We start from the raw sequence: 55,861 nt of genomic DNA, 5'->3' as shown, positions 1-55,861 counted from the left end.
CGGCGATGAGGAGAATCAGCGGCGGGAAATGACCTAACGCGAAATCGGCAAGGTCCGAGTCGGTTGAGAACCATGCCGTGAGGAGATTCGCGGCACCGCCCGCGACCAACACGTACACGAGGACCGCGCCGAGCCCAACGATGAACACCCGCGGCACCCGAGTCGAACGCCCAGAATCCGGCCCCGTCACAGGTCTTCGATACCGCTCACTTTGTTCTGTTTCATCCGGTCCTCCCGCGGCTCAGCCTATTTGCCGAGCATCACGAGTACTGCTTCCAAGCGACGTAACGAAGCGCCCGCAAATGGATCGATCACCGGGCGGCATCTAGGCCTAGCGTATTACTCATGACGCTCGCCCTCATGTGTGGTCTCTCGTTCGCAGGTAAGAGCACGCTCGCCAGCGCGCTCGCTCGCGAGCTTGACGCCGAACTGATCAGCCTCGACCTCATCAACGCCGAGCGAGGACTCCACGGCGGCCAGGGCATCCCTCTCGAAGAATGGGCGACGACCAATCGACTTGCTCACGAGCGCGCTCGTAATCGCCTAGGAGAGGGCAGATACGTGGTCGTGGACGACACTGGGTCGCCACGGTTCATCCGCGACGGCTGGCGTGAGGTCGCGGACGCGGGAGACGCTTCATTCGTGATCGTCTGGGTTCGCATCGACGCTGCTCTGCAACGCGAGCGAGTGCTCGCCAACCGTGCACAGCAGGAACGCCCGGACGTCATCGACGCCATCTTGACCGGGCATGCCGGGAGTTTCGAGTCGCCGGTCGACGAGGAGCCGATTGTGGTCGATGCGGCAGCTACCCGCGACCCGCTCCAGGCCGCGGCCGTCGCCGACACTATCCGCACGATGAGAGCTCGCCGGGCGGACGAGTGAATGGGTACCAAGCGTTGTGACGGCTCCACCTCGCTCATCCCGTTTGGGGATCCCGCGGGCGGATCCGCTCGCTGGGCAGGTGCACTTCAAAGCACTGATGCTCGGGGAAGGCCGGCCGCTCGCACGCCCGCAAACAAAGGGTGAACATCTCGTCACCCCGTTCGCCGCGCTGCCAGAATCGCCGAAAGCACTTCACCATCTCTGGCTCGCGCATCGCGACCGTAACCGTTCTCAGCGCGCTCACGATCGCCGGTCTCACAGCCTGCACTCCCGATCCACGCGAGCAACTCGCAACACCGGTGGCATGTCTCGTAGACAAGGGATGGGCGGCAGAACTCGATCCCAACGAACTCGCCTACGGGGTTGAGGCAACAGAGGATCAGGACTTCGCTATCCACCAAGGCGACGATTCCACCTGCCGCGAGCAGGCTGGCCTTCCACCCCGCCCCACCGCCCCACCCGTGGCCACCACAGACAGCTAACGGAATCCGAGCACGGTCTCGCCGCGCTCGCAGACAGATCCTCCATCGCACACGTATGGCTCACGCTCGCCGCCGCTGACCGGACCCGTCGTCGATGCGCTCCAACGCGATGACCGGGAAGGCACGTGGCGTGCGCTCGCGATAGGCCGCGAAGGCGGGGTCATCGGCTGCCTGGAGGGCGTACAGACGTGCAGATTCCTCCACTGACTGCTCGACGGCCCGAGCGGCGAACCGCTCGACACGGTCGACGCCGGGTGCTTCGACCTCGAGCATGGGGTACGCGCGAAGGTTGAGGAGCCAGGCGGGGTCGCGGGCGGCGCCCGCATTCGTCGCGAAGACGAGGAAGCGATCAGGTTCATGCCTTGCCGCCACCGGGGTCGTACGCGCAAGGCCGGTCCGGGCTCCACGCGTCGTCAGGAGTACCAGGTCGGCGCCGGCGAACATGCCGCCGACTCGACCGTTCTGCGCCCGGAACGCCGCGATCACGTCGTCGTTGGTGCGCGGGTCGGCCAGGCTGTCGAGCTCGGGATCCATGCGGTCCTCCGTGAGAGAATGACTCTGAAAGCCAATTAGCTTTGCTTTCAAAACTAATTCGCGGAGCCACATTCGTCAAGGTCGTCCGACGCGCCGGCGGAGCGCGGCATCCGTCACCGGCCGAGGAGGACCTTCGTGAGCCACGATCGCACCGCGTCCATCGAAGACGACATCCGCTCGCTGCTCGTGGTCATGCCGCGCATCATCGGACGCGCCAAGCGCCGCACGCTCCCGCCCGAGCTCGTCGGGTACGAGCTCACCCCCAGGCACCTCACCCTGTTCGCGATGCTCCTCGACGGACCGCTCACGGTCAACGAACTCGCGTCCGCCCTGACTCTCGCACCGAGCACGGTGAGCCTGATGGTCGGCGACCTCGTCGACCAGGGGCTCCTCGACCGCACGGAGGATGCCGGCGACCGGCGCCGCAAGCTCATCGGCCTCGCTGAGGCGCGGCGCGGCGCGATCGACGCCTGGCTCGGGGACAGCGCGACCGCCTGGCGGCACGCACTCGCACCGCTCGACGCCGATGCGCGGGCGGTCGTCATCCGCGCGCTCCGGGCGTACGAGGACGCCCTGTCCACCTGACGACGCCGTTCGACGCGTCCCGCGTTCGACGATCCGCTGCCGGTCAGGTTCCAGACCGGCCACTTGCGCTCGTCCTGCTGCAGTATCGATTGGCCTCCTGCGGAGGCATCCTTCACCTGGGGTCGTCGAGCGCCACGTGCGCGATACGGGTGACCTCGGTCTGGATCGACGTCGGCCACGGGAGTGCGGGCTTGTGGATGCGCAGGGAGGTCACGCCGTGCAGAGCCGTCCATGCCCGTGTCGCGAGCTCGGTCGAAGGTTCTCGCCCGCCCTGATGCAGCCAATGCGCGACGCTCTCGAGGATCGCGTAGCCCGCCGTGCCCGGGCCTACGGCAACCTGGTAGCGTTCGGCGCTCTCGAACAGGAGCTGATACGCGCCGGGGTTCGTGAGGCCCCATTCCACGTATCTGAGTCCGAACTGCGCGAGTGCATCGACGCTCAGTTCACCATCGAGCGTTCCTACTGCTGCGCCGAGAAGAAGGCTCTGATCGTCGATCACCGTGGCGACGAGATCTTCGACCGAATTGAAGTGCCGGTACACGGCGGTCGGGGAGACGCCGACGGTTCGGGCGAGCGCGCGGAGCGAGAACGATGCGCCCGCTCGCGGCGTGAGGAGGAGTCCTCTGGCCGCCGTCATCAGCTCGGAGCGAAGGCGGTCGCCCTCCCCCCGCGGACTCGGGGTACGCGGTTGCATTGTCACCTGCATCAGTGTACACCTGTAAACCAACATGAGTTCACAGCTGTAAACCTTCATCTGATTCGGAGCGAACATGCCCTTCATTCCTGCCCGCAGTCTCGTCACCGGCGCGAGTTCCGGCATCGGCGCAGCCTTCGCTCGCGCTCTTGCCGCGCGGGGATCCGATCTCGTCCTCGTCGCGCGGCGCCAGGATCGCCTGCGCACCCTGGCGGAGGAGCTGCGCGCGCGGAACGGCATCCGTGTCGAGGTCGTGCCGGCAGATCTTTCGCGACCGGGCATCGGGGCGGAACTCCGCGCCTTGACGGGGCCGGTGGACCTGCTCGTCAATAGCGCCGGGTTCGCTACGCACGGCCCGCTCACCGAGAGCGATGACGCGCGAATGGAGCGCGAGATCGACGTCGATGTGCGGGCGCTCGTGTCGATGACGCGCGCCTACCTGCCCGACCAGATCGCCGCGAGACATGGGGGGATCGTCAACGTCGCCAGCACGGCCGGTTTTCAGCCAGTCCCGGGAATGGCCGTCTATGGTGCGGCAAAGGCCTTCGTCCGTAGTTTCACGGAGGCCGTGTGGCACGAAGCCCGCCCGAACGGCGTGAAGGTGCTCTCACTGTCACCCGGATCGACCCGCACTGAGTTCTTCGAAATCGTCGGCACCGAGTCGGCGGCTGTCGGGAGGTTCCAGAGCGCGGACACCGTGGTCAACATCGCCCTGCGCGCTCTCGATGCCCGGCGCACGCCGCCCGGAGTAGTGTGCGGGGCAGGGAACGCCCTGACAGCCACGATGACACGCTTCCTTCCTCGGCGGCTGCTGCTCGATCTGAGTGCGCGGATGGTGCGGACATGATGATCCGGCCCGTCCCTGCCGGCACGGATCGCCGGATTCATGGGAGACAGAGCTCATGAGCCTCGCCTTCCTCCTCACCACGCTGGTCGTCGTCGCCACGCCGGGTACGGGCGCTGTGTACTCGATCGCGGCCGGCCTCTCCCGCGGAGCTCGGGCCGGCATCATCGCCGCGCTCGGCTGCACGATCGGCGTGATCCCCCACATGCTCGCCGCGATCACCGGGCTGGCCGCCATCCTGAACGCTTCCGCGGTCGCCTTCCAGACGATCAAGTGGCTCGGAGTCGCCTACCTGCTCTACCTCGCCTGGCAGACGCTGCGCGACAAGTCCGCGATCCAAATCGACGGGGATGCGCATCCCATCTCGACCTGGAGAGTCATTCGCACCGCCGTGACGCTCAACCTCCTCAACCCCAAGCTGACGATCTTCTTCTTCGCCTTCCTTCCCCAGTTCGTCCCGGCCGGAAGCCCGAACAGCACACTGCACATGGCAACGCTCAGCCTCGTCTTCATGGCGCTCACCTTCGTCGTGTTCGCGCTCTACGGGATCTTCGCCGCCACCATGCGCAACCAGGTCATCAGCCGTCCGCGAGTCATGGCCTGGCTGCGCCGAACGTTCGCCGGCACCTATGTCATCCTCGCCGGACGCCTCGCGCTCGAGAGACAGTAGAACGCGCCCTCCCGAGGCGGCCGGCTATCGCCTGAGTCGTGATGATCACGCCGCGTCGTCGCCTACTTCGCGATCGCCACGAAGCAGGCGACCAGAACCTGATCGCGCGCGTGCTCAGCGCTCTTCGTCGGGCTCGGGGATGAGGGCCGTTGCGAGCGTCACGGTTCGGCTCCCGGGGCGCTTGGCGGTCATGTAGGGCGTCAGCAGCTCAGTCAGGCGCGCCTGGATCTCGGTCAGGTCGGCGGTCGTGACCTGCAACTGCACCTGCCCGAAGCCGAGGAAGTCCCGGAACGCGCCGTCGGTGCTCGCCCGATCGAAGGTCTCGCCGAGGTGCGCGAGGAAGGTCAGAAACGACTGGCGCAACTCCTGCTCGCCCATTTCGCGGAGCTCGGCGTGATCGACGTGCGCCATTCGCCCGCCGAGGGCGAGGGTTCGTTCGACGGCCCCGCGCACCCGCCGCTCGTCGACCACGGCGAGGATGTCCGCTTCCACGAGGGCGGCGACGTGGCGATACAGCGTCGCCTGAGTGACATCCGGAAGGGCGGCCCGAAGCTCCGAGGTGGTGACGCCGCGGGTGCCGACCTGCTGGATGATTCGCAGTCGAACCGGATGCATGACCACATCCGCGATCGGCGATTTCTTCGGCACGACACCACGATCATTCTCAATATCTCATCAAGAGTACGCCAACGAGAGGAACCATCCCATGACCGCCATTCGTGTCGATGCCTCGACTTTGCGCGTCGAGTTCCCGGCTTGGGAGGCAATGATGGCCGGGCGCTCCCAGTATTCGGTCGCCTACGCTGCGATCAGCCGTGTCGAATTGCTGCCTGGCTGGAGTGCCGAAGTTCTCGGCGTGCGCTCAGGACTCGTCGTGTCGGGGCGCATCAAGCTCGGTACGTTCCGGCATCCATCGGGTGTCCGGAGGCTCGTCGCGATGCGACGGGGTCTTCCGCTGCTCCGCATCGGACTGGCGGGCCAGGAGTTCGATGAACTCCTGCTCAGCGATGTTGATGCCCCTCGCATCCACCACGCGATCGCGAAAGAGGTCCGGCGATGAGCGGCACAGGCGTCGAGGTCGCCGGTCTCGCCAAGCGCTTCGCCGGCGTCGACGCCGTGCGCGACGCCACCTTCAACGCGCATCCGGGACGAGTCACGGGTTTCCTCGGCCCCAACGGAGCGGGCAAGTCCACGACGCTTCGGATGCTGCTCGGCCTGACGCGCCCCGATGCGGGAACCGCCCTCATCGGCGGCGTCCCGTATCGCGACCTCGACGACCCCTCGGGCACGGTGGGGGCCGTGCTCGACATCGCCGGCGCCCATCCCGCGATGACCGCGCGCGGACACCTTCGCGCGTACTGCGCGCTCGGCGGGCACGCGGCAGCGAACGCGGAGCGGGTGGCGGAACCCACCGGCATCTCCGCGTACCTCGACCGTCGGGTGGGCTCCTTCTCTACCGGCATGCGGCAGCGGCTGTCCCTGGCGACGGCGCTGCTCGGCGATCCGGCGGTGCTCGTACTCGACGAGCCGTCGAACGGGCTCGACCCAGCGGGCATCGTCTGGCTCCGCACGTTCCTGCGCGAGTACGCCGCCAGCGGGCGCACGGTCCTGCTCTCGAGCCACGTCCTCACGGAACTCCAGTACGGCGTCGACGACCTCGTGCTGATCGATCGTGGGCGGGTGACGTGGGAGGGGTCGCTCGCCGAGTTCACCGCGCACGGCACGAGCCTCGAAGAGGCCTTCCTCCGGTTCACCTCCGACGCGGCGCCACGCACTGCACCCGGAGCATCCGGAGCACCCATCGAAGGAGTCCGCGCATGAACCGACTGATCCGAGGCGAGTTCGCCAAGCTCCTTGGCACCCGGCTCCCGATGTGGACGCTCGTCATCGCCGCGTGCAGCGGAGGCGGGCTGACCGGCCTGCTGGCCCTCATCGGCCCCGAGAATGCCACCCCTCCACTGCCCGGACTCGACACCGCCGAGGGCGTCGGCATCGTCGTGGGCATGAGCGGGCTGCTGCTCTTCGCGCCCGCGCTGATCGGCACGATCGCCGTCACGAGCGAGTACCGGCACCGCACCATCGGGACGACCTTCCTCACCGCCCCTCGCCGCGGCCGGGTACTCGCCGCGAAGCTCGTCGTGTTCGGCGTGCTCGGCGTCGCCTACGGGGTCGTCGCCTCGCTCTTCGCCGGAGGAGCCGTGGCGCTCGGCGCGGCCGTGCAGGGCGTCGAGATTGGTGTACCGCCCCTCGTGCTCGTCATGCTGCTCGTACGGCTCTCGCTCGCGGCCGCCGTGTACATGATCCTCGGCGTCGCCATCGGCGCACTCGCACGCCACCAACTGCTCGCCGTCGGCATCGTGGTCGGGTACTTCTACTTCCTCGAGCACGTGCTCATGATCATCCCGGGAGTGAACGCGATACATCCGTACCTGCCCGAAGGCGCGACCGCGGCGCTGACCGATTTCACCTTCCTCAGCGACGCCATCGCCGAGCAGCTCCCGCTGGCGTCGGCCGCACCGACGTCGCCGATGATCGGCGCACTCGTCCTGCTCGCCTACGCCGCGGCGGCCGCCTGCATCGCGGTCGCCGTTCCGCTGCGACGCGACCTGCGCTGAGCCGCACCGCAGACGCGGGCCGATGAGTCTCCGTTCGCGGGGCCGGCCACATGCGGGTCGAGTCAGGCCGTTGCCGTGTCTTCGGTGCGTCGCGCTACCCGCGCGTACGAAGGTGGCCGCGCGCGATGACGACAGTAACGATGTCGATCATCGTTCGCAGCCGCATGACTCCCTGAGCTTGAGTTCGTGCGGGAAGATCGCGTGCAGGTCTCCGGTCGAGGTGTCGCTGAGCACTCGTCGAAGCGCGAGCTGGGCCATCGCCTGGATCGGAACGGCAACGACGCTGAGAGATGGGGAGCTGTACTGCGCCTCGAGGGTGCCATCGAATGACATCATGGCGATGCGACCGGGTACGGCGATGCGCAGGTCTCGGAGCGCTCGGAGTGCCCCGATGGCTTGAATGTCCGATGCCGCGAAAAGCGCCGTTGCCTGCGTGGTGGCGACCAGGTGCCGGGCTGCCTGGTACCCCCCATCGCGTGTAAATGGAGCGGTCGCCTGGAGCACCCGGTGCTCCTCTGCGTCGAGTTGCGGGCCAGAGACATCGTTCCAAGCCTGCTTTCGCGCGTTCGCACCGATCGAGGTCTCGGGTCCGCCGATGAATCCGATGCGGACATGTCCATGCGCGTCACGGAGATGCTCGATTGCGGCTCGGGTCGCGCCGTAGTCGTCGGCGACGATGGTGGCGACGGTACCGTCCTGGAGCTGCCAGTCCATCGACACGAGTGTGGTGTCCATCGACAGGAGTGTCTCGAGCAGCGTCGGATCCTCGATCCCGAAGACGACGAGGCCGTCCAGGTCCTGCCGGAGCAGGCTCTGCACCTGATCGGCCTCCTGTTCCCGGTCGCCGGTCGTGCCCAGCATCACGGCGTAGCCGGCATCGTGCGCGGCATCCTGGAGATGCTTCGCGAACTCGGCGAAGAACGAGTTGCTGATGTCGGGGACCACGAGCCCGATGACGCCCGACCGGGCCAGCTTCAGCGCGCGGGCGGCGGCGCTGGGGCGGTAGCCCAGCTCGTCGATCGCCTGAAGCACGCGTTGCCGGGTACTCTCGGCGACCGGGCGCGGCCCGTCGTTCAGGACGTAGCTGATCACCGCGGTGCTGACGCCCGCGCGACGAGCGACGTCGTCGCGGGTCGTCCGTCGTTGCCGTTCCATGCCGCCTCCTTCGCTCGAACCTAGCGCTTGCCAATCGCCGTGAAGGTCGCTACAGTCCTCTACTAGTCAAGTCTACGCGAGTAGATTCACCATTTCAGAGAACGGGGCGCAGATGCCGAGGGTGTTGGTGCTGGGCGCGATCAACCAGGACGAGATCGTGCGCGTTCACCGCCAGCCGGCGCCGGGCGAGACCGTGGTCGCGCGCTCGGTCGAGACCCATGCCGGAGGCAAGGGTGCCAACCAGGCCGCCGCAGCAGCGGGGGAGGGCGTCGCCGTGCAGATGATCGGCGCGGTCGGCGACGATGCCGCCGGGACGCGACAGCTCGAGGCGCTCAGTGCGCTCGGCGTGGATGCATCGATGGTGCGCCGGGTGATCGGAACCCCGACCGGCCGCGCGTTCATCTCCGTCTCCGACGATGGCGAGAACTCGATCGTGGTGATGCTCGGTGCGAACGCGTTCGTCTCCCCGGCCACCTTGAACGGGGCCGAATCCCCTGAGGTCGTCGTCGGGCAGACCGAGGTGGGCACGCCGCCGGTGGAGGCCCTCGGCCGCTTCGCCGTCGAGCGAGGTGCCCGGCTGGTTCTCAACAACGCGCCGGTCGTCCCGCTCAGCGCCGCGCTGCTCGCGGTCGCCGATCCGCTGGTGGTGAACATCCACGAGGCGCACGACATGCTCGGCTCGACCGCGTCGTCGGCCACGGACCCGCTCGCGCTGGTAGCAGATCTCAGGCGCAGTTCGCGGGCCAGATCCGTGGTCGTCACCCTCGGAGGCGACGGATGCGTCGTCTCCGATGCCGATGGGGAGCGCCACGTTGCCGCGGTGAAAGCGGAGCGGGTGCTCGACACGACCGGGGCCGGCGACGCGTTCGTCGGCGCCCTGGCCGCCGGCCTGGCACGAGGGGCGACCCTCGATGACGCAGTACACACAGCTTCTGCCGCCGCATCAGCGGTAGTCGCCCTGCACGGCGCCCGAGCCGTGCCGGGAACCATGGCTTCGACCGCGTAGTCGAGCCCCGTCCGATACATCTCAAGGAAGAGAACATGCGCAATCACAGAACACTCGCGGCGATGGGCATCGCCCTGTCCGCGACCGTCATGCTCGCCGCATGCACGAGTGGCTCAGAGGCCGGCGGCGGCGACGGTCCGGTCGAGATCACGATGATCGGTGCCGACCTGCCCGAGGTCTTCGCCCCGCTGATCGACGCGTTCGAGGAGGAGAACCCCGAGATCACCGTCACGTACCAGAACGTGCCGTTCGATCAGTACAACAACGTGCTCCAGCAACGCATCGGTGGAAAGGACGCCGGCGTCGACGTCTACCTCGCCGACGCCGGGGCGATCGGGTCGCTCGCGACCAAGGGGTTCCTGACCGACTTGTCCGAGTATCGCGACCAGGTCGAGGAAAGCTCGCTGCCCGCGACCGTCGAAGGCAACATGTTCGACGGCAAGCTGTGGGCCCTGCCGATGTGGACCAGCCTCCAGTACCTGTACTACAACAAGAGCCTGCTGGATGCCGCGGGCATCGCCCACCCGTCGATCGAATCCGACGATCGTGCCACGTGGGAAGACCTCACAACCGATGCGAAATCCGCTCAGGCAGCCGGTGCCGAGTGGGGACTGCTCTTCGACCAGACCGATCGCTATTACCAGCTCCAGGCCCTGCCGGAGTCGAAGGGCGGCGGCAGCGGCGCGACCGGTGACGACCTGCTCACCGCCGACGTCACCAACGACGGCTGGATCGAGTCGATGAAGTGGTACGGATCGCTGTTCGAAGACGGCGTCGCACCTCGGGGCGTGGAGACCGATCAGATGGTCCAGCTGTTCGCCGGAGGCAAGGCGGCGTACTTCGTCGGCGGGCCCTGGTCGCTGACACCGATCCTCGAAGCCGACTCGAAGGTGGACTACGGCATCGCACCGAACCCGATGTTCGACGGTGGCACTCCCGCGATGCCGACCGGTTCCTGGAACATCGCGATCAGTCCTGCCACCGATGCACTCGAGGCGTCGAAGAAGTTCATCGAGTTCGCCTCGCTGGACGCGGAAGGCAACGCGATCTCCGCTCAGGAGGTCATCATCCCGCCGACGAACGTCGACTCGTTCAGCGACTACATCACGAAGATGGACGGGCAGGACGCGCCGAACACCGACGGCATGGGCGAGCTCACCCTCAGTGAGCTGGAGGACTCGGCGGTGAACCGGCCCAACACCCCGGGCTTCACGCAGATGCAGGACGTGCTCGGTCGGGCCTTCTCCGACATCCGCAACGGCGGCGACGTCGAGGAGACGCTGCAGAAGGCCCAGGACGAACTGCAAGGACTCTGGGACCGGCTGTGACCTTGATCGATTCAGAACGCCGGGTGGCGGCGGAGACATCCGCCCCTGCCGCCACCCGGCGCCGGCGCGGTGGCCACTGGCGCGCCGCCGCCCTCTTCCTGCTCCCCGCGGTCGTGCTGCTGGTCGCACTGCGCCTGCTCCCGACCGTCGAAGCGATCACGCAGAGCTTCCAACGCGGAACGCAGTCCTTCACCGGCGGCCGCTTCGTCGGCATCGAGAACTACGCCCTGCTGTTCGCGGACCCCACGTTCCAGAACGTGCTCGTCGTCACCGCGCTCTTCCTGGTGATCATCGTGCCGTTCCAGATCGTCTGTGCGCTGCTGCTCGCGGTCCTGCTGGTCGAACGCTTCCCGGGCGTCGGCATCGTGCGCACGCTCATCTTCATCCCCGTCGCGGCGCCCGCCGCCGTGGCGACCGTGATCTGGGGCGTCGCGTATCAGCCACAGGGTCCGATCAACGCCGCCCTCGCGGCGGTCGGCCTACCGGAACAGCCCTTCCTCACCTCATCCGACCAGGCCCTCGCGTGCATCATCGTGCTGCTGTCCTGGATCGGCATCGGGTACTGGACGCTGTTCCTCATCGCCGGCCTCCAGGACATCCCGCGCGAACTCTATGAAGCGGCCGCCCTCGACGGGGCCGGCTGGTGGCGCACGCTCCGGTCGATCACGCTACCGAACCTGCGCCGTCCGCTCGCATTCGTGGTCGTCGCGAACACGGTGTCCAGCGTGCTGGTGTTCGTGCCGATCCAGATCCTCACGCAGGGCGGGCCGGCCGGCAGCACCCGCCTGATCATGTACGACCTCTACAACAGTTCCTTCGTGCTCGGCGACCTGAATATCGGCCAGACCGAAGTCGTCATCCTGCTCGTGTTCCTGATCGCGATCACGACGGTGCAGTTCCGCATGCTGAGCAAGGAGAACTGACATGGCACTGCCCAACCAGCTGGCCACCACTCCGGCCCGGAAGTTCGCCGTCACGCTCCTCGCATGGCTGGCCGCGATCGGCTTCGCGCTTCCACTGCTGTGGATGCTCGCCGGCAGCTTCCGCACCGGAACCGACATCTTCACCAACCTCTACCCGTTGTCGTGGAAGCTGTTCATCCCGACCGAGGTCACCTTCGACAACTACGCGACGTTGATGGTGGGCGAGTTCGGACTCAGCGTCGCGAACTCCATCTTCGTCACGGCCGTCACCGTCATCGTCGGCCTGCTGATCTGCGCCATGGCGGCGTTCGCGCTCAGCATCCTCCGGTTCCGCGGAGCCGCGTTCGTCTTCGCGCTCGTGGTACTGAGCTTCCTCGTCCCGTTCGACGCCATCGCCGTACCGCTGGCGAACCTGTTCCGGACGTGGAACCTCGACAACAGCTACCTCGGCCTGATCCTCCCCGGCCTCGCCAATGGGTTCGCGATCTTCGTGCTCCGGCAGTTCTTCATGAACATCCCACTCGAACTCGCCGAGGCGGCACGCGTCGACGGGCTGGGCTGGTGGGGCATCTTCTGGCGCATCTACCTGCCGCTCTCCAAGCCGGCGCTCATCGGCGCAGGGTTCACGCTCTTCCTCTTCCAGTGGGGTGCGTACCTGTGGCCGCTGATGATCGGCACCGAACCGAGCAAGGTGCTCGGCCCGATCGCGTTGGCCAACCTCGCCGGCCAGTTCGAGGTCGATTTCGGCGCGATCTTCGCCGGCGCGTTCCTGCTCACCCTCGTTCCGTTGATCCTCTTGCTGATCTTCCAGCGTCAGTTCACCGAATCCCTCGCGTCCACCGGGACCAAGGGCTGAACCCCTCCACCCAGATTGAAGGCCATGCACCTCTACCTCGACACCGACATCGGCACTGACGTCGACGACGCGCTCGCACTCGGCGTGCTCCTCGGTTCCCCCGAATTCGACATCGTCGGCATCAGCACCGTCTACGGCGACACCAGGCTCCGCGCCCGGCTCGCCGCCCGGCTCATCGGCCACTCGGCGAACCCGGCGGGTGTGCTGGTCGCGCCGGGCGAGACGGACACACGCAGTGGGAAGCCCGTGTGGTGGCCTGGCCACGAGGGTGCTCTGCACGAGGACCTGGACCGGGAACCGATCGGTCCGGCCGGGTCCGGAGTCAAGGACCTGACGGATGCCGCAGCTCGGCACCGGGGCGAACTCGACGTGCTGGCCATCGGCCCGCTCACGAACATCGCGCTCGCGCTCGACCTCGATCCGGAGTTCGAGACGAACGTGCGACGCCTGATCATCATGGGCGGCGACTTCGGCGACCAGCACCTCGCTGAGCACAACTTCGTCTCCGACATCGACGCCGCACAGCGCGTCTTCAACTCGCAGCTCGAGATCATCGTCGGAGGGCTGGACCTGACGACCCAGATCCAGACCAGAGCCGAGGACGTCGCCGCCATCACCGATGCCGGACCCTTCGGACAGGCTCTGGCCGCGGAGATCGGACAGTGGTGGCAGTTCCACGGTCACGAATGGAACAACCCCCACGACCCGATCCTGGCCGCCTATCTGCTCGACCCGTCCGTGTTCCAGGTCTCCCGCGCGACCGTGCAGATCGACGCCGAGGGCCGCTCGTGGCACACACCGTCACCGAACGGGCGTGTGCAGGTGATCACCTCGATGGACACCGACGCCGTGCTGCGACTCATGATCGACCGTATCTGCGCAGCCGACACCATCCGAGTCTGAGCTCGGCCCCCAACACACGAATCAAAGGAGATCCTCGTGAAAGTACGCAAACGCCTCGGCGTCGCGGCCATCGCCACAGCGCTGGCCATCGTCTTCGCTCCAGCCGGCGCGGCATCCGGCCTCGGCTCCTGGTCGAGTCCCACCTTCGTCTATGCGGCGAGCTCCATCCAGTCGCCCGGATACTCGTACGCTGCGTCCGCGATCGCCGGGAATACCGAGCGGTACTACACCTGCCACAGCCGGAGCAGCGGAGATGTACGAGATCACGCCTTCCTCACCAAACGCACCGGCGGCGCGATCACCTCAAGCTCCTCCGCACTTGGCTCCTCCACCAGTGGCTGGGACTCGTGGCATGTCTGCGACCCCAGCGTGATCCGCGTCAATGCCACCTTCAACGGCCAGTCCTACTCCTATGCGATGTTCTACCTCGGCAACGATCTGGACTGCTCCTGCCACAACCAAGTCGGCGTCGCGTACTCCAACAGCCTCGACGGACCGTGGGTCAAATACCCCTGGCCCGTGATTTCATTCTCTTCCAACGAACCGTCCTCCGCCTGGGGCGTCGGCCAGCCCAGCGCCACCACGATCGACCCGAACAACGGAACCGCCGTCCTGACCTGGACCGAGGGCTACGCCGCCAACACCGGCAAGATGGCCATGGTCGACCTCGACGGCGGCACACCTGTCGTCACGGGGGTACACGACATCACCAACGCCGGCCTCGTGGACGCGAACGGCAACCCGGACACACTGAACAATTTCGACATTGCCTACTCGTCTCAGCGTGACCGCTTCTACATGGTCCGCGAACGCCACCCGTATCCCACGACCAACCCGGACTACATCTCCTCGGCAGTGCAGATCCTCAGCCTGCCCGGCAGCGACATGTGGAATGGAACCGGCTCATGGACCGTCGAAGGCGTCATCGACGCCTCCGTCACCGGCGCCGCTCGTACCCACAACCCCGGCTTCCTGCGCACCGAGTACGGAAGCCTGCCCAACGAGGACGAGCTCACCGTCGTGTACACGACGGCGAACTTGGATCCCGGCTCGCTCTGGACGTATGGGCTCTCGCGCACCACTGCCGCACTTTAGAGTCACGGATGCCCGGGGCCCAAGGCCCCGGGCGCCCGCAGTCGGACGTTGCTTCCAGAACGGCCGCTCGAGCGCTTTAGCGGGCTCGTTCCTCTGAAAGAGGTCAGTTCGTCAGAGTCACGCTCGCCTCGGGACAGTCTCGCCGCGACCCTCGGAACTGCTTTAGGGTGTGAAGTATCGACCGAGGAGGATCAGGTCCGCGTGTCCACCATCGCCCTATTCGGGGCAACCGGGAAGACCGGCCGACGTGTCCTCGACCGGGCATTGGCGGCCGGGTATGACGTGCGCGCGCTGGCCCGTGATCCTGACAAGCTCACGATCACCCACGAGCGGTTGACGGTGATCGCTGGCGACGTCCTCGACCCCCGCGCGGTCGACGAGGCGATCGCTGGTTCTGCCGCGGTGCTGAGTCTGTTCGGTCAGGTGAAGGGCTCGCCCGAGGATCTCCAGACCGTCGGCACGCGCAACATCGTCGAGGCGATGCGAGGCCACGGCGTGCGCCGGATCGTGACCCTGTCCGGCGGCGGTCTGCGAGCTGAAGGATTCGACCGACCGGGCGTGGCCGACCACGTCATCCGGTTCTTGTTGTCGACACTGGCTGGGGATGTCCTGGCCGATGCGGAAGGGCATCTCGGAGTACTCGAGGAGAGCGGCCTGGATTGGACGGTCGTGCGTGGTCCCCGCCTGCTGGATTCGCCCGGGACCGGCTCCTACCGAGTGGGCTGGGTCGGGGCCGGTTCGAGCACGAAGATCAGCCGCGACGACCTCGCGGACTTCATCCTCACGCAGGTCCAGGACCGGACCTTCATCCACCGGATGCCGTTCGTGAGTAACTGATGACCGCCCCAGACCTCACGCCACGCCCCCCGAGAAGAGACGGGAGTCCTCGTCGAGGGGCCATCGGAGACGTCATCGAAGGCGTCGTCGTCCTCAGCCGTGACCTCGCGGCCACCCGCCGCACCCCATTCGCTGGCCACGCGCTCGGACGCTCCCAACTTGAAACGCTGTTCCTCATCGCCCATGCCGAGACTCCGCCCACTCCGGGGGCGCTGGCCGCTCGCCTCGGCCTCACGGCCGGCGCGGTCACGCAGATCCTCGAACCGTTGCGCGCGGCCGGCCTGGTGGAAGCCACGACGAACCCAGCGGATGCCCGATCTCGGCTCCTGCAACTCACCGAAGCAGCCCGGGCCGAGGTCGACGAGTTCGAACGGGATTACATCGCCGCACTCGCGCCGCGGTTCGAGATCCTCCACGACGAGGAACTCGAGAACCTGGCTCGGTTGCTGCGCCGATTGAAGGAGACCACATGGACCACCCCGCCGTCTTCGTGACCGGAGCCACCGGCATCGTCGGCTCCGCAGTCGTCGAACAGCTCCTCGCACACGGACATCCCGTTGTCGCCGCCATCCGCAGCGAATCAGATGCCGCCCGCCTCCCCACCGGCGCAATCGCCCGCCCGTTCGAGTTCGGCGGTAGCGATGCCGACCTCGACGCTGCCTTGGACGGCTGCGACCGGCTGTTTCTGATGAGGCCGCCTGCGATCGAGGATGTCTCGACGTACCTCTTTCCCCTGATCGATGCCGCGAATCGGCGCGGCATCCGCCAGATCGTCTTCCTCTCCCTCCAGGGTGTCCAGGGGAATCGCAGGACCCCGCACTTCGCCGTCGAGCGACACCTGAAGACAACCGACGCCCCCTACACGTCGCTGCGGCCGAATTTTTTCATGCAGAATCTCTCGACCACTTACCGAGATGACATCCGTGGCCACGACGAGATCTACCTCCCAGCAGGTCGAGCGCTGACCGCACTCATTGATGCCCGCGACATCGGCCGCGTCGCCGCCGTCGTGTTCAGTGAACCGGGCCACCTCCGCAAGGCATACACACTCTCCGGCGAGCAGACGCTCGGCTACAAGAAGGTCGCCCGCATCCTCAGCGACGTCATCGGACGCAGCATCCGCTACGCCCGCCCGACCGAGAAGGAGTACCTCGCCCGACTCGCCGAACAGGGCCGACCTGCGGACTACATCGACGTACAGAAAATGATCTACCGCGTCGTCCGGTTCAATATCTCGGCCATTCCGAACCGTACTGTCCGAAAACTCACCGGAACACCGGCGACGAGCTTCCGCCAGTTCGCACTCGATCACCGAACCGTCTGGGAACGCCAAGACCTCGAGCGGGAGACGTCGGCACAGGATGCGTGAGCGATTCGTCGAACGGCACCCGCGGCGCGCGACCGTGGTGGAAGCCTGACAGACGGGCATGGCATGCGGAAGGCGCGCCAATCGTTTCGGACCGGGGCGTCCAGCCGTAGGTTGGGTGGCTCGCACCGCGATGGGGCGGAACCGGTCTGAGCCGGTGCCACCCCAGTCATCAGCCGCGCTGTTCCACACGCAGGGGCGACAGCTGCCGTGACCTCAGATCTTCGGGCGGCGTGAGGAAAGGCACGCGACGTCCGGCAAGAGACGACGATGGGATCCCGTCCAGACAACGCACCCACTGCTGCTGTCAGCCCGCTCGCGGGTTCGGGAATTCATGGCGTTCCTGGAGGAGGCGCCATCAGTGCGACGTCGCAAAATCGCTGAGTTGTAACCGAAACGGATGGGTTGCTAGGCGCGCACTCGAATCAAGTTTCGTGGTGGCTCGGTCAGGCGCTGCCGCGGGCGATGAGCACGGGGTCGAAGATCACCGATGACGGTCGCGTGCCGGGTTCGTGGATCTGCGCGACGAGGATCCGGGCCATCTGCGCCGCCATCTCCTCGATGGGCTGGCGCACGCTCGTGAGCGTCGGCCGTGCGATCGTCGCGATGACGGAGTCGTCGAAGCCGACGATGGCCACGTCGTCGGGGACGCGGCGGCCCTGGGCCTGGAGTCCGTGCATCGCGCCGAGGGCCATCAGGTCGTTCGCGGCGAAGACGCCGTCGATGTCGGGGGCGCTCTCGAGGATCTCCGCCATCGCCCGCTCGCCGCTCTCGACCGTGAAGTCGCCGTGCGCCGTGGGAGGGAAGGCCTGGCCGTGGCGGGCCATCGCATCGCGGAAGCCTCGGGCACGGTCCTGCGCGCTCGGCACGTCGTCGGGGCCGGCGATGAGCGCGACCCGCTGGGCTCCACGCGCGACCAGGTGCTCGGCGGCGAGCCTGCCGCCGTCGTGGTTCGCGATGTCGACGAAGCTGACCGGGGCACCGCTCGCCGGTCGCGCGAACGTGACCGCAGGGAGCCCGGCCGCGGCGAACGCGGACGGCAGGGGGTCGTCGGAGTGGGTGGAGACGAGCAGCGCCCCATCGGCTGCACCCTGCCGCACCGTCGCGAGGACGTCGGCGCGGTCCGCATCCGATTCGACGAGGAGGAGCACCGGCTGGGTGTCTAGGGTCCGCAGGGTTCGGACGACGCCGCTGATGACACGGCTGAAGAACGGATCGGCGAACACGTCGGGCTCGGCGACCCCGCCGTACTCCGCGTCGGCGCCGGCCACGGCGATGATGACCGTGCCGGTGCGCCCGGTCGCGAGCGACCGCGCGGCCCGGTTCGGCACGTAGCCCGTCTCGGCGATCGCCCGGCCCACGATCTCCTTGAGCTCCGGGGCGACGCCTCTCGTGTCGCGGATGGCACGGGAGACCGTGGCTCGGGAGACGCCGGCGACCCGTGCGACATCGTCGAGGGTCGGGGTGCGTATGTCGGCGGGCTTCTCCACGCGATGACCCTAGCACTTCTTGGATCGCGCTATCCGAAATTGTGTCGCTGACACGACAAACTTGGGAACGGTTCCGAGATGGACGCCGTCGATCGATCGATCGACGGAGCGCGGGCGGCGATTCCGCGGGTGGCGCCACACAAAATGAGAGCGCTATCCGGCGACCTTTTTTCGAACCGTCGATCGGCGAGCGACCGCTCGCGGGTCGTCCACGCGTGCGAACTTCGGCGGAATTATGCGGCTGGTGGCGGATTCGCTCTGGGACGCAGCTCGCCTGTCGGTGGCAAATGTCCCCTTGACAGGGGGCAAAACAGCGGACGATACTCAGTCGCGCTGGTGTAAGAGCGCTATCCAACGCATCACGAGTGCTTGGGCGTGCTGCTCAATGACGAGACGACCAGCCGACCGCTCCGCGGATCGGCGTGATCAGAGGAGACCCTCGACCGTGACTTCCCATTCGCCGACCCAGACGAGGCGCAGCACGCCGATGCGCGTGCTCGCGCTCAGCGCCGCGGTGGCCGCGACGCTCGTCGCGACCGTGCTCGCCGCCCCCGGGCAAGCGGCCGTTGCCGCCCCCGTGAACCTCTCCCAGGGGAAGCCGGCGACGGCCTCCTCCGTCGAGAACGCCGACTACACGCCGGCGTCCGCTGCGTTCGACGGCGACGCCGGGACGCGCTGGTCCAGCCTCTGGAGCGACCCGCAGTGGATCCAGGTCGACCTCGGCCAGGAGTCGACGATCGACCGTGTCGATCTCCGTTGGGAGGGCGCCTACGCGAAGGCCTACGAGATCCAGGTCTCCGACACGGGCACGGGAGGGTGGACGACGATCCACTCGACCACGACCGGGCCCGGGGGCACCGAGTCCCTCGACGTCGACGGCGAGGGCCGATTCGTGCGGCTGCAGGGCACCGCCCGCGCCAACGGCTACGGCTACTCCCTCTGGGAGTTCCAGGTGTTCGGCACGGCGGGCACCGATCCGACCGATCCGACCGATCCGACCGACCCCGGCGAGGTCGACCCCGGCCACCCGAACGAGCCGGGCCCCTTCACGACGCCGAGCGTCGTGGAGGTCGCGGGCGGCGACGGCGGCTGGTCTCTCCAGGTGAACGGCAAGCCGTACACCGTGAAGGGCTTCACCTGGGGCCCGTCCTTCGCCGAGGCCGACACCTACATGCCCGGCCTCACCGGGATGGGCGCGAACACGACCCGTACCTGGGGCACCGGCGCCGACACCAAGACGCTCCTCGACTCCGCGGCCGAGCACGGAGTGCGGGTGGTCAACGGCTTCTGGTTGCTGCCCGGCGGCGGGCCCGGGTCGGGCGGATGCATCAACTACACGACCGACACGACCTACAAGTCGACCACCAAGACCGACATCCTGAACTGGGTCGAGGTCTACAAGTCGCACCCGGCGACGCTCATGTGGAGCGTCGGCAACGAGTCGCTCCTGGGGCTGCAGAATTGCTTCTCGGGCGACGTGCTCGAGGCCGAGCGCAACGCCTACGCGGCATACGTCAACGAGGTGGCCGTCGCGATCAAGGCGATCGACCCGAACCACCCGATCACCTCGACCGACGCCTGGACCGGCTCCTGGCCGTACTACAAGGCCAACACTCCCGCCCTCGACCTGCTCGCGGTGAACTCCTACGGCGACGTGTGCAACATCCAAGAGACGTGGGAGGACGGCGACTACGACTGGCCCTACATCGTGACCGAGGGCGGCGCAGCCGGCGAGTGGGAAGTTCCCGACGACGCCAACGGCGTTCCCGACGAGCCCACCGACATCGAGAAGGGCGAGGCGCTCCGCGACTCGTGGCGCTGCATCACCGAGCACGAGGGCGTCGGACTCGGCGCGACATTCTTCCACTACGGGCTCGAGGGCGACTTCGGCGGGGTCTGGTTCAACGTGAACCCCGGCGGCAACAAGCGCCTCGGCTACTACACGGTCGCCGACATGTGGAACGGCTCTGCCGCGGGCGGGAACACGCCGCCGCGCATCACCTCGATGTCGATCCCCTCGTCCGGTTCGATCGTGGCCGGCGAACCGTTCACGTTCGGCCTCTCCGTGAGCGACCCCGACGGCGACCCGCTGAAGTACGTCACGTTCTTCAATTCGAAGTACATCGACAATGCGGGCGGCGTGGAGTACGTCGAGCACCAGCGCAGCGGCGACGCCATCACGGTGGTCGCACCCCAGAAGCTCGGCGTCTGGAAGGCCTACGTGTTCGTCGAGGACGGCAAGGGCAACGTCGGCGTCGAGACCCGCTCGTTCAAGGTCGTACCGCCCGCCGTCTCTGGAACCAACGTCGCGCTCGGCAAGACGGCGACCGCATCCAGCTTCCAGACCTGGGGCGACAACTACTCGCCCGGGCGAGCGTTCGACGGTGACCCTGCGACCCGCTGGTCAGCCGAATGGGCCCCGACCGGCTGGATCCAGGTCGACCTCGGGTCGCCGAAGGCGTTCGACCGGTTCCAGCTCGTCTGGGAGGCGGCGTATGCCAAGTCGTACGAGGTGCAGACCTCGAACGACGGAACGAGCTGGTCGACCGTCAAGACGGTCACCGGAGGCGACGGCGGCATCGACACGTTCGACGCGGCGGGCACCGCACGCTACGTGCGGCTGAACCTCACCGAGCGAGGCACCGAATGGGGGTACTCGCTCTTCGAGGTCGGCGTTTACGACCTGCCCTGATCCGGACCACCTGGGCCGGCGCCCCCACTCCCCGCCGGCCCGGGTTCCCCATCACCCCACCGGGTCGCACGACCGTCGTCGTGCGGCCGGTCGCAGGCGCGCGCCCGCGTGCCATCCCGAGCCCAGGTCCGAGCAGGACCGATGCACTCGTTCCGGCCCAGCCGGTTCTCACGCTCTCTACGAAGGACGTACACCGATGTCTCCCCTTCCCACCGACCGGCTCGCGCCGGAGTCCACCGGCGGCGGGCGCTCGCCCGCCGCCGTCATCCGCAGGCCCGTCCCCTTCACGATCGCCGTGACGGGCCTCGCGGCGATCGGCCTCGTCGCCGGCTCGCTCGTCGCGGCGAACGCCGCGTGGGCCGCTCCCGACACCCTGCTCTCGGGGGGCGCGCTGACGAGCGCCTCGAGTTCCGAGTCCGGCGGGCTCGGCCCGCGCTTCGCGGTCGACGGCGACCGTTCGACCCGATGGGCCAGCGCGCCGTCCGACGACGAGTGGTTCCGGGTCGACCTCGGCGCGAGTCATCCGCTCGAGCGCGTCGTGCTCGACTGGGAGGCCGCATACGGCGAGGCCTTCACCATTCAGGTGTCGGATGACGCGCAGTCATGGGACACCGTCGCGGCCGTCACCGACGGCAGGGGCGGCGTGCAGACCCTCGAGTTCACGGGCGCCGGCCGGTACGTGCAGTTCGTCGGCTCAGAGCGCGCCACGGGCTACGGGTACTCGTTCCACGAGTTCCAGGTGTTCGGAGACGGCGACGTGGTCGACCCTGAAGACCCGCCCGTCTTCAACGACGAGGTCACGCACCACGAGTTCCAGGCGAACTGCACCTTCTCGCACAACCGGCCGGACGACCCGATCGTCTACCCGGGCCAGCCCGGCGCCTCGCACCTGCACACGTTCGTCGGCAACCGCTCGACCGACGCGTTCACGACGACCGACTCGCTCCTCGCGAACACCGGGTCGACGTGCACGGTGCCGCAGGATCACTCGTCGTATTGGTTCCCGGCGCTCTACAAGGGCACCGAGGTCATCGAGCCCGACATCCCGATGACGATCTACTACAAGTCCGGCATCGACGACTACAAGAAGGTGCAGCCCTTCCCGCAGGGGCTCCGCTTCGTTGCGGGTGACATGAAGGCCACGCCCGAGACCTTCCGTACTGCGGCGGGCGCGGTCGAGGGCTGGGAGTGCGGCGGCATCTCCAAGAGTTGGGAGATTCCCGCCTCCTGCGACCCGGGCACCGAGCTGAACATCCGCTACCAGGCGCCGTCGTGCTGGGACGGCATGCATCTGACGCCGAAGGCGGCCCAGGAGATGGGCCACGGTCCGCACATGGCGTACCCCGTGAACGGACAGTGCCCGATGACGCACCCGATCGCGGTGCCGATGATCGAGTTCAAGATCGCGTGGCCGGTGAGCGGCGACATGTCGGACGTGCGGCTCGCGAGCGGCTCCGACCAGTCGTGGCACTACGACTTCTTCAACGCGTGGGAGCCCGAGGTGCTCGACCGGCTCGTCGAGCAATGCATCAACGGCGGGTTGCAGTGCAACCCGCGTGGCTACGACCTCTACAAGCCGCACCGCGGCGCCGTGCTCGATGAGCAGTACAACCTGATCCCGAAGGCCTGATCCGAATGCGAGACGACATGACGACACGACGAACGGTGCGAGCGAGGACCCTCGCCGCACTCACGACGGCGGGCCTCGTGGGCGGCGGCCTGGTGCTGGCCGGCCCCGCTCCCGCGAACGCCGCCGACTGCGCGGCCCTGCCGACGGGCTCGATCACCGCGAGCGCCTCCAGCTCCGAGGGGCCGTTCACCGCGAACCTGGCGGTCGACGGCAACGCGCAGACCCGGTGGGGCTCCTCCTTCGCGGATGCCGAGTGGCTCGCCCTCGACCTCGGCGAGGAGCGCGACATCTGCTCGGTCGAGATCGACTGGGAGGCCGCCTATGGTCGCGGTTACCGCGTACAGGTCTCCGACGACGGGTCGAACTGGACCACCGCGGCCACGGTCACGGCGGGTGACGGTGGCGAGGACACCGTCGCCGTCGATGCGGCCGGCCGGTGGCTCAGGCTCGAGGGCACGCAGCGCGGCACGGGATACGGCTACTCGATCTTCGAACTGCAGGTGCTCGTCGGCGACGGCGGCGAACCGCCGGTGGGCGTGATCCCCGGCGGCGGCGACCTCGGGCCGAATGTCCACGTCTACGACGACCAGACGCCCGACTCGACCATCCAGGCCGAGCTCGACGCGGCGTTCGCCGCGCAGGAGACCGAGCAGTTCGGGCCTGCCCGCTCGCAGTTCCTCTTCAAGCCGGGCAGCTACGACGTGCACGCGCACGTCGGCTTCAACACCTCGATCAGCGGCGCGGGGCAGAACCCCGACGACGTGACCATCAACGGCGGCGTCTGGGCCGACGCGCAGTGGTTCGGCGGCAATGCGACGCAGAACTTCTGGCGCTCCGTCGAGAACCTCGCGATCGTCCCGCACACCGGCGAGGCGCGCTGGGCCGTCTCGCAGGCCGCGCCAATGCGCCGAGTGCACGTGAAGGGCGACCTGAACCTCGCACCATCGAGCTACGGATGGGCGAGCGGCGGCTTCATCGCGGACTCGAAGGTCGACGGCGCGGTGCGCTCGTACTCGCAGCAGCAGTGGCTGAGCCGCGACTCGACCTTCGGCTCGTGGGAGGGGTCGGTCTGGAACATGGTGTTCTCGGGGGTCGAGGGCTCACCTGCTCCGAGCTTCCCGAACCCGTCGCACACCGTGCTCGATGAGAGCCCGATCGTGCGCGAGAAGCCGTACCTGTACTGGGCCGGCGACGACTGGGCGGTCTTCGTGCCGAGCGCGGCGACCGACACGCGCGGCACCACCTGGGAGGGCGGGCTGACACCCGGCGAATCCATCCCGCTCGACGAGTTCTACGTCGCGAAACCCGGCGATTCCGCCGAGCGCATCAACCAGGCGCTCGCGCAGGGGCTCAACCTCCTGCTGACGCCCGGCATCTACCACGTCGACGAGACGATCGAGGTCGAGCGGGCCGAAACCGTCGTGCTCGGACTCGGCTACGCCACGATCGTGAACGACGGGGGCGTCGCGGCGATGCGGGTCGCCGACGTCGACGGGGTCAAGCTCGCGGGCGTGCTCTTCGACGCCGGCACCGAGCACGCACCGGTGCTGCTCGAGGTCGGGGAGGCCGGGGCATCCGCCGATCACGCCGACGACCCGATCTCGCTGCACGACGTGTTCCTCCGCGTCGGAGGGGCGGTGGCCGGCAAGGTCGACGACGCCCTCGTGGTGCACGCCGACGACACGCTCGTCGACCACATCTGGTCGTGGCGCGGCGATCACGGCGAGGGCATCGGCTGGAACCTCAACACGGCCGAGCGCGGGTTCGTGGTCACGGGCGACGACGTCACGGCCTACGGCCTGTTCGTCGAGCACTACCAGCAGCACAACACCGTCTGGAGCGGTGAGCGCGGTCGCACCGTGTTCTACCAGTCGGAGCTGGCGTACGACCCGCCGAACCAGGCTGCGTGGATGAACGGCTCCAAGCATGGCTGGGCGAGCTACAAGGTCACCGACGACGTCGACGAGCACCAGGCCTGGGGCGTCGGGGTCTACTCCTACAACAACGTCGACCCGAGCATCGTCACGCACAGCGCGATCGAGGCTCCGGCGAAGCCGGGGATCCGGCTCCGCAACCTGCTCTCGGTGTCACTCGGCGGCAACGGCATCATCAGCCACGTCGTCAACGACATCGGCGACGAGGCCAGCGGGACCGACACGATCCCGAGTTACCTGGCCGCGTTCAACTGACCAGGACCAGCAGGACGGGCGGCGCGGTGACCCCGCGTCGCCCGAAACTGCGAAGTCGTCTCGCTCGGGTCAGGACGCGGCGCCGCCGAAGCGGGAGACGACCGACGAGCGCGAGTCGTCCTCGCTCGCGAGCACGCCGCCGTTGGCGACGAAGTCCGCGGCGACCTCCTCGAACATGATGCGCACGTCCTGGCGGCGGGCGCCGAGCGCCTCGACGGCAGCGGCGGTCACGCGCTCGGCGAAGTCACGGCGCTGGTCGACGGTGCGACCGGGCAGCAGTTCGACACGGATGTTGGGCATGGGGATCCTCCTCAGATCGTCGTGAACCGCCGGCCGCCGAATTGGCGGCCGAGGCGTTCCCTGGCTTCGAACAGCAGGTCGATGATCGCTCGCTCCTTCTCCTCGTCGAGTCGCGCCACTGGCACGGAGCAGCTGATCGCGTCCTTCGACGGACTCTGGAAGGGCAGGGCGACGGCGAAACAGCGCATGCCGATTCCGGCCTCCTCTGCGTCGATCGCGTAGCCGAGCTCGCGTACCTGCGCGAGATGCTCGATGAGGGCGTCGCGCGACGTGATCGAGTGCACGGTCGAGGCCGGCAGCGTCTCGGGGATGAGCGACCGCACCGTGGAATCGGGGAGCTCGGCCAGCATGACCTTGCCGAGCGCGGTCGCGTGGGCCGGAAGGCGGCGGCCGATGGCCGAGAACATGCGCAGCGGATGCACCGACTCGCGCTTGGCCATGTAGACGACGTCGGGCAGTTCGAGGCGGGCGAGGTGGATCGTCTCGCCGGTGTCGGCCGCGAGCGCGTCCATGGCATCGGACGTGCGGAGCACCGTCGGGTCCTGGTCGACGTACGACGACCCGATGAGCAGCGCGCTCATCCCGAGCCGGTAGGTCGACCGCGAGGCGTCGGCCTCCACCCAGCCGCGGTACTCGAGGGTGCGCAGGATGCTGTGCAGACTGGACTTGGGGATCCCGAGCCGTGCAGCCAGCTCCCCGAGGCTCGCCGCGCCGCCTGCCAGGCTCTCGAGGATCTCGAGCGTGCGATCGGCGGACTTGACGGGCACGAAGTCGTGCTCGTCGGCGGTGATCGGCTCGAACATCTCGGCTGCTTTCATTCAGAATGCCGGATGGCATTCCCCTACTTGACTCGACGATCACCATAGCCTACCGTCGGCGTGCAAGCCAGTGAATGTCGTTCAGATATGAGAATGGAACCGCCGTGAATCGAGACCGTCACGCCACGAACCCCGCCGCGGCGCGCACCGCGTCGACCCAGGAGCTGCGCGACGCGTACCTGGTCGACGGACTGTTCGCTCGCGGCGAGGTGCGCACGCTCCATACCGCGGAGGATCGGATGCTCGTGGCCGGCGTCGTCCCCGATGGCGGTGAACTCTCGTTCGGCGAGATTCGGGCCCTCGGTGAGGGAGGGCTCGAGCGCCGCGAGTTCGGCGTGGTCAACATCGGCGAGCCCGGCGAGGTCGTCGTGGACGGCGTTCCGTTCGAGCTCGGGCACCGCGACGGCCTCTACGCGGGGCGCGGCTCGACCCTCGCCTTCCGCGGCGACGGGGCCAGGTTCTACATCGTGACCGCAGTCGCGCAGGCGTCGCACCCGACCGTCCTGCTGCCCTTCGCTGACAGCGAGCCCGTCGAACTCGGCAGCGAGGCCGGCGCCGGCCGGCGTGCCCTGCACCGGTACGTCTGGGGCGAGGGCCCGACCGCATCCAGCCAGCTGCAGTTCGGCGTCACCGTGCTGCACGACGGCGCCGTCTGGAACACGTACCCGCCGCACCTGCACGAGCGACGCACCGAGGTCTACCTCTACTTCGAGCTCGACGAGGATGACCGCGTCGTGCACCTCATGGGCGAGCCCGAGCACACGCGCCATCTCGTCGTCCGCAACGAGGAGGGTGTCGTCGCCCCGCGCTGGTCCATCCACTCGGGCGTCGGCACGGGACGGTATTCGTTCATCTGGGCCATGGCGGGCGACAACCGCGACTACGGCGACCTCGCCCCGGTGTCAGTGCAGGACCTGCGATGACCACCACCGCGACGACGCTGTTCTCGTTGGAGGGCCGCACGGCCCTCGTCACGGGGGCGAGCCGCGGCATCGGGCAGGCCATCGCCCTCGGCCTCGCCTCGGCGGGCGCCGACCTCATCCTCGTCGGGCGCGGCGAGTCGCTCGCCGGCACCGCCGAAGACGTCGCCGCGTTATCGCGCGAGGCCACGGTGGTCGATGCCGACCTCAGTGACCTCGACGGTCTCCGCGATCGCATCGCCGCGCTCGCGACCACCACCGAGATCGACGTGCTCGTCAACTGCGCGGGCGTCATCCGCCGCGGCGCCTTCCTCGACACAGACGACGCCCTCTGGCGGGAGGTCATGGCCGTCAACCTCGACGCGCCGAGGCTGCTCAGCAGCTGGGTCGCGGCCGGCATGCTCGAGCGCGGCCGCGGCAAGATCGTGAACATCGCGAGCCTGCTCTCGTTCCAGGGCGGGAAGGATGTCGCGAGCTACGCCGCGAGCAAGCACGCGCTCGTCGGCCTCACCCGGGCGCTCTCGAACGAGTGGGCCTCGGGCGGCGTGCAGGTCAACGCGATCGCGCCCGGCTACATCGCGACCGACAACACCGACGCGCTCCGGCGCGATCCCGTTCGCGAGGCCGAGATCCTCGCGCGCATTCCCACCGGCCGGTGGGGTCGGCCCCTCGACATCGTCGGGGCCGCGGTGTTCCTCGCCGCTCCGGCATCCGACTACATCACCGGACACACCCTCGTCGTCGACGGCGGCTGGATGTCCAGGTGACCACGACCACCCACGAAGCACCATCCCCTTCACGAATCGGAGTCCGAAGATGAATTCCACAGCAATCCGCCGGCGGCGCGGCCTCGCGGTCGCGACGATCGGCTTCGCCGCCATCGCCCTGGTCGGCTGCGCCGACTCCGGCGCCGGGGGAGGCGGCGGCGACGAAGCCGCGGCCGCCACCTGCGCGCCGGAGGACATCCAGCTCATCGGCCAGGTCCGCAACGAGACCAACCCCTACGAGAAGTCCTGGCTCGACGGCGGCGACGCCTTCGCCGAGTCGGTCGGCCTCACCCAGACCCGCCTGACGTACGACGGCGAGTCGCCCAAGCAGCAGGAGCAGCTGCGCCAGGCGATCAGCACCGGCAACCCCGAGTGCATGGTCCTGAACGTCCTGCCCAACGGCGACTCCGACACGACGCCCATCGTCAAGGAGGCGGATGCCGCGGGCGCGTACCTCGTGACGCAATGGAACAAGCCCGCGGACCTGAACCCGTGGGACGGGTACGACACGTGGATCTCGCACATCACGTTCGACGGCGTGGACTCCGGCCGGCAGATCGCCGAGGCCATGTTCGAGCAGATGGGCGGCTCGGGCGGCATCATCGCGCTCCAGGGCATCCTCGACACGGCCGCCGCGAAGGACCGGTTCACAGGCCTTCAAGAGGCGCTCGCCGAGAACCCCGACATCGAGCTGCTCGACGAGCAGACCGCCGACTTCGACCGCACGACCGGGTTCGAAGTCACCAAGACCCTCATCACGAAGCACGGCGACGCGATCCGCGGCGTCTGGGCGGCCAACGACGACATGGCCCTCGGCGCGCTGCAGGCGCTCGAGGCCGCCGGCATGAGCGATGTGGCGGTCGTCGGCATCGACGCCGTGCCCGAGGCGGTCCAGGCCGTGGCCGACGGCACCATGACCGCGACGGTCTCGGTCGACGGTCCGTGGCAGGGCGGTGTCGGTCTCGCGATGGGCTACTGCGCACTGACGGGCGAGCTCGACGTCGCGGGACTCAGCAACGAGCAGCGTGCGTTCTTCGCGGAGCAGACGCTGATCAACGCCGAGAACGCGGAGGAGAACCTGACCCCGAAGGCCGACCTCGAGGACTTCGAGTGCGGCAACCTGTTCGACCGCGTCACCGGGCCGGTGAGCTGACGTGGCGCCCGCCCGGCTCGGGCTGGCTCCGCCCGAGACCGGGAGGGCCCCCGGCTCGCCCCGTCCCTCGCGGCGGCCCGATCGCGCGACCATCCTGGCCGACTTCGGCCCGCTCGGCGCGCTCGTGCTGCTGTGCCTCCTCTTCGGGTTCCTCAGCCCGCAGTTCGCGACGTGGGGGAACGTCCGCAACGTCCTCGACTCCGCCTCCGTGCTCGCGGTCATCGCCGTCGGGCTCACGTTCGTGCTGCTGCTCGGCGCGATCGACCTGTCGATCGAGGGCGTCATGGCCACCGCCGCGCTGAGCGTCGCGCTCCTCGTGGCCAACAGCCGCAATGATCTCGACTTCGGGTTCATGGGCGTCCTCGCCGCGGTGGCGATCGGCGCCGGCTTCGGGCTCGCGAGCGGCCTGCTGTCGACCGGCCTGAAGATCCCCTCGTTCATGACGACCCTCGGCATGTCGGCCATCGGCATCGGCATCGCGACGGTGCTGTTCGGCGGCGTCCAGCCCGCGCTGCGCTCGCCCGAACTCGCCGAGTGGGCCTCCGGGCAGTGGTTCGGGCTCACGCGCCTCACGTACGTCGCGGTCGCGGTCGTGCTCATCGGCATCCTCGTGCAGCGGTACACCCGGCTCGGCCGGTATGCGCGGGCCATCGGCGGGGCTGAGGAGCTGGCGCTGCTCTCGGGCATCCCCGTGCGTCGCTACAAGACCCTGGCGTTCACGTTCGCGGGCGCCACGTACGGGCTCGCCGGCGTCATGGTCACCACCCAGCTCGGGTCGGGTATCGTGCAGGCCGGCGTCGGCCAGAACTTCGCGGCCATCACGGCGGCCGTCGTCGGCGGGACGCTCCTGTCGGGCGGGCGCGGCGGGGTGCTGCACTCGATCGTCGGCGTGCTCATCGTCACGGTCCTGGTCAACGGGCTCGTGCTCATCGGGGTGAGCCCGTACGTGCAGGGTGCCGTGCAGGGCGTGATCGTCGTCGCAGCCGTCGTCATCACGGCATGGCCGCTGCGCAAGAGATTGAGAGTGGTCAAGTGAACCCCGACATCGAGACCGTCGAAGCCGAACAGTCGCCGGGAGTTCCCCCGGTGCTGGCGGTGCGCGACCTCCGCAAGCGATTCGCCGAGACCACGGCCCTCGACGGGGTGACCTTCGAGGTGCGCCCCCACGAGGTCGTCGGGCTCATCGGCGAGAACGGCGCGGGCAAGTCGACGCTGCTGAAGATGCTCGTCGGGCTCGCGCGGCCCGACTCGGGCACGATCGAGCTCCGCGGCCGACGCGTCAAGATGCGCGGCATCGCACAGGCCGGTGCCGCGGGCATCGGCATGGTCTTCCAGGAGCAGTCGCTCATCCCCAACCTCACCGTCGCCGAGAACATCCTGCTCGGCGCGGAGGGCCCCGCCGTCGTCGGCGGCCTCTACCGCTGGCGCGAACTGCGGCGGCGGGCACAGGTGCAGCTCGACAAGATCGGCTCGGAGATCTCCGTCGACGCCCTCACCGAGAGCCTGAGCTTCGCCGACCGGCAGCTCGTCGAGGTCGCGAAGGTGCTGGCGACCGAGGAGCGCACGAACGCCGAGCCGGTCGTGCTCCTCGACGAGCCGACCTCGGTGCTCGACCGCGACGAGACCGAGGTGCTCTTCGCCCAGATCGAGCGGCTGCGCACGCGCGCGTCGGTCGTCTTCGTCTCGCACCGCCTCGACGAGGTGCTGCGCGTCTCCGACCGTGTCTACGTGTTGCGGAACGGTCGCACCGTGGCCGAATGCGTGCCCGGCGACGTCGACGAGGCGACGCTGCGCAAGCTCATGATCGGCCGAGACCTCGCGGGCAGCCACTACGACGAGGAGCGGCAACTGCCGGCTCGCGAAGCGGTCAGGCTCGCGGTGCGCGGACTCACCGTCAAGGGCGTCTGCGACCACATCGACCTCGACCTCCACGAGGGCGAGGTGGTGGGTATCGCGGGCGTGCAGGGCTCAGGTCGCGAGGAACTCTGCCGGAGCCTCTTCGGCGCGCTCGCGAGCCGGAGCGAGTCGGTCACCATGCACGGTCGGCCGCTCAATGCCCGCTCTCCGCGCGCCGCGATCGCCTCCGACATCGGCTACGTCCCGGCGGAGCGCCGCCGGGAGGGCATGGTCGGCTCGATGTCCGTCGCCGAGAACATCACGCTCCCGCACATCTCGGAGGTGTGCGCCGGCCCACTGCTGCAACGCCGCAAGGAGCGTGCGCTCGCCGAGGAGTGGATCGAGCGGTTGCGCATCCGCACGCCGTCGGCCTCGGCGCAGCTCGGCTCACTGTCGGGGGGCAACCAGCAGAAGGCGGTGCTCGCCCGGTGGCTCGTCTCCGATTCGCTGCGCCTGCTGATCCTCGACCATCCGACGCGCGGCCTCGACGTCGGCGCCAAGACGGAGGTCTACCAGCTCATCCGCGATCTCACGGCTGACGGGGTGTCGGTGCTGCTCATGGCCGACAGCCTCGAGGAACTCATCGCCATGAGCCATCGCGTGCTCGTCATGAAGGACGGACGTGTGGCCGAGATCATCGATGCACCCGCGGGCGCGAAGCCCGCGCCCCTCCGCGTGCTGGAGGGGATGGTGTGATGAGCGTCACCGACAAGACCGGCGCCTTCTCCCGCCTCGGCGACGGGCCCCGGCTCACCCAGTCCGCGCGACGTCAGCTCCTGCTGACGGTCATGCCCGTGATCGTGCTCGCGGCGCTCGTCGCAGCGATCGCGATCGCGAACCCGAACTTCCTTCGCGCCTCGAGCATCTGGACGGTGCTCGATTCGGCGGTGCCGCTGATGATCCTCGCGTCGGGGGCGATGCTCGTCATCCTGGTCGGCGGCATCGACCTCTCCGTCGCGTCGCTCGCCTCGATGGCCTCGGTGCTCGTCGCCCTCTGGATCCCCGCGCTCGGTGGGTGGGCCGTCCCCGTGGTGATCATCGTCTGCGCGCTCGCCGGGCTGCTCCAGGGCGCCATCCACGTGGTCGCGCAGGTGCCGTCGTTCCTCGTGACGCTCGGCGGCCTCGCGGTCTGGTCGGGTGTTGCGCTCCTCGCCTCGGGCGCGTCGACGATCCCGGTCTCGGGTACCACCCTCGACTGGACGTTCACGCGGGTCGGTGCCTGGAACGTCCCGAGCGCGGTGCTCATCGCGGCGGCGCTCGTCGCGGTGTTCGCGCTCGTGCTCGCCTTCACGCCGGTGCGACGCTGGCTGATCTCGATCGGCAGCAGCGAACCGGCAGCACTCATGGCCGGCGCGCCCGTCACGCAGACGAAGATCGCGGCCTTCGTCGTCTCGGCCGCCTGTGCGGGTTTCGCGGGCATCATGCTCGTCGGCCGCACCTTCAGCGGGGCTCCGACTCTCGCGGACTCCCTCCTTCTGCCGGTGGTCGCCGCAATCGTCGTGGGTGGGACGGCGATCACCGGTGGATTCGGGGGGATCGGCCGCACCATCGTCGGCGTCCTCATCATCACGGTGCTCCGGGTCGGCCTGTCCGTGGCCGGCGTCGACTCCTCGTACGAGCAGATCTTCTACGGTGTACTCGTGATCGCCGCCGTCGCCATGACCATCGACCGCTCGAAACTCCCCTTCGTCAAGTGACGACAATCGAAAGGACCATCATGACCAACGCAGCCCTGCTGCCGAGCGTCGCCGCGTTCATCGGATCGCCCAGGCAGCTCCTCATCGACGGTGAACTGCAGGATGCCGCCGACGGCCGCACCTTCGCGACGATCGACCCCGCGACGGAGGACGCGATCACCCAGGTGGCGCAGGCCGGCACCGAGGACGTGAACCGCGCCGTTGCGGCCGCCCGCCGTGCATTCGAGCACGGCTCGGCGTGGAGCCGGTTCACGCCCCGCCAGCGCGGGCGCCTCCTGTGGAGGATCGCCGACCTCCTCGAGGAGAACGCCGACGAGCTGGCGCAGCTCGAGGCGCTCGACGGCGGCAAGCCGTTCGTCGGCGCGCGCGACGGCGACGTGGCCACGGCCGCCGAGCTGTTCCGCTACTTCGCAGGCTGGGCGAACAAGATCGAGGGCACGACGATCCCGTTGTCGAGCGAGACTTCGGACTTCCTCGCCTACACGGTGCGCGAGCCGATCGGCGTCGTCGCCGGCATCGTCCCGTGGAACTTCCCGCTGACGATGGCCGCCTTCAAGATCGTCCCGGCGATCACGGTGGGCAACACCGTCGTGCTGAAGCCCGCCGAGCAGACCCCGCTGAGCGCACTGCGCCTCGGCGAGCTGCTCCTCGAGGCGGGCCTGCCCGCGGGCGTCGTCAACGTGCTGCCCGGGTTCGGCGACACCGGCGCGGCCCTCGTCGCGCACCGCGACGTCGACAAGGTCGCGTTCACCGGCTCCACCGAGGTCGGCAAGAAGATCGCCGCCGCGGCCAGCCAGAACCTGAAGAAGGTCTCGCTCGAGCTCGGAGGCAAGGCCCCCAACATCGTCTTCGACGACGCCGACCTCGCGAAGGCGATCCCCGGCTCGGCGCACGCCGCGTTCTTCAACCAGGGCCAGTGCTGCGTGAACGGCTCGCGCCTCTACGTGCAGCGCGGCGTGTTCGACGAGGTCGTCGCTGGCATCGCCGAGATCGCCCGAGGCATCCGGGTCGGCAGCGCCTTCGACGAGCGCACCGACATGGGCCCGCTGATCTCCGACGAGCAGTTCGCGAAGGTCACCGGCTACCTCGAGGCAGGCGTCGCCGAGGGCGCGACCGTCGCCGAGGGCGGCGTCCGCGTAGGCGATCGCGGCTACTTCGTACGACCGACGGTGTTCACCGACGTCTCCGAACGGATGTCGATCCAGCAGGACGAGATCTTCGGCCCGGTCGTCACCGCGGTGCCCTTCGACACCGAGGAGGAGGCGATCGCCCTCGCGAACAACACCAGGTACGGCCTCGCCGCCGGTGTCTGGTCGCGCGACATCGGCACCGCGCACCGCGTCGGCGGGCGCCTGCGCGCCGGCACCGTCTGGCTGAACTCGTGGCATGCCGACGACGTGACCCTCCCGCGCGGCGGCTACAAGGAATCGGGCTGGGGCCGCGAGCTCGGCTCCTTCGGCATCGAGGACTACACCGAGCTCAAGACCGTCATCGCCGAACTCTGATCGCGGCCGGCCGATGGCCGTGACGCCGGTCCATTGAGACGGCGAGGGGCGGATGCCACGTGGCATCCGCCCCTCGCTAGGTCACGGTCGGTCGTGCGTCGGGCCGGCGGACAGAAAGGGGTGATCTCCGCGAGCTCCAACTGGCGATCCCCCCAAGGACCCGCTCGCGAATAACCCCGTTCGAACTGCTCGTCGTCCCCGACGGAAAGCGGACACGGTACCGCGCACTCGCCGCGTCGACGCCGGCCGCCGCCACCTTCACCGACGTCGACGAAGTCGTTCGCCTGGTGAACGAGTTCGTCACACCGGCTCTCGCAGGAACCGGAATCGAGGAACCCACGACCTGGCATCCGGGAGGGGTGGCCGCAGCGCGAAGCGGCCGCAGAATCGGCTCCAATCACCGCCGAGCGCCTCGAGGAGCCTTCGGGAGGCGAAATCTAGGTGAGGCCACACATCCGTGGCTGCAAGCCCATACGCGGCCACTGGCGTAGTCCACGATGATCACTCGGCTTCGCTCACCGAGGCGCCGTGCGTCGGAGTGGCGATCTACTGTTGAAGAGAGGTGAGCCACATGCGAATACTCGCCAAGCGATTCCGGCGATGAGATCCCGCAAATCCAAGTTCGAGGCCGACACGTCTATACACGGCCTACGGAGCCCGGCCTCGGCGTCGACGTCGATGAGGAATTCGTTGAGCGGCGCTCGCGTCGTGCGACCGTGCTGAGAGCCTGACAGGTGGTGGAACCAGCCTGAGCCGGCTCCACCACCTGCATCATCAGCCCAGGATCAGCCGCGCCGTTCCAGGGCCGTATCAATCCATAGACCGAACATGTCGAGGTCGCGGAGCGCCCCGCCCGCGACGGCTTTCAGTGCTCGCTCAAACTGTAGACAGTTTGTAGGAGGGCGTATACAGTTGCCTCGTCGTCACCCACTCGATGAGGAGCCCGAATGACCGACAACCGTAACCGGCGCCGCCCGATCAATCGGCCGGTGTTCCACCACACCACCTTCGCGACCCTCAAGCTCGATGAGATGGTGGAGTTCTACGAGGCCGTCGCCGGCCTCGAGCCCGTCTACCACGGCGAGAACGGCGCTTGGCTCACGAACGACGACGCGAACCACCGCATCGCGTTGCTGGCACTCCCGGACCTCGAGGCGCCGGTCAATAAGGGCCACACGGCCGGGCTGCACCACACCGCGTTCGAATACGCCGACTTCCACCTGTGGCTCGACAACTACGAACGCCTCGCGGCACGAGGCATCCGCCCGTTCCTGAACCTCGACCACGGCATGACGATGTCGATGTACTACCAAGACCCCGAGGGTAACGGCGTCGAGATTCAATTCGACACGTTCGGCGACTGGAAGAAGTCGAAGGAGTGGATGTGGGCGTCGCAGGAGTTCAGCGAGAACCCCATCGGTGAATACTTCGACCCCGAGAAGCTCGTCGAAGCCCGCAACGCGGGCCTCGACTGGGAGGAGATCCACCAGCGGACGCGTGCTGGCGAGTACGTTCCTGCTGTCCTCCCCGAGGTCCATCTTCCCGAGCTCTGGTAAACCCGCCACAGACCCGAAAGAAGGCATCATGCGCATCGCGAACCTCGCCGAGCGGCTCGTCATTCTCGACGCCGACCGCGCACTCGACGTGGAGAGCGCAAGCTCCGGTCGCTTCTCTTCCGACCCGCAGGCCGTGTACGCCCGCTGGGGCGAGTTCACCGAGTGGGCGGCAGGGCAGGATGTCTCTGCCGGCAACCCGTTCGATCCGCGTGTACTGGGCCCGGCGGTACCTCGTCCGCCGCAGATCTTCGCGATCGGCCTCAACTATGCCAAGCACGCCGGAGAGTCCGGGTACGCGGTTCCCGAGAATCCGGTTGTGTTCACGAAGTTCGCATCGAGCCTGACCGGTCCAGACGTCGAGGTGACGCTCTCCGGTGACACGGTCGACTGGGAGGCCGAACTCGTCGTCGTCATCGGCCACGGTGGTCGCGACATCGACGAGGGCGATGGCTGGAATCGGATCGCCGGGCTGTCGGTCGGGCAGGACCTCAGCGACCGCACCGTGCAGTTCTGGGGCGACCCTCCGCAGTTCAGTCTCGGGAAGTCGCGAGCCGGATTCGCTCCCGTCGGACCGGCAGTCGTGACGCTGGACGAGGTCGAGTCGAAGGCGGATCGCGACGACCTCTCGGTGCGGTGCACGCTCAGTCGACCCGATGGCTCCACCGAAATGCTTCAGGATGGCCGCACACGCGACCTGATCTTCTCGATACCGGCGCTCGTGGCCCGGCTCTCGGCCGTCGTCGAGCTGCTGCCGGGCGACCTCATCTTCACAGGCACACCGGAGGGCGTGGGCATCGGTCGCACGCCGGCCGTCTACCTCCGACCCGGCGAGGTCTTGACGACCGAGATCGAGGGCGTCGGCACGATCGTCCAACGATTCGTCTCGGAGGACTGACATGTCTCGGCCTTCCGACGATGCCTCGCCTCGCGCCCGCCCCGGTGCGGCGAGGCCCGACGATGCGGTCGAGTTCGCCTACCGGCGCGTGCGACAGGCGATCCTCGACGGGGCCCTCGCGCCCGGGGCGATCCTGTCGCAGGTGAGGCTGGCAGGCGAGTTCGGCATCAGCCGCACCCCGCTGCGGGAGGCCCTGGGCCGCCTCGAGATCGAAGGACTGATCACGAGCGACTTCAACCGACGGGTCCGCGTCTCCGAACTCGACCTCGACGACTTCGATCAGATCTACGCCATCCGCATGACGCTCGAGCCGGTCGCCATCCGCGCCACGATCGGCGAACTGGAGCCGAACGAGTTCGGTGAACTGACAGAGCACCTCGCGGCAATGGATGCAGCGATCGAGGCGAGCGAGATGGCCGAGTTCCGCGTCCACCATCGTCAGTTCCACCTCGGGCTCTCGTCGCACGCGGGTTCTCGGATCGTGCGATTGCTCGAGGATCTCTGGGACAACTCCGAGCGCTACCGGCTCGCGTACCTCCACTACGACCTCGATCACCAGGGATCCGCCCTCGTCGACCGACTGCGCACCTCCCAGGTGGAGCACCGAGCACTCCTGGATGCCGCCGCCGCAGGCGACGCCGAGGAGTGCGCGCGACTCGAGGTGCTGCACCTCTCGCGCACCCTCGACGGCGTCTTCAGAGACGCCGCTCGCCTGCCCAGTCCACGCGCCTCTCGCGGCGCGATCGTGCACACCTGACCACAGAAAGCAGCCCTGACAATGACGTCACACCCCGACCAGTACGACGTGCTCATCGTTGGCATGGGACCGGTGGGCAAGATGGCCGGACTCCTGCTGGCTCGCGCCGGCCACTCCGTGCTCATCGCCGAACGGAAGACGACGAGCTACCCGCTGCCGAGAGCCGTCGCCCACGACGCCGAGATCGCTCGGCTCCTGCAGCACGCAGGCCTGCGTGTCGACGGCATTCCCGATGCCGTCGAGCCGTACGACGATCTCTACGTCTGGGTCAATGCCGACGAGGAGGTGCTGCACCAGGTCGACTGGCGGGGCATCGACCCATCGGGCTGGAACAACACCTACTTCTACAACCAACCCGCACTCGAGGCGCACCTCGACGCCGACCTCCTCGCCCAACCGACGGTGACCGTGCGACGCGGCGTTACCGCGACGGTGCGCGCGCAAGACGGTGACGGGGTCGACGTCGCCATCGCACCCGCCGCCTCCACCGGTGTCGAGGACGGCACCATCGAGGACGGCACAGACTCGCACGTCGAGATCATTCGAGCGTCGTTTGTCCTCGGTGCGGACGGCGCGAACAGCGAGACACGCGCAGATCTGGGTATCCAGTGGAACGACCTCGGCTACTTCTTCGACTGGCTCGTCATCGACGTCGTGCCGCGCGAGGGCTTCCCGGCCATGCACCTCGCCAAGCAGATCTGCGACCCGGCGCGGCCCACGACCGTCGTCCCGGGCGGCCCGGGACGACGTCGATGGGAGTTCATGCGACTCGAGGGCGAGACCGTCGAAGAGCTCACCCGCCCGGAACGGATCTGGGAACTGCTCGCGCCGTTCGGTGTATGGCCCGAGAACGCCGACCTCGAGCGCGGCGTGGTGTACACGTTCAACTCCGGTTGGGCCGAGCAATGGCGCGACCACCGCGTGTTCCTCCTCGGGGACGCGGCCCACCAGATGCCGCCCTTCGCGGGCCAGGGCCTCGCGGCAGGCTTCCGCGATGCGCTCAACCTCTCGTGGAAGCTCGACCTGGTGCTTCGCGGAGCGGCCGGCGAGGCTGTCCTGGACACGTTCGTCGCCGAACGCCAGCGCCACGTCGCCGACTTCATCGACTTCTCGATGTCGCTCGGTCGCATCATCTGCATCACAGATCCGGATGCCGCTGCCGCCCGCGATCAGGACATGATCGCCGCCCGACAGGCGGGCCGCGAGCCCGAGCCGCCGCCCGCACCTCGCCTCGGCGGCGGATTGCACCGCGGACCGCAGGGCGGTGTGCTCTCACGACAGGGCCGGATCACGACGGACGAGCACCCCGATCCGGTGCGATTCGACGACGTGTTCGGCGCGGCGGCGCTGATCCTGCGGGCGGGCACGCCGGCACCCCCGGCCGACCTGATCGACGATCTCGCTAGCTTCGGTGTCCGTACCGTCGTCGAAGGCTCGGACTTCGTGGATGCGGACGGCACGTACGCGAAGTGGTTCGAAGACCTCGGAGCGCGAGCTGTGCTCGTGCGCCCCGACTTCTACGTCTACGGGACGGCGATCGACGAGGCATCCGCCATCGAATTGATCGCGCAGTTCACCTCCGACCTCGCGGCACCGACCGTCGTCGGCGCGCGCGCAGAGGCGGTGTCGTGACCGGCAAGGTCCGGGCGGGCGCGGCCGAGGCGATCGCCGGGGTGATCCGATCCGGAATGACCCTCGCAGTCGGCGGCTTCGGGCTCAGCGGCATCCCGCGCGACCTCATCGTCGCGGTGCGCGACAGCGGCGCCGACGATCTCACCATCGTGTCGAACAACATGGGCGTCGACGGCAAGGGCCTCGGCCTGCTGCTCGAGAACCGCCAGGTCTCGAAGGTGCTCGCGTCCTACGTGGGCGAGAATGCGCTGTTCGCCTCGCAATACCTGTCCGGCGACCTCGAGGTCGAGTTCGTGCCGCAGGGCACACTCGCCGAGCGATTGCGAGCGGGCGGCGCCGGGATACCGGCCTTCTACACGGCGACCGGAGTCGGCACTCCGGTCGCCGAGGGCAAGCCGATCGCCGAGTTCGACGGACGACGCTATGTGCAGGAACGCGCCATCTTCGCCGACGTCGCGCTCGTTCGTGCCGCGCAGGCCGACTCCGTCGGGAACCTGCGCTACCGGCTGGCAGCGCGCAACTTCAATCCGCTCGTCGCCACGGCGGGCAAGGTCACCATCGCCGAAGCCGAACACGTGCTCGACCACCACCTCGATCCCGACGATGTGATGACGCCCGGCGTTTTCGTGCAGCACGTGATCGCCGTGAGCGACCCGACGAAGGACATCGAGCAACGCACGGTTCGCACGCGAACGGAGGACACCCATGTGGACGCGTGAGCAGATGGCTCAGGTCGCGGCCCGCGACCTCGTCGACGGGCAGTACGTGAACCTCGGCATCGGCATCCCGACGCTGGTCGCCAACCACCTGCCCGCCGGCGTGAATGTGACGTTCCAGAGCGAGAACGGCATCCTCGGCATGGGCCCCTTCCCGTACGAGGGCGACGAGGACGCGGACCTGATCAACGCCGGCAAGCAGACCGTCACCCTGCTGGCAGGGGCATCCGTCTTCGACTCGGCCACCTCGTTCGCCATGATCCGCGGCGGCCATGTACAGACCGCCGTCCTCGGCGCACTGCAGGTCTCCGAACACGGCGACCTCGCGAACTGGACCGTTCCCGGCAAGCTCGTGAAGGGCATGGGCGGCGCGATGGATCTCGTCGCCGGCACCCCGCGCGTCATCGTCGTCACCGAGCACGTCGCCCGCGACGGGTCGCCGAAGATCGTCGCGCGCTGCGACCTGCCCCTCACCGGCGAGCGATGCGTCGACCGCATCATCACCGACCGCGCCGTCTTCGACGTCGGCCACGACGGGCTGCGGCTCGTCGAGTTGGCGCCAGGCGTCGGCCTCGACGAGCTGCATGCGCTCACCGGCGCCGAGTTCGTCGTCGACGACGCGGCCGCCCGTCGATGACCGCACCACCCGATGAGAGAGAAGAGCAGCGAATGAATGCATGGATCGGAACCTGGGACGTCGAGCAGTCGTCGATCGTCGGCACGTTCGTCATGGACATGACCGTCACTGAACGGGCCGGGTCACTCGAGGTCGCGTTCGCTTCACCACAGGTCGTCGCCACCGTCTCGGGCGTCGAATGCGATGGTGAGAGGCTGCGAATGACCACGCACCTGACCAAGCCGCTCAAGGGCACGGCTGAAGTCGAGCTCACCTTGTCCGGGCCGGACTCGTTCGGCGGCACGGGGAAGATCAAGTTCCTGCCCGCGTCGAAGTTCACCGGGGTCCGTCGGGCGTAGAGCGTCCGGTCGGGACTCAGACTCAGACGATGACGTCAGCGCGAGCCCCGATGATCGCCCGCAGCCGGCCCTCGACGTCGTTCGCGGCGTCGAGGTCGGTGTAGGCGTACGGTCGCCCTCGTCGTATCGCATCGACCACATTCGCGGCAACCTGTTCCGCCGTCAGGGTGCCGGCGGGGTTGAGGCCGGTCCTGATGTTGCCGGGCAACACGATGCTGACGCCGACCGGCGCGCCGGCTTCTTGGAGTTCGGCTCGGAGCACGTCGGACAGCCCGAGGACGCCGTGCTTGGCGACGGTGTAGGGGCCGAGTCCGGGTATCGCCATCACCGATGCGAGCGAACCGGTGTTCACGACGTGCCCTTCTTCACCTGACGCGAGGATGCGCGGGACGAAGGATCGGATCCCGTGGATGACGCCCCAGAGGTTCACATCGATGACGCGATGCCATTCTTCGAGCGAGAGTTCCCAGCTGTTTCCGCCGTTGACGATCCCGGCGTTGTTCACGGCGACATGCAGGGAACCGAATGCGTCGACGGCGCTGTCAGCGAGTCGTTCAACCGCTTCGGGGTCGCTGACATCGGTGGTCAGGGCGAGCACGCGCACCCTTTGCCGAGAGCCGGGATGCCTCGGCCTCCAGCGCGTCTTCGCTCAGGTCCGCCATGACGACGTTCATGCCCGCGCGGGTGAACGCCTCGGAGATCGCCAGGCCGATGCCGCTTGCGGCGCCGGTGACTATCGCGGTTCTGCCGGTGAGTTCTTCCATGTGTCCCGTTCCTTACTGTGGTGCTGGGTTCGTGCGCTGCGCATTGCCGATGCGACGGATGGCGAGCGCGAGTTGGGTGCGGTGCTTCCCGCGCTGGTCGGTGATGTCCCAACCGAGGAGGCGCGATGCCCGTGCACTGCGTTCCTGCACCGTGGAGTGGTGGAGGCCGAGCGCTGCCGCGGCATCGCGGACGCTGTCATTGGTGCTGATGGCCTCGAGCGTCTCCAGGAGCCACGGTGCGGATGCCGCATGGGTCGTGACCGACGTCACATCGTCCGGGAGCTCCGCGCCGGGCGAGAGGTGCTCGACCAGCCACAGGAGCGCGCCGGCATCGTCCGCCAACACGATGCGGTCGCCGGGGTCGGCGCGGGTGCCTTCCGACGTCAGCGCGAGCGCCGACCAGGCCCGCTTCCATGAGAGCGGCGCCTCGTCCGCCGGCAGTACCTGACCGATGCCGGCGCGGCGCGACCCCGCCTTCTCACGCGCCTCGGCGAGGGCGATCGCCAGCACGGGCGCCGCACCGCGAACCGCGACCACGCACACCTCGGTCTCCGGGGTCAGCCCGAGCCGCTCGAGCGCCTGATGCCGCAGCTTCGGGGTCGCCTTGGCGTCCACCACCGTCCGCAGCGCAAGATTCTCATCTCGTGGGCGGGCCTCGTCCGGACGACCGATCGCCGTCGCGATGGCCAGGAGCGCCCGCTCTGCCACCAGCGCATCGAGGTGCGCTTCGTTCGGTGCCGAGCGTTCAAGCACGATCTCGACCGCACCATCCTCCGTCACCGCTCGGGGCCAGGACGGATCCACGCTCTCCGCCACCGGCATGGAGGTGCCATCCGCGGTCACCCGCATCGACACTCCACCGGTCCGGTCGATCAGATTCGCGGGAACACCCGACAGGGCTGCAGCTGCGCGGACCACGGAGCGAACCCCGGCACCGTGCTGGCTGAGCTCGTCGAAGTACGCGATGGCCTTCAGCGCGTCCGCGGCCTCGGGCGCGAGCGCGGTGATCCGAGCGGTGAGATCTCTCATGGACCCATGATTCCCTCTGTGCGGTCTACCGCTCGAAGAACCGGGTCAACCACGCGACCCGCAGGTCACGGGTGTCCTTGGACACGGCAGCGTGGGGAGCGAGCGCGTCGTACCCGTGGAATCCACCCGCGAATACGTGCAGCTCCGCATCGACCCCGGCACGCCAGAGACGGCTGGCGTACGCTACCGCCTCATCCCGGAACGTCTCGGCCGCGCCGACGTCGATGAAGGTCGGCGGCAGACCCGTCAGGTCGGTCGCGCGCGCCGGGGCCGCATACTCCGACACGTCGGGACCACCCCGGGCATCGCCCAGAAGTGCCGTCCAGCCCGTCTGGTTGGCACGGCGGTCCCAGGTGCCGATCCCCTCGCCCTGAATCGCGGACGCGGTGTCATTGCGGTCATCGAGCATCGGGCACATCAGGAACTGCGCCGCGATCTTCGGACCCCGCCGGTCTCGTGCCATCAGCGTCGTCGCTGCCGCCAGGCCGCCGCCCGCACTACTTCCGAACACGACAATCCGGTCGGGGTCGATGTTGAGCTCGTCCGTGTGCTCAGCCGTCCAGACCAGCCCCGCATAGCAGTCCTCCACTGGTCCCGGATGCGGCGTCTCCGGTGCGAGCCGGTACTCCACCGAGATGAGCGTGCACCCGAAGCGCTCCACCCATTCCAGGAACTCCTCCGACACGCCTCGGGCAGTGCCGAGGATCATCCCGCCGCCGTGCGTGTAGTAGAGCGCGGGGGTCGGCCCGGCAGCAGCGGTCGGCCGCACGATGAACAGGTCGATGTCCGGAGCTCCCGCCGGGCCAGGGATGGTCCGCTCCATCACCGACAGCGCGCCAGTCTCCACCCGCCGATCCAGGCCCGAGGTGTCGAGTCCGGCCATGATGACCTGACGCGCGGCGGGGATCGAATCCAGACCCTCGAACCTCGGGAGATAGTCGCGGACCACCTCCAGGGCGGCGGCAAGCTCCGGATCGAACGGAACCGGCGGGCCGATCTCATCTGGCTTCGTGCGGCTCATGATGTCTCCTCCTACGTCGATGCAAAGGTCTGTCGGGGCCATTACACCCACGGTTGTCACGGAATCACCACCACCATCCGTCGGGATATATCCGCCAGATGGCGGGTTCGTCTGCCGCAAGCATGCAAGCCGGGCACCGGCTGGGCCGCCCGGCGCCACCGCGGCTGAGATACTTGCTGGCGATGGAACGCACAGAACCCGGAGTCACGAGCGCGGAACGACCCGCCGAGGTCATCGGCGCGGTCGCGAACGCCCTTGAACTGCTCCAACTGTTCTCCGAGGGCCCCAGCATCCAGGTGAGCACGGCGAGCAAGCGACTCGGGCTCTCACGGTCCACGGTTCACCGCCTGCTCAACACGCTGACGGTCTATGGCTATGTCGTCCACGAGGCGTCGACGCGGGTCTACCGGCCCGGTCCGGTCCTGGCCAGCATCGGCCTGGTCGCCGTCAAGAGCAGCGACCTGCGCACCGTGGGGCAGGCGGCGTTGGCCAAGCTCGCCGGCGAAACCGACGAGACCGTGCAGCTCAGCGTGCTCCGCGGAAGCGAGATCATGTGCATCGACAGCATCGAGAGCACCCGCTCGGTCCGGATCGGCAGCCGGCTCGGCTGGACTCTGCCCGCCCATGCAACAGCTGCCGGACGAGCGCTGCTCGCCGAGTTGTCCGACGCCGAGGTCATGGCCGTGTTTCCGAATGAGACCATCGCCAAGGCCGGCGGCGTGCCCGAGGTTCGGCGAATCGACCTGCTCGCGCAGCTCGAACTCGTGCGCGCTCGGCGATACGCCACGAATTTCGGCGAGAGCGAGCCGGACGTGAGCGCGGTGGGCGTCGTCATCCGTGACCGGCAGGACCGTGCGCGAGCCGCGCTGTCCGTGACTGCCCCTCGCAGCCGGGGCGACGAGCAGTGGATGCGCGCCACCGGGCGGATCGCCGTCGCGATCGCCGACGAGTTCGCAGGCGTCATCGCCTGACCCGACCTGTGCCGCCATGCGAGCATGGGGGGATGTTCCGGAGAGACACTCGACCGATCGACGAGCTGATGTTCGAGATCTTCCGCGTCAATGACCGCCTGCTCGCGATCGGCGACGCCACGGTGAAGAGCGTCGGTCTCACCAGCGGGCGCTGGCTGGTGCTCGGGGCTATCGCACTCTCCGACCATCCGCTTCCCGTCGCGCAGATCGCCCGCAACATGGGACTCAGTCGGCAGGCCGTGCAGAAGTCGACCAATGAGATGGCCGCCCTCGGGCTGGTGGAGACACGCGAGAATCCCGATCGTCGCCGGTCGAAGGTCATCGCGCTCACGCCCGCCGGGCGGGCGGCCTACGAGGAGGCGCTCGAGCTCTGGCGATCCGAATGGACCGGCGCCATGGAGGAGATCCTCACCGAGGAGGAGATCCTCACCGCCATGCGGCTGCTGCGTCGCCTCCGGGGGCTCGTCCAATCCGGCGCGCACTCGTCGCATTGACAACCATTTGTCATAGCGCCGTCGAATGAGACGCAATGCGCTCTGGCTGCGAACCCGCGGCCTCAGCCCTTGTCGAGGCTTTGGTAGCCGCGGTAGACCGAACAACTTCGTGGTTCAGCGCGCTTGCCGCGGGGCTCTTCTGCGGTTAGCATTGCGTCACGATATCGCTTGATGTGTCATTCTGCGGTACACACTAGAAATCAAAGGAGATTCCGGTGTCGATCGTCGTCGATTCACCCGTGCAGGCCGCGCTTCCCGAGATCGCGCCGACACGTCATGTCCAACCGCCCACAGGCGAGCGCGAACCGCTGAAGGTCAGCGTCTACGAACGCATGTCCAAGTCGAATGCGCAGTTGATGCCGATCTTCCCCTACGACGAAGCGGGCGCCATGGTTCCGTGCGGTGCGATGCTCTACGGCGGCGCCGACCGCTCCCATGGGCACTTCTTCCACTGGAACACGGTGTCCGAGCTTCTGGTCGCCTGGGGTTCGAGCGACGCCATGATCGCCACCGGATCATTGATGGCCACGCAGCCCTTCCACGGGGTCAACTCGTTCCTCCGAGACGAGAAGAAGGAGGGCGCGTTCGCACTCGTGACCATCACGCAGCGCCAATCTGGCGAAGCAGGGCAGCGCGAAGCTCTCACGGCGAAGTGCGAGAGCTGCAAGAAGGACATCCTCAAGTTCGAGTACGACTCCGCGCCCTTCGGAGCTCCCGATTTCAACCCGACGGCCTTCGGCGACGCGGACGATGTGTTCCGCCAGTTCTCAACGCAGTGGGGCGGCACCGAGTTCGTCAAGCAGCGCAACTCGGACGAGGTCAGGGTCTGCCAGCACTGCGGCCACGAGAACTACCTGTTCGACCTCAAGCCGTGGGGCTGGGATCGCCTGGTCAACCAGACAAAGGTTTCCAACGCGGCCTTCCACGCGCTCACCAACAGCGCGAAAGAGGTGCTCCGCTGATGGCCCGCCGGAGGATGCTGCAGGCCTTCCAAGCCGCCAAAGAGATCGGAAACTACGCCGACGTACCGGTGATGCCGGTGGACGTCGACCCCCAGATCACCCTGTCGCGGAACACCGAAAAGCAGCCGTTCTTCCTCGCATTCGCGGAGGACACGGTGATCGCACTCATGTCGGGAAGCGCAACTGTTCGGCTGCGGGAATCGAACGTGAACAGCTGGTCGATGATCGCCGGTGACCACGTCTACGTCCCAGCGGGCACACCTCATGCGCTCGAACCGAATGAGGAAAGCGTCCTGATCCGTTACATCGGCAACGAACCGGCGTACCGTGCAGCGGTCTTCGCCTGCGAGACATGCAGCGGGGAATTGCACCGCCTCGAGTGGAAGCAGGACCTCGAGGTCGAAGCGACCGCGATCTACGCCGAGGTCGCCCGCCGATTCAACACCGATTCCGCTGCAAGGGCCTGCGGGACCTGCGGGACCACCGCCGCCGAGATCTCGCTCGAGCGACTCGGATGGCCATCCGAGGTCGCCGCCTAGTTCGCATCCAACCGACGAGCGATGACGCTCGTCGTGACCACCAGAAGGAAGAAGCAGCACATGACCACGTACGTCAGCGTTCACCAGGCCCCCGCGCTCGCTCCCGAAGAAGTCGCCTCCTACGTGCCCGAGATCCAGCAGAACACCTTCGCGGAGTTCCAGCAGTGCTTCATCAATCTCGAGCAGGGGTACATCGTCACGGTGTACGACGCGGACTCGGAGGCCGCCGTTCGCCAGGAATTCGACCGCATCGGATGGCCGGTGGACACCGTCACCGAGGTTCACTTCTCGGTCGACGCCGCTGGCCTCGCCGCGATTCCTGCCCCATGAGCCTGGCGAACTCCCAGCAGACCGGACCTCGTCTGGCAGCTCCGGTCAACCTGCGCTTCAAGGCTGACTGGGGTCAGGCGAACCTGACCCGGATCTCGGGCTGGCTCGCACAAGAGATCGGTGATCGCGCGCCCGAAGGTTCTCAGTTCTCGATCCACGCCGGTCGAGGCGGTGTCGACGCGGTCGCGGCCCTCCAGGATGGCCGTGCCGACATCGCCCTGATCACGCCCGCGCCGGCGGGGCGTCTCATGTTCGAGGGCACCGGGCCTGCGGGAAATGCTCCGTCGCCGTGGCTCCGGGCGCTCGGCAAGATCACTCACCGCGACCGTCTGGTCGTCGCCGTTGACGCGGACCTGCCGGTCCATACCGTCGCCGATCTCGCCGGCATCGCCGATCAGCTCGTCATCGGAACGTCGGCGGACGACGGCGTCAACGCCATCGGGTTGGCCGCCCACCTCGGGTTGAAGCTGGCCGGGGCAGATCCCGAGCAACTCCGACGTGACGGCGCACAGTTCCTCTACGACGAGCGTCCGTTCCCGCTCGTGCACGCCTTCGCCACGGGCTCCATCAACGTGCTGATCCAGGAGGCCGTGATGATGCCCGCCTGGCAGCGGATCGCCGAGCGTCGCGCCGTGCGATACCTCGAGTGGGGCGACGCCGTCATCGAGGGTTTCGCCGCGATCGGCTGGCCCAGCGCGATCGTGGCAGCGGGCTACCTCCCGACGCTGGAGAAGGACCTTCTCACCCTCGACTTCGCGGACTTCCTGCTGTTGTGCCGTGAGGACCTCGACGAGGATGTGGCCTACCTCGCCACCTGGTGCATGGTCAAGACGCGACTCGCCCTGGAATCCCAGTACCAACACATCCCGCCCGACCACACTCCCGTCGGATACCCGCTGGATCCCGCTGAAATGCAAGACACCCCGGTGCCCCTCCACCCTGGCGCCCGACGTGCCTATCTGGATGTCGCCGGCCAGGGACCCCTGACCGACGGACTGCTTTGGACGTGACTCATGATCCAGTGTGACCTTCTGATCATCGGAGCCGGACCGGCCGGGCTCTTCGCCACCTACTACGCCGGCATGCGCGACCTCCAGGTGGTCCTCGTCGACAGCCTCACCCATCTGGGCGGGCAGGTTGCCGCCCTCTACCCCGAGAAACTCATCTACGACGTCGCGGGTCTGCCTGCCGTGCGAGGACGCGACCTGATCGCCGGCCTCATCGAGCAAGCGCAAAGTGCACACCCGCACATCATCTTGGGTGAGGAGTGCACCACTCTCGAGGATCAGGATGACGGATCCATCATCGCCACCACCACGAGCGGTGCCACCATCCACTGCGCCGCGATCCTGATCACCGGCGGCATCGGACGGTTCACGCCACGGCCGCTCCCCGCGGTAGACACCTACGCCGGCGCAGGGATCCACCGCGTCGTCGGCCCGGCGGAGGAGTATGTCGCGGACGACATCGTCATTGTCGGCGGTGGAGACAGCGCCGTGGACTGGGCGAACATGCTCGCGGACACGGCGAAATCGGTCACCCTGATCCACCGACGCGGGCGTTTCACCGCTCACGAACGCGCCGTCGAACAGATCCGGAATTCCCGCTGCCGAATCATCACCGAGGCGGAACTCCTCGAGGTCGGCGGCGATGCTTCCGTGGCGCATGTCGTGGTCAGAGACGCCAGAACGGACACGACCGAGACCGTCCCGGCATCGGTCATCATCCCAGCCCTCGGTCACATAGCCTCGCTCGGCCCACTCTTGGAATGGGGGCTGTCGATCAAGGGCCGCCAGATCGAGGTCGGCACGGACATGTCGACCGGACGGCAGCGTGTCTATGCGGCCGGCGACATCACCGACTACCCGGGGAAGGTTCGCCTGATGGTCGTCGGTTTCGGCGAAGCGGCGACCGCAGTCAACAACATCGCCGTCGTGCTGCGACCGGATGAAGACCTCTTCCCCGGACATTCATCAGAGCTGCCCCGGCTGGCGACCGCAGGAATCGGAGGCTGATCGTGGCGTACGTGATCGGTCAAAGCTGCATCGACGAGATGGACGGATCCTGCGTCGACGTCTGCCCCGTCGACTGCATCTATGAAGGCGAAGAGAAGCGCTACATCAATCCGGTCGAGTGCATCGACTGCGGTGCCTGCCTCACGGTCTGCCCGGTCACCGCGATCACCTCACCCAACGACGGTCACGACCCGGTCTGGCAACAGGACAACATCGTGTTCTTCGAAACCACGTTGCCGGGCCGGGCGGAGCCGATCGGAAGTCCGGGCGGCGCGTCGAGCCTCGGCAAGATCGGCGTCGACACCCCGCTCGTCAAGAATCGGGCGGCAGCTCGTGAGTGAGGCAGCCGGCCAGGTCGATGACGTGGTCGCGGCCTGCGCTGCGCTCACATCGGCAGGCCTCGGCGACATGATCTGGGGGCACCCCTCCGTACGCGACAGCGAAGGTCGGGGCGCATGGATGAAGCCTGCCGGGTACGGCTTCGAAGAGATCGACCACGAACGCGTGGTCCTGGTCTCATGGTCGGGAGAGGTCATCGAAGGTACCGGCAACCGCCACCTCGAATACCCGATCCACACGCAGATCTACCAGGCACGGCCCGACGTCAACGCCATCGTTCACACGCATGCTGCAACCTTCGCGGCGTTCGCTTCACTCGACGTGCCGCTTCACCCCCTCTCTCATGACGCAGTTCCGTTCACGGATCCGCCGCTCCCGAGGTTGTCGGCGGTCACAGGTTCGTTGATCGCGACGGCGAACCTGGGTGCTGCCCTCGCCGCGGCGCTCGGAACGTCGAACGGGATCCTGCTTCCCAGCCACGGTGCCGTGACCGTGGGACGGGATATCGCATCGGCGGTCATGTACTCGGTGCTCCTGGAACGCGCCTGCCGCACCGAGCTTGCCGCGCTTGCAGCCGGCGGGCCGAAGATCTGGTCGAGTGACGAAGAGACTGCGAGCAAGCGAGCTGACGTGTGGAGCAGCGCTCAGTTGGAGGCCGGGTACCGGTACCTGATCCGCAGTGGGGGTACTCGATGACTCCCGTACTGGACCGAGTACCCATCGATCAGCCTGCCATCATCGAAGCCGTCGACCGGGAGACTGCTGCGCTTCTCCGGCGTCTGCTCGGCGGGTTCCTCGAACTCGACCTCCAAGGCGAGCCGCTCTTCGACGAGGTCACCGGTGGCCACGTGCTCACCCATCTCTCGCGTGAGGCCGACCGCATGGCGGACGAACTGCTTGCCGCGACTGGCCGGCCGTTGCCCGAGTACGATGCCGACCGGCGGTGGGACGTCGAACGTGGCGGGCTTCGGCCTGGAGCCGTCCTCATCGATGATTTCATCGAATCCTCGGAACGACTCGCCGCCGGGATGCACGGCGTGCAGGGGTGGTCCTCGCTCGATCAGACATTGCGCGTGCTGCCGACGCGGCGACTCGTCCAGCTGCTCATCCACCACGCGGATCTCGAACGCCCTTGGGAGGACGTGGCCGATACAGACGCGGCGATCGCTGTCTCCTTCCTTCCGATCCTCATGCCCACCGAGCTGAGCGACATTCGGCTGGTCGCCAGAACTGGTCAAGACGTCGTCGTCGCGGAACGAAACGACGACAGGACGGTGATCGTAGGCAAGCCTCGCGACCTCCTCGGTTGGGCCTGCGGCCGCACCCACATCATGGACGAAACCCTGCCACGCCTCACATTTCGCACCTGGTTCTGACCCGGGAAATCCAACAAGGAAGCCGATCATGAAGCTCACCCACTTCGGTCACGCCGCCGTACTCGCCGAAACCGCCTCGGGAGCCAGGGTGCTGTTCGATCCCGGCACATACGCGCATGGATTCGAGGAACTCGTCGACCTGGACGTCATCGCCGTGACGCACGGACACCCCGACCACGTCGACGCCGCACGCCTCGGCGCCCTGCGAGACGCCAACCAGAAGGCGGTGCTGATCGCGAACGCGGAAGCCGCCGCGGCCGCCGGTCCAAGTCGTTGGGACGACCGCCTGGTTTCTGACGGCTCGGCATTCGACGTCGCCGGAGTCCGCGTCGAACCGACCGGACGAACCCACGCAGAGATCCACTCCGCGCTCCCCGCGATCGCCAATACCGGGTTCGTGCTCGATAGAGAGGTGTGGCATCCCGGCGACGCTTTCGATTCCGAGCCCCGAAAGGTGGACATCCTCTTGCTCCCGGTCGGCGGCCCGTGGATGAAGATGTCCGAGGCTATCGACTTCGCCCGTGCCGTCGCACCGCGGGTGATCGTCCCGATCCATCAGGCAGGTCTCGCAGAAGTGCACCGCCAGCTGCACTACGGCCTCCTCCGGAAACTGGTGCCCTCAGAACTCGTCGTCCTCGAGGAAGGAGTCGCCCGTGAGCTCTGACACGGCAGACGCAGAAGACCTGCAGAATGCGGACCTCGAATCCACGCCAGAGCTCGAGCAGCTCTACGCCGATTTCGCGGCGCACCATCTCGCACCCTTGTGGACGCAGGCATCCGAGGTGCTGACCTTTCATCCCCGATCTGACGCGGTGCCGTTCGTGTGGCGCTGGGACGACCTGTACCCGCTGGCTGCACGATCGGGAGAACTCGTACCCGTCGGACGCGGAGGAGAGCGCCGAGCGATCGCCCTTGCCAATCCGGGACTCGGCGGGGCCCCTTACGCGACACCGACGATCTGGGCTGCGATCCAATATCTCGGTCCGCGGGAAACTGCGCCCGAGCATCGTCATGCACAAAACGCCTTTCGATTCGTCGTGGAGGGTGAAGGGGTCTGGACCGTCGTCAACGGCGATCCCGTCGCGATGCGGCGCGGCGACTTCCTCCTCACTCCCGGATGGAATTTCCACGGACACCACAACGACACCGACGCGCCGATGGCCTGGATCGACGGGCTCGACGTGCCGCTGTCCGACCACATCGACATCGGCTTCTTCGAGTACGGCACGGAACGCGTGACCGACGAAGCAAGCCCCGACATCTCGCGGTCGGAGCGGCTCTGGGCCTACCCCGGACTGCGACCGCTCTCGGGGCTCGACGAGCGAGTGAGTTCCCCGATTGCCGCCTACCGGTGGGAGTACACCGATCGGGCGGTCGCCGAGCAACTCAAGCTCGAAGACGAAGGCCACCCGGCGACCGTCGAACAGGGCCATGCCGCCATCCGCTATGTGAACCCGACCACGGGCGGTGACGTCATGCCCACACTTCGTGCCGAGTTCCACCGGCTTCGGGAAGGAACGAAGACCCAGGTACGGCACGAGGTGGGCTCCTCCGTATGGCAGGTCTTCGACGGAACCGGTGTCTTCGTGATCGACGGGGTCCGCCACGCCATGCGTCGCGGTGACCTTGCCGTCGTCCCATCCTGGGTGCCGTGGTCGATCGAGGCTGAAAGCCCGTTCGACCTGTTCCGCTTCAACGACGGCCCGGTCATCGAGCGCCTCGGTTTCGCCCGAACCCACATCGTGGATCCAGAGAAATGACCGGCGCTCGTACGGCGTTGGGAGGGCCGACCGGCGACCTCCTGCTCGCGTATCGCGGAACCGCGTACTTCCTTCGCTGGCTCGCCCAGCTCCCCGAGCGCGGCTACGATCAGCCAGGCCATCCCGCGGCACCCGCCGATCGCAGGACCATCATCGCCACCGTCGGATACGATGCACGCGGCTGGGCGAACCTCGCCGAATCGCTTCGCGAGGAACGGCCACTGGCGGCGACCTACGCGCCGGGCGAGCGAGCGGCTGCGATTGTCACCGGCGCCACGCTTCCGCCTCGAGCTCTCCGGCACCTCGTCGAACATTCCGCAGTCCACCTGGCCGTGGAGTGGCGGGACCTGCCGGTCGCCGCGTGGAACGGATTCGGCGTCGACGACCGGGGCGCCCCGATCGCCATTGCGCGCACGCCATGGCTGCGCGCCCGCCAGACGTGGTTGGCCGCCGTCGACCTGGGAACCGGGGGAAGTTTCTCCGACTTCCCAACAGAAGTTCTCGACCGACTCATCCTCGAAACGGGGGCAACGATCACACGCCGCGGCGACGAGTACGACGTCACCTGGCGGGATTCAACGCTGACCGGGACCCCGTCTGCCATCGCACGGCGGATGTCACGCGCCCCCAATCGCCAGCCTCATCAGACTGCCCTGGCGAAGGTGTCGTGATGCGGGTCACCCTCACGTTCGACAACGGCCCACACCCGACCGGCACGCCGATCGTGCTCGACGCGTTGCAGGAGCGGAACATCCACGCCGTGTTCTTCGTCGTCGGCCACAAAGTGCACGCGCACCCTGAACTCGTGGCACGAATGAGCGACGGCGGTCACCTGGTGGGCAACCACACCTGGTCGCATTCCGTGCCCTTCGGCGACGTCCACCGGGCGGGCTACGCCCGCTCGGAAATCGTCAGAACCCAGCACGCGATCGTGGAGATCGCGCCTGCCCCTCAGTTGTTCCGCCCGGTCGGGGCGGCGCCCGGCGCGGTCATCGATCACCGGCTGCTCAACGAAGAAGCCGTACAGACGCTGTTCGAGGGCGGCTACACCATGGCCCTCTGGAACGTCGTACCCCGGGACTGGCAGCGCCCGGATGACTGGATCGAGGCAGCCCTTGAAGGATGCCGCGGCACCGACGAGGCCGTCGTCGTGCTCCACGACGGGCATCCCGCCGGCATGGCACTTCTGCCGGCGTTTCTCGATGCGCTCATCGATGAGGCGGCGCAGTTTCGCACCGACTTCCCCGCGTCGTGCACGCCCATCCGAGCCGGTACCCCAGGTCCGGGTCTTGCGGAGCTCGTGAGCTCCGGTCCGAACCAACGAACCACCCCACACTCGCCCCATCTGAAGGAGCAATCGTGACCCGGACAGATCACGACGTCATCGTCGTCGGTGGAGGAATCGGAGGTCTCGGCACCGCCCTCGCACTCGCGAATACCGGCGTCCCCGTGCACCTCCTCGAACGCGCCCCCCAGTTCTCCGAAGTGGGAGCGGGGCTCCAAGTCGGGCCGAACGCCGTCCGCGCGCTCGACCGACTCGGCGTGCTCGACCAGATCTACGGCACCGCGGTCTTTCCTCGACGAGGTGTCGTATCCGACGCGCTGACGGGCGAGGAACTGACCACGCTCGACCTCGGCGAGGCGTTCACCGAACGCTTCGGGTACCCCTATCTCGTCATCCACCGAAACGACGTACTCGCCCCACTGCTCGAAGCGTGCCGCGCCCACCCGAACATCACGCTGCAGAACAACACGACGGTCATCGAAGTGGCCGACGAGGGAGACCGGATGCGCGTCCGATGCGAAGGCGACGCGGAACTCACGGCGAAGCTCGTCGTCGGCGCGGACGGCCTCAACTCGAAGGTGCGGCGCCTCATCGCCACCGATGCGCCCGTCTTCAGCGGGTACGTCGCATTCCGGGGTGCAACGCCCATCGACTCGAGCATCGCCGCTGAATTCCCGTCCGAAGTGCGGTTGTGGATCGGTCCGAACGTGCACCTGATGCAGTACCCCGTGCGAAGCGGCACGATGTACAACCAGGTGGCCGTATTCCGGACGCTGCGCAAAGCCGAGGGACGCGACGACTGGGGTAACAGCGAAGAACTGCTCGAGCGGTTCAGCCCGATGTGCGACGCGGTACGCACCACGGTCGCAGCACACACCGATGCCACCGCCTACCCCAACTTCGACAAGGACCCGCTGGACACCTTCGTCGCGGGCCGAGCCGTCCTCATCGGGGACGCAGCGCATCCCATGCTCCAATACCTCGGTCAGGGTGCATGTCAGGCGCTCGAGGACGGCCTCGTTCTCGCAGCAAGCCTCGCCGGACAGGTCGACGACATCTCCGGCCTGGTCAACTACGACCGACTCCGCGTGCCGAGAACGACACGCTGTCAGCGGTCGGCTCGACCCTGGGGCGAATCCTGGCACACCACTGACCCAGGATTTCGGGCGTTCCGCGACCGCTACCTGCGCATGCGTGCCCCTGATGACTACCGCGAGCTCGCCTGGATGTACGACGACGCACTCGAAAACCTGCTCGGACCCGTAGAGCGAGAACTGGAGCCCCTGCGATGAAACTCTTGAGCTTCACTGACGATGTCGGCGACTATCGGTTGGGGGTGGTCGACGACGATTTCGTCGTCGACGTGACCAGCCGGCTCGGCGACCAGGTATCCCGTGGGACCGTCAGCCCAATGCGTGCTTTGCTGGCCAAGGATGTTCCGCTCGCGGACGTCATCGGCGATCTCGACGGCCAGCGTCTGCCACTGGCATCCGTGCGTTTCGCCTCGATCGTGCCCGACCCTCCGAAAATCATCGCCGCACCGGTGAACTATCGCGACCATCAAGCTGAGATGCAGGAAGACTTCCACATCGACGCCCTTGGCATCTTCCTCAAAGCCACCTCATCGGTGCTCGGATCCGGCGGAGTCGTGCGGCTGCCGTATACGGACCGCCGCTTCGATCAAGAGGGCGAACTCGCTGTCGTCATCGGCCGGCCAGCATCACACGTCTCCATCGACGACGCCCTCAACTATGTGGCGGGCTACACCACGCTGCTCGACATGACCATGCGCGGAGGAGAAGACCGATCCACCCGGAAGTCGTTCGACAGCTTCACACCCGTCGGACCCTACCTCGTCACCCCCGACGAAGCAGGGCCGCCCGAGAACATGCGGCTCCGCACCTGGGTGAACGGCGAGCTCCGGCAAGATGCCGACGTGCGCGACCTGATCTGGGACGTGCCTCGCCTCATCTCCTACGCATCCTCAGTCATGTCGCTGCAACCGGGCGACATCATCACGACGGGAACCCCTGCCGGAATCGGCCAAGTCTCCGATGGTGATCAGGTAGCCGTGGAAATCACCAACCTCGGCAGGCTCGAGGTCGCCGTCACGAGCGAAGGCGCGGTGAGCTGCCCGACCCGCGGTGCGGCCCGGGGTCCGAAGCCGCCCGAGAACGTCACACCCATCCGCGCCCGATGATGGTGTGCCGTCCGATCTCGAGCGCGCGGACGCCACTGCGAGCGAGGGTCTTGGATCGGCGTTGCTTGACCGGTCACAGCCCGCGCGGTGAGCCTCGACCGACTCGTTCGGCGGTCGCGCGTACGTGAGTCACAATTGTGACCGCTCACGTCGAACAGGCAAGTAGAGGTGGTCTTTCATTTCTCCTCGAAGCGGACGTGAGGATCGAACCGGCGTCAGGGCCATGACCCCGGTACGCGGGCTCGTCGAAGCGGTGATCGCCTCCACTCTCGATCGCCTCGGCGACGGGGCCTCCGATCGCATGCGCGACATCGAACGCGCCGGTAGCGAGCTCGGGTTCTATTGAGGAGACTCGGCTTCGCCGTCCAGCGCCTGGGCGCGACCTCTTATTCGGCGTTTATTGCCTTGCTCAC

The 55,861-nt window shown here is 67.7% G+C and carries 58 protein-coding genes and 1 pseudogene; 49 read left to right on the top strand and 10 right to left on the bottom strand.

Annotation, left to right across the window (positions count from 1 at the left end; genetic code table 11):
- Window positions 1-345 precede the first annotated feature (345 nt).
- Window positions 346-882: a P-loop nucleotide/nucleoside kinase family protein gene (locus GQQ95_RS15235; protein ID WP_157428519.1), complete on the top strand. Its 537-nt coding sequence runs from the start codon at window positions 346-348 to the stop codon at window positions 880-882.
- Between the two features lie 542 nt (window positions 883-1,424).
- On the opposite strand, the gene GQQ95_RS15230 is transcribed toward GQQ95_RS15235, so the two are convergent.
- The gene (locus GQQ95_RS15230) at window positions 1,425-1,970 is read right to left on the bottom strand and encodes a nitroreductase/quinone reductase family protein (protein WP_212275505.1); all 546 of its coding nucleotides are present in this window, start codon (window positions 1,968-1,970) and stop codon (window positions 1,425-1,427) included.
- A 63-nt stretch (window positions 1,971-2,033) separates the two neighbouring features.
- Here GQQ95_RS15230 and GQQ95_RS15225 point away from each other — a divergent pair, with 63 nt between their 5' ends.
- Complete coding sequence (locus GQQ95_RS15225) at window positions 2,034-2,483, top strand: MarR family winged helix-turn-helix transcriptional regulator (protein WP_246205574.1); 450 nt, start codon at window positions 2,034-2,036, stop codon at window positions 2,481-2,483.
- Window positions 2,484-2,595: 112 nt separating this feature from the next.
- Here GQQ95_RS15225 and GQQ95_RS15220 read toward each other — a convergent pair whose 3' ends face one another.
- On the bottom strand, window positions 2,596-3,264 hold the full coding sequence (locus tag GQQ95_RS15220) for a TetR/AcrR family transcriptional regulator (RefSeq protein ID WP_170297091.1): 669 nt from the start codon (window positions 3,262-3,264) through the stop codon (window positions 2,596-2,598).
- Here GQQ95_RS15220 and GQQ95_RS15215 point away from each other — a divergent pair.
- Window positions 3,254-4,024, top strand: coding sequence for an SDR family NAD(P)-dependent oxidoreductase (locus GQQ95_RS15215; RefSeq protein WP_157428517.1), 771 nt, complete (start codon window positions 3,254-3,256; stop codon window positions 4,022-4,024). The two genes, GQQ95_RS15220 and GQQ95_RS15215, sit on opposite strands and share 11 nt — an antisense overlap.
- A 55-nt stretch (window positions 4,025-4,079) precedes the next feature.
- Window positions 4,080-4,691, top strand: coding sequence for a LysE family translocator (locus GQQ95_RS15210; RefSeq protein WP_157428516.1), 612 nt, complete (start codon window positions 4,080-4,082; stop codon window positions 4,689-4,691).
- Window positions 4,692-4,805: 114 nt separating this feature from the next.
- On the opposite strand, the gene GQQ95_RS15205 is transcribed toward GQQ95_RS15210, so the two are convergent.
- Entirely contained in the window at window positions 4,806-5,339 is a 534-nt protein-coding gene (locus GQQ95_RS15205; RefSeq protein ID WP_157428515.1) for a helix-turn-helix domain-containing protein, read from the bottom strand.
- A gap of 58 nt (window positions 5,340-5,397) precedes the next feature.
- On the opposite strand from GQQ95_RS15205, the gene GQQ95_RS15200 reads away from it, so the two are divergent.
- Genes GQQ95_RS15200 through GQQ95_RS15190 form a run of 3 tightly spaced genes read left to right on the top strand, consistent with a single transcriptional unit; the run spans window position 5,398 to window position 7,306 of the window.
- A complete protein-coding gene (locus GQQ95_RS15200) occupies window positions 5,398-5,751 on the top strand; it encodes a hypothetical protein (protein WP_157428514.1) in 354 nt (117 codons plus the stop codon).
- Window positions 5,748-6,512 (top strand): ABC transporter ATP-binding protein, encoded by a 765-nt coding sequence (locus GQQ95_RS15195; RefSeq protein ID WP_157428513.1) that lies wholly within the window; start codon window positions 5,748-5,750, stop codon window positions 6,510-6,512. The genes GQQ95_RS15200 and GQQ95_RS15195 overlap by 4 nt, the downstream gene beginning before the upstream one ends.
- A complete protein-coding gene (locus tag GQQ95_RS15190) occupies window positions 6,509-7,306 on the top strand; it encodes an ABC transporter permease (protein ID WP_157428512.1) in 798 nt (265 codons plus the stop codon). Before GQQ95_RS15195 ends, GQQ95_RS15190 begins: the two co-directional genes overlap by 4 nt.
- A 147-nt stretch (window positions 7,307-7,453) precedes the next feature.
- Here the strand turns inward: GQQ95_RS15190 and GQQ95_RS15185 are convergent, their stop codons facing one another.
- Complete coding sequence (locus GQQ95_RS15185; protein WP_157428511.1) at window positions 7,454-8,461, bottom strand: LacI family DNA-binding transcriptional regulator; 1,008 nt, start codon at window positions 8,459-8,461, stop codon at window positions 7,454-7,456.
- A gap of 112 nt (window positions 8,462-8,573) precedes the next feature.
- Between GQQ95_RS15185 and GQQ95_RS15180 the strand changes: the two genes are divergently transcribed.
- The 9 genes from GQQ95_RS15180 to GQQ95_RS15140 all read left to right on the top strand — a co-directional run bounded on the left by GQQ95_RS15180 (window position 8,574) and on the right by GQQ95_RS15140 (window position 16,778).
- Window positions 8,574-9,467 carry a PfkB family carbohydrate kinase gene (locus tag GQQ95_RS15180; RefSeq protein WP_157428510.1) on the top strand — a complete coding sequence of 298 codons (894 nt, stop codon included), beginning with the start codon at window positions 8,574-8,576 and terminating at the stop codon, window positions 9,465-9,467.
- A 35-nt stretch (window positions 9,468-9,502) separates the two neighbouring features.
- Window positions 9,503-10,795 carry a sugar ABC transporter substrate-binding protein gene (locus GQQ95_RS15175; RefSeq protein ID WP_157428509.1) on the top strand — a complete coding sequence of 431 codons (1,293 nt, stop codon included), beginning with the start codon at window positions 9,503-9,505 and terminating at the stop codon, window positions 10,793-10,795.
- 2 nt (window positions 10,796-10,797) lie between these two features.
- Complete coding sequence (locus tag GQQ95_RS15170) at window positions 10,798-11,718, top strand: carbohydrate ABC transporter permease (protein WP_170297090.1); 921 nt, start codon at window positions 10,798-10,800, stop codon at window positions 11,716-11,718.
- 1 nt (window position 11,719) lies between these two features.
- Entirely contained in the window at window positions 11,720-12,574 is an 855-nt protein-coding gene (locus GQQ95_RS15165) for a carbohydrate ABC transporter permease (RefSeq protein ID WP_157428507.1), read from the top strand.
- A gap of 24 nt (window positions 12,575-12,598) precedes the next feature.
- A complete protein-coding gene (locus tag GQQ95_RS15160; RefSeq protein ID WP_157428506.1) occupies window positions 12,599-13,477 on the top strand; it encodes a nucleoside hydrolase in 879 nt (292 codons plus the stop codon).
- A gap of 36 nt (window positions 13,478-13,513) precedes the next feature.
- On the top strand, window positions 13,514-14,572 hold the full coding sequence (locus tag GQQ95_RS15155; protein WP_157428505.1) for a glycoside hydrolase family protein: 1,059 nt from the start codon (window positions 13,514-13,516) through the stop codon (window positions 14,570-14,572).
- Window positions 14,573-14,773: 201 nt separating this feature from the next.
- The gene (locus GQQ95_RS15150; RefSeq protein WP_157428504.1) at window positions 14,774-15,409 is read left to right on the top strand and encodes an NAD(P)-dependent oxidoreductase; all 636 of its coding nucleotides are present in this window, start codon (window positions 14,774-14,776) and stop codon (window positions 15,407-15,409) included.
- Window positions 15,409-15,903 (top strand): MarR family winged helix-turn-helix transcriptional regulator, encoded by a 495-nt coding sequence (locus GQQ95_RS15145; RefSeq protein ID WP_157428503.1) that lies wholly within the window; start codon window positions 15,409-15,411, stop codon window positions 15,901-15,903. The genes GQQ95_RS15150 and GQQ95_RS15145 overlap by 1 nt, the downstream gene beginning before the upstream one ends.
- Window positions 15,879-16,778 carry an SDR family oxidoreductase gene (locus GQQ95_RS15140; RefSeq protein WP_157428502.1) on the top strand — a complete coding sequence of 300 codons (900 nt, stop codon included), beginning with the start codon at window positions 15,879-15,881 and terminating at the stop codon, window positions 16,776-16,778. Before GQQ95_RS15145 ends, GQQ95_RS15140 begins: the two co-directional genes overlap by 25 nt.
- Window positions 16,779-17,221: 443 nt before the next feature.
- Here the strand turns inward: GQQ95_RS15140 and GQQ95_RS15135 are convergent, their stop codons facing one another.
- Window positions 17,222-18,265: a LacI family DNA-binding transcriptional regulator gene (locus GQQ95_RS15135; RefSeq protein ID WP_212275503.1), complete on the bottom strand. Its 1,044-nt coding sequence runs from the start codon at window positions 18,263-18,265 to the stop codon at window positions 17,222-17,224.
- Window positions 18,266-18,710: 445 nt separating this feature from the next.
- On the opposite strand from GQQ95_RS15135, the gene GQQ95_RS15130 reads away from it, so the two are divergent.
- The 3 genes from GQQ95_RS15130 to GQQ95_RS15120 all read left to right on the top strand — a co-directional run bounded on the left by GQQ95_RS15130 (window position 18,711) and on the right by GQQ95_RS15120 (window position 24,776).
- A complete protein-coding gene (locus GQQ95_RS15130) occupies window positions 18,711-20,957 on the top strand; it encodes a discoidin domain-containing protein (protein WP_246205571.1) in 2,247 nt (748 codons plus the stop codon).
- 196 nt (window positions 20,958-21,153) lie between these two features.
- On the top strand, window positions 21,154-22,587 hold the full coding sequence (locus GQQ95_RS15125; protein ID WP_157428501.1) for a DUF1996 domain-containing protein: 1,434 nt from the start codon (window positions 21,154-21,156) through the stop codon (window positions 22,585-22,587).
- 17 nt (window positions 22,588-22,604) lie between these two features.
- Entirely contained in the window at window positions 22,605-24,776 is a 2,172-nt protein-coding gene (locus GQQ95_RS15120; RefSeq protein WP_246205569.1) for a discoidin domain-containing protein, read from the top strand.
- Window positions 24,777-24,845: 69 nt separating this feature from the next.
- Here GQQ95_RS15120 and GQQ95_RS15115 read toward each other — a convergent pair whose 3' ends face one another.
- Both GQQ95_RS15115 and GQQ95_RS15110 read right to left on the bottom strand, forming a co-directional pair.
- Window positions 24,846-25,076: a tautomerase family protein gene (locus GQQ95_RS15115; protein ID WP_157428499.1), complete on the bottom strand. Its 231-nt coding sequence runs from the start codon at window positions 25,074-25,076 to the stop codon at window positions 24,846-24,848.
- Window positions 25,077-25,087: 11 nt separating this feature from the next.
- Window positions 25,088-25,879 carry an IclR family transcriptional regulator gene (locus GQQ95_RS15110; RefSeq protein WP_157428498.1) on the bottom strand — a complete coding sequence of 264 codons (792 nt, stop codon included), beginning with the start codon at window positions 25,877-25,879 and terminating at the stop codon, window positions 25,088-25,090.
- A gap of 119 nt (window positions 25,880-25,998) precedes the next feature.
- Here GQQ95_RS15110 and kduI point away from each other — a divergent pair, with 119 nt between their 5' ends.
- From kduI to GQQ95_RS15040, 14 genes are all read left to right on the top strand, one after another.
- A complete protein-coding gene (kduI, locus tag GQQ95_RS15105) occupies window positions 25,999-26,817 on the top strand; it encodes a 5-dehydro-4-deoxy-D-glucuronate isomerase (RefSeq protein WP_157428497.1) in 819 nt (272 codons plus the stop codon).
- Entirely contained in the window at window positions 26,814-27,581 is a 768-nt protein-coding gene (locus GQQ95_RS15100; RefSeq protein ID WP_212275500.1) for an SDR family oxidoreductase, read from the top strand. The genes kduI and GQQ95_RS15100 overlap by 4 nt, the downstream gene beginning before the upstream one ends.
- Before the next feature lie 49 nt (window positions 27,582-27,630).
- Window positions 27,631-28,734 carry a sugar ABC transporter substrate-binding protein gene (locus tag GQQ95_RS15095; protein WP_157428496.1) on the top strand — a complete coding sequence of 368 codons (1,104 nt, stop codon included), beginning with the start codon at window positions 27,631-27,633 and terminating at the stop codon, window positions 28,732-28,734.
- Window position 28,735: 1 nt separating this feature from the next.
- Complete coding sequence (locus tag GQQ95_RS15090; RefSeq protein ID WP_246205568.1) at window positions 28,736-29,770, top strand: ABC transporter permease; 1,035 nt, start codon at window positions 28,736-28,738, stop codon at window positions 29,768-29,770.
- Complete coding sequence (locus tag GQQ95_RS15085; RefSeq protein ID WP_212275498.1) at window positions 29,767-31,326, top strand: sugar ABC transporter ATP-binding protein; 1,560 nt, start codon at window positions 29,767-29,769, stop codon at window positions 31,324-31,326. The genes GQQ95_RS15090 and GQQ95_RS15085 overlap by 4 nt, the downstream gene beginning before the upstream one ends.
- Entirely contained in the window at window positions 31,326-32,327 is a 1,002-nt protein-coding gene (locus tag GQQ95_RS15080) for an ABC transporter permease (RefSeq protein WP_157428494.1), read from the top strand. Before GQQ95_RS15085 ends, GQQ95_RS15080 begins: the two co-directional genes overlap by 1 nt.
- Window positions 32,328-32,347: 20 nt before the next feature.
- A complete protein-coding gene (locus GQQ95_RS15075; protein WP_157428493.1) occupies window positions 32,348-33,832 on the top strand; it encodes an aldehyde dehydrogenase family protein in 1,485 nt (494 codons plus the stop codon).
- A gap of 947 nt (window positions 33,833-34,779) precedes the next feature.
- Window positions 34,780-35,388, top strand: coding sequence for a VOC family protein (locus GQQ95_RS15070; RefSeq protein WP_157428492.1), 609 nt, complete (start codon window positions 34,780-34,782; stop codon window positions 35,386-35,388).
- A gap of 28 nt (window positions 35,389-35,416) precedes the next feature.
- The gene (locus GQQ95_RS15065; RefSeq protein ID WP_157428491.1) at window positions 35,417-36,283 is read left to right on the top strand and encodes a fumarylacetoacetate hydrolase family protein; all 867 of its coding nucleotides are present in this window, start codon (window positions 35,417-35,419) and stop codon (window positions 36,281-36,283) included.
- 1 nt (window position 36,284) lies between these two features.
- Window positions 36,285-37,040 carry a GntR family transcriptional regulator gene (locus GQQ95_RS15060; protein WP_157428490.1) on the top strand — a complete coding sequence of 252 codons (756 nt, stop codon included), beginning with the start codon at window positions 36,285-36,287 and terminating at the stop codon, window positions 37,038-37,040.
- Between the two features lie 21 nt (window positions 37,041-37,061).
- The gene (gene mhpA / locus GQQ95_RS15055; protein WP_157428489.1) at window positions 37,062-38,672 is read left to right on the top strand and encodes a bifunctional 3-(3-hydroxy-phenyl)propionate/3-hydroxycinnamic acid hydroxylase MhpA; all 1,611 of its coding nucleotides are present in this window, start codon (window positions 37,062-37,064) and stop codon (window positions 38,670-38,672) included.
- Window positions 38,669-39,391, top strand: coding sequence for a CoA transferase subunit A (locus tag GQQ95_RS15050; RefSeq protein WP_157428488.1), 723 nt, complete (start codon window positions 38,669-38,671; stop codon window positions 39,389-39,391). The genes mhpA and GQQ95_RS15050 overlap by 4 nt, the downstream gene beginning before the upstream one ends.
- Window positions 39,378-40,025 carry a CoA transferase subunit B gene (locus GQQ95_RS15045; protein WP_157428487.1) on the top strand — a complete coding sequence of 216 codons (648 nt, stop codon included), beginning with the start codon at window positions 39,378-39,380 and terminating at the stop codon, window positions 40,023-40,025. The genes GQQ95_RS15050 and GQQ95_RS15045 overlap by 14 nt, the downstream gene beginning before the upstream one ends.
- Window positions 40,022-40,363, top strand: a complete 342-nt coding sequence (locus GQQ95_RS15040; protein WP_157428486.1) for a hypothetical protein — start codon at window positions 40,022-40,024, stop codon at window positions 40,361-40,363. The genes GQQ95_RS15045 and GQQ95_RS15040 overlap by 4 nt, the downstream gene beginning before the upstream one ends.
- Before the next feature lie 22 nt (window positions 40,364-40,385).
- On the opposite strand, the pseudogene GQQ95_RS15035 reads toward GQQ95_RS15040, so the two are convergent.
- The 3 genes and pseudogenes from GQQ95_RS15035 to GQQ95_RS15025 form a co-directional block, all read right to left on the bottom strand.
- Window positions 40,386-41,079 (bottom strand): annotated as a pseudogene (locus GQQ95_RS15035) (SDR family NAD(P)-dependent oxidoreductase); the annotation flags it as partial.
- A gap of 60 nt (window positions 41,080-41,139) precedes the next feature.
- A complete protein-coding gene (locus GQQ95_RS15030; protein ID WP_170297089.1) occupies window positions 41,140-42,045 on the bottom strand; it encodes a helix-turn-helix domain-containing protein in 906 nt (301 codons plus the stop codon).
- Between the two features lie 136 nt (window positions 42,046-42,181).
- Window positions 42,182-43,177: an alpha/beta hydrolase gene (locus tag GQQ95_RS15025; protein WP_212275491.1), complete on the bottom strand. Its 996-nt coding sequence runs from the start codon at window positions 43,175-43,177 to the stop codon at window positions 42,182-42,184.
- 122 nt (window positions 43,178-43,299) lie between these two features.
- Between GQQ95_RS15025 and GQQ95_RS15020 the strand changes: the two genes are divergently transcribed.
- The 16 genes from GQQ95_RS15020 to GQQ95_RS14955 all read left to right on the top strand — a co-directional run bounded on the left by GQQ95_RS15020 (window position 43,300) and on the right by GQQ95_RS14955 (window position 55,448).
- On the top strand, window positions 43,300-44,148 hold the full coding sequence (locus GQQ95_RS15020; RefSeq protein ID WP_170297088.1) for an IclR family transcriptional regulator: 849 nt from the start codon (window positions 43,300-43,302) through the stop codon (window positions 44,146-44,148).
- A gap of 32 nt (window positions 44,149-44,180) precedes the next feature.
- Complete coding sequence (locus GQQ95_RS15015) at window positions 44,181-44,642, top strand: MarR family winged helix-turn-helix transcriptional regulator (protein ID WP_157428482.1); 462 nt, start codon at window positions 44,181-44,183, stop codon at window positions 44,640-44,642.
- Between the two features lie 215 nt (window positions 44,643-44,857).
- Window positions 44,858-45,604: a hypothetical protein gene (locus GQQ95_RS15010; RefSeq protein ID WP_157428481.1), complete on the top strand. Its 747-nt coding sequence runs from the start codon at window positions 44,858-44,860 to the stop codon at window positions 45,602-45,604.
- A complete protein-coding gene (locus tag GQQ95_RS19380; RefSeq protein ID WP_170297087.1) occupies window positions 45,604-46,143 on the top strand; it encodes a cupin domain-containing protein in 540 nt (179 codons plus the stop codon). The genes GQQ95_RS15010 and GQQ95_RS19380 overlap by 1 nt, the downstream gene beginning before the upstream one ends.
- Before the next feature lie 60 nt (window positions 46,144-46,203).
- Complete coding sequence (locus GQQ95_RS19375; protein WP_170297086.1) at window positions 46,204-46,473, top strand: hypothetical protein; 270 nt, start codon at window positions 46,204-46,206, stop codon at window positions 46,471-46,473.
- A complete protein-coding gene (locus GQQ95_RS15005) occupies window positions 46,470-47,483 on the top strand; it encodes a TAXI family TRAP transporter solute-binding subunit (protein ID WP_170297085.1) in 1,014 nt (337 codons plus the stop codon). Before GQQ95_RS19375 ends, GQQ95_RS15005 begins: the two co-directional genes overlap by 4 nt.
- 3 nt (window positions 47,484-47,486) lie before the next feature.
- Window positions 47,487-48,488, top strand: a complete 1,002-nt coding sequence (locus GQQ95_RS15000) for an NAD(P)/FAD-dependent oxidoreductase (RefSeq protein WP_157428479.1) — start codon at window positions 47,487-47,489, stop codon at window positions 48,486-48,488.
- A gap of 2 nt (window positions 48,489-48,490) precedes the next feature.
- On the top strand, window positions 48,491-48,829 hold the full coding sequence (locus GQQ95_RS14995; protein ID WP_157428478.1) for a ferredoxin family protein: 339 nt from the start codon (window positions 48,491-48,493) through the stop codon (window positions 48,827-48,829).
- Window positions 48,822-49,523: a class II aldolase/adducin family protein gene (locus GQQ95_RS14990; RefSeq protein WP_212275489.1), complete on the top strand. Its 702-nt coding sequence runs from the start codon at window positions 48,822-48,824 to the stop codon at window positions 49,521-49,523. The genes GQQ95_RS14995 and GQQ95_RS14990 overlap by 8 nt, the downstream gene beginning before the upstream one ends.
- A complete protein-coding gene (locus tag GQQ95_RS14985) occupies window positions 49,520-50,203 on the top strand; it encodes a maleylpyruvate isomerase family mycothiol-dependent enzyme (protein ID WP_157428477.1) in 684 nt (227 codons plus the stop codon). The genes GQQ95_RS14990 and GQQ95_RS14985 overlap by 4 nt, the downstream gene beginning before the upstream one ends.
- A 28-nt stretch (window positions 50,204-50,231) precedes the next feature.
- Window positions 50,232-50,867: an MBL fold metallo-hydrolase gene (locus tag GQQ95_RS14980; protein ID WP_157428476.1), complete on the top strand. Its 636-nt coding sequence runs from the start codon at window positions 50,232-50,234 to the stop codon at window positions 50,865-50,867.
- Entirely contained in the window at window positions 50,857-51,963 is a 1,107-nt protein-coding gene (locus tag GQQ95_RS14975) for a cupin domain-containing protein (protein WP_157428475.1), read from the top strand. The genes GQQ95_RS14980 and GQQ95_RS14975 overlap by 11 nt, the downstream gene beginning before the upstream one ends.
- Window positions 51,960-52,634 carry a maleylpyruvate isomerase N-terminal domain-containing protein gene (locus tag GQQ95_RS14970; RefSeq protein ID WP_157428474.1) on the top strand — a complete coding sequence of 225 codons (675 nt, stop codon included), beginning with the start codon at window positions 51,960-51,962 and terminating at the stop codon, window positions 52,632-52,634. The genes GQQ95_RS14975 and GQQ95_RS14970 overlap by 4 nt, the downstream gene beginning before the upstream one ends.
- Window positions 52,634-53,326, top strand: coding sequence for a polysaccharide deacetylase family protein (locus GQQ95_RS14965; RefSeq protein ID WP_170297084.1), 693 nt, complete (start codon window positions 52,634-52,636; stop codon window positions 53,324-53,326). The genes GQQ95_RS14970 and GQQ95_RS14965 overlap by 1 nt, the downstream gene beginning before the upstream one ends.
- Window positions 53,323-54,540, top strand: coding sequence for an FAD-dependent monooxygenase (locus GQQ95_RS14960; protein WP_157428525.1), 1,218 nt, complete (start codon window positions 53,323-53,325; stop codon window positions 54,538-54,540). Before GQQ95_RS14965 ends, GQQ95_RS14960 begins: the two co-directional genes overlap by 4 nt.
- A gap of 5 nt (window positions 54,541-54,545) precedes the next feature.
- A complete protein-coding gene (locus GQQ95_RS14955; RefSeq protein ID WP_246205567.1) occupies window positions 54,546-55,448 on the top strand; it encodes a fumarylacetoacetate hydrolase family protein in 903 nt (300 codons plus the stop codon).
- The last annotated feature ends 413 nt before the right edge of the window (window positions 55,449-55,861 follow it).

This window comes from Agromyces salentinus (assembly GCF_009749395.1).
Classification (GTDB): domain Bacteria; phylum Actinomycetota; class Actinomycetes; order Actinomycetales; family Microbacteriaceae; genus Agromyces; species Agromyces salentinus.
Note: the sequence above shows the minus strand (reverse complement) of the source record. Positions and strands in the feature narration are given on the sequence as shown.

Excerpts from the sequence above, each read along its gene's own strand:
- GQQ95_RS15235 (WP_157428519.1), top strand. The coding sequence starts at position 346 with ATGACGCTCGCCCTCATGTGTGGTCTCTCGTTCGCAGGTAAGAGCACG.
- GQQ95_RS15230 (WP_212275505.1), bottom strand. The coding sequence starts at position 1,970 with ATGTGGCTCCGCGAATTAGTTTTGAAAGCAAAGCTAATTGGCTTTCAG.
- GQQ95_RS15215 (WP_157428517.1), top strand. The coding sequence starts at position 3,254 with ATGCCCTTCATTCCTGCCCGCAGTCTCGTCACCGGCGCGAGTTCCGGC.
- GQQ95_RS15220 (WP_170297091.1), bottom strand. The coding sequence starts at position 3,264 with ATGAAGGGCATGTTCGCTCCGAATCAGATGAAGGTTTACAGCTGTGAA.
- GQQ95_RS15210 (WP_157428516.1), top strand. The coding sequence starts at position 4,080 with ATGAGCCTCGCCTTCCTCCTCACCACGCTGGTCGTCGTCGCCACGCCG.
- GQQ95_RS15200 (WP_157428514.1), top strand. The coding sequence starts at position 5,398 with ATGACCGCCATTCGTGTCGATGCCTCGACTTTGCGCGTCGAGTTCCCG.
- GQQ95_RS15195 (WP_157428513.1), top strand. The coding sequence starts at position 5,748 with ATGAGCGGCACAGGCGTCGAGGTCGCCGGTCTCGCCAAGCGCTTCGCC.
- GQQ95_RS15190 (WP_157428512.1), top strand. The coding sequence starts at position 6,509 with ATGAACCGACTGATCCGAGGCGAGTTCGCCAAGCTCCTTGGCACCCGG.
- GQQ95_RS15185 (WP_157428511.1), bottom strand. The coding sequence starts at position 8,461 with ATGGAACGGCAACGACGGACGACCCGCGACGACGTCGCTCGTCGCGCG.
- GQQ95_RS15180 (WP_157428510.1), top strand. The coding sequence starts at position 8,574 with ATGCCGAGGGTGTTGGTGCTGGGCGCGATCAACCAGGACGAGATCGTG.
- GQQ95_RS15175 (WP_157428509.1), top strand. The coding sequence starts at position 9,503 with ATGCGCAATCACAGAACACTCGCGGCGATGGGCATCGCCCTGTCCGCG.
- GQQ95_RS15165 (WP_157428507.1), top strand. The coding sequence starts at position 11,720 with ATGGCACTGCCCAACCAGCTGGCCACCACTCCGGCCCGGAAGTTCGCC.
- GQQ95_RS15160 (WP_157428506.1), top strand. The coding sequence starts at position 12,599 with ATGCACCTCTACCTCGACACCGACATCGGCACTGACGTCGACGACGCG.
- GQQ95_RS15145 (WP_157428503.1), top strand. The coding sequence starts at position 15,409 with ATGACCGCCCCAGACCTCACGCCACGCCCCCCGAGAAGAGACGGGAGT.
- GQQ95_RS15140 (WP_157428502.1), top strand. The coding sequence starts at position 15,879 with ATGGACCACCCCGCCGTCTTCGTGACCGGAGCCACCGGCATCGTCGGC.
- GQQ95_RS15125 (WP_157428501.1), top strand. The coding sequence starts at position 21,154 with ATGTCTCCCCTTCCCACCGACCGGCTCGCGCCGGAGTCCACCGGCGGC.
- GQQ95_RS15120 (WP_246205569.1), top strand. The coding sequence starts at position 22,605 with ATGACGACACGACGAACGGTGCGAGCGAGGACCCTCGCCGCACTCACG.
- GQQ95_RS15115 (WP_157428499.1), bottom strand. The coding sequence starts at position 25,076 with ATGCCCAACATCCGTGTCGAACTGCTGCCCGGTCGCACCGTCGACCAG.
- GQQ95_RS15110 (WP_157428498.1), bottom strand. The coding sequence starts at position 25,879 with ATGTTCGAGCCGATCACCGCCGACGAGCACGACTTCGTGCCCGTCAAG.
- GQQ95_RS15100 (WP_212275500.1), top strand. The coding sequence starts at position 26,814 with ATGACCACCACCGCGACGACGCTGTTCTCGTTGGAGGGCCGCACGGCC.
- GQQ95_RS15095 (WP_157428496.1), top strand. The coding sequence starts at position 27,631 with ATGAATTCCACAGCAATCCGCCGGCGGCGCGGCCTCGCGGTCGCGACG.
- GQQ95_RS15080 (WP_157428494.1), top strand. The coding sequence starts at position 31,326 with ATGAGCGTCACCGACAAGACCGGCGCCTTCTCCCGCCTCGGCGACGGG.
- GQQ95_RS15075 (WP_157428493.1), top strand. The coding sequence starts at position 32,348 with ATGACCAACGCAGCCCTGCTGCCGAGCGTCGCCGCGTTCATCGGATCG.
- GQQ95_RS15070 (WP_157428492.1), top strand. The coding sequence starts at position 34,780 with ATGACCGACAACCGTAACCGGCGCCGCCCGATCAATCGGCCGGTGTTC.
- GQQ95_RS15065 (WP_157428491.1), top strand. The coding sequence starts at position 35,417 with ATGCGCATCGCGAACCTCGCCGAGCGGCTCGTCATTCTCGACGCCGAC.
- GQQ95_RS15060 (WP_157428490.1), top strand. The coding sequence starts at position 36,285 with ATGTCTCGGCCTTCCGACGATGCCTCGCCTCGCGCCCGCCCCGGTGCG.
- mhpA (WP_157428489.1), top strand. The coding sequence starts at position 37,062 with ATGACGTCACACCCCGACCAGTACGACGTGCTCATCGTTGGCATGGGA.
- GQQ95_RS15045 (WP_157428487.1), top strand. The coding sequence starts at position 39,378 with ATGTGGACGCGTGAGCAGATGGCTCAGGTCGCGGCCCGCGACCTCGTC.
- GQQ95_RS15040 (WP_157428486.1), top strand. The coding sequence starts at position 40,022 with ATGACCGCACCACCCGATGAGAGAGAAGAGCAGCGAATGAATGCATGG.
- GQQ95_RS15025 (WP_212275491.1), bottom strand. The coding sequence starts at position 43,177 with ATGAGCCGCACGAAGCCAGATGAGATCGGCCCGCCGGTTCCGTTCGAT.
- GQQ95_RS15020 (WP_170297088.1), top strand. The coding sequence starts at position 43,300 with ATGCAAGCCGGGCACCGGCTGGGCCGCCCGGCGCCACCGCGGCTGAGA.
- GQQ95_RS15015 (WP_157428482.1), top strand. The coding sequence starts at position 44,181 with ATGTTCCGGAGAGACACTCGACCGATCGACGAGCTGATGTTCGAGATC.
- GQQ95_RS19380 (WP_170297087.1), top strand. The coding sequence starts at position 45,604 with ATGGCCCGCCGGAGGATGCTGCAGGCCTTCCAAGCCGCCAAAGAGATC.
- GQQ95_RS19375 (WP_170297086.1), top strand. The coding sequence starts at position 46,204 with ATGACCACGTACGTCAGCGTTCACCAGGCCCCCGCGCTCGCTCCCGAA.
- GQQ95_RS15005 (WP_170297085.1), top strand. The coding sequence starts at position 46,470 with ATGAGCCTGGCGAACTCCCAGCAGACCGGACCTCGTCTGGCAGCTCCG.
- GQQ95_RS15000 (WP_157428479.1), top strand. The coding sequence starts at position 47,487 with ATGATCCAGTGTGACCTTCTGATCATCGGAGCCGGACCGGCCGGGCTC.
- GQQ95_RS14985 (WP_157428477.1), top strand. The coding sequence starts at position 49,520 with ATGACTCCCGTACTGGACCGAGTACCCATCGATCAGCCTGCCATCATC.
- GQQ95_RS14980 (WP_157428476.1), top strand. The coding sequence starts at position 50,232 with ATGAAGCTCACCCACTTCGGTCACGCCGCCGTACTCGCCGAAACCGCC.
- GQQ95_RS14970 (WP_157428474.1), top strand. The coding sequence starts at position 51,960 with ATGACCGGCGCTCGTACGGCGTTGGGAGGGCCGACCGGCGACCTCCTG.
- GQQ95_RS14965 (WP_170297084.1), top strand. The coding sequence starts at position 52,634 with ATGCGGGTCACCCTCACGTTCGACAACGGCCCACACCCGACCGGCACG.